Genomic DNA, 57,671 nt, shown 5'->3' on the forward strand with positions numbered 1-57,671 from the left:
GGGTGTCGTGTATGAAGTCATTCAAATGTCTTTGCTGAGAGGATATCGGACAGGAGGAACCATTCATCTGGTGACGAATAATCAAATCGGATTCACTACAAAATTATATCGACGGTCGTTCCAGTACTTATTGCACAGATGTTGCCAAAGTCACACTCTCTCCTGTCTTCCACGTAAATGGAGATGATGTTGAAGCATTGGTCGCATTGAACTCACCAATGGAATTCAGACAGAAATTTCACCGTGATGTGTTCATCGTTATTCTCGGATACCGAAAATACGGCGGTCACAACGAAGGCGATGAACCACGGTTCACACAACCTTTGCTCTACAAAGCGATCGCGGAACGTCAGAACCCGCGTGAAGTGTATAATGCGAAACTTCTCTCTCGAGGGAGAAGTGGAAGCAACACAGCCTGCGCTTGAGCTCGAACAAGAATTCAATGGCTTGCTCAGGAGTTAGTCTGGATACAGCCCGACAATCGAAAAGTAAAAGAAAGTTTCTCCACACCTCAGAAGGAAGCTGGAAAGGTTTACACCTTCAAATAGATCCGATTTCGAAACTTCTCCTGAAACAGGGGAGTAGAGAAAAATGTAATCGATATCGGAAATAAAATCTCGACGCCCCTGCCGATAAAAAATTCTCTGCGTAAGACAGTTCGCTTATTCGAAGACCAGAAAAACTTGTCGCGGATGAAAAAGCTGGTTAGGCCCGCTGGCGGAATTACTGGCTTATGGAGCATGCTGAAAGACGGTTTCCCAATCCGGTTAGTGGACAGGATGTAGAGCTGTGGAACTTTCTTATTATCATGCCGTTGTTTCGTGTGGAGGATTCGGAAGAGATTAATATACTCCTCTGCAAATGTAGATCAAAAGCAGGCTTCATTTTCCATTTATAATTCTCTGCTCTCAGAATATGCGGTTTCTTGGCAAAGAATATGGCTATACCATGTCGACCGCAAATTCTCTTGTCATCTGGGAAGCGCAGTTTGGTGATTTCATGAATGGTGCGCAGATTGTGATTGATCAGTACATCAGCAGCGCGGAAGACAAATGGAACCGGATAGGTGGCATCATCGTGGTATTACCTCACAGTTATGAAGGCCAGGGGCGGAGCATTCAGGCGCGCGACTGGAACGTTTCCTCAATCTCTGCGCTGAACACAATATGCAGATTGTGACGTGCACTACGCCGGCGAACTTCTTTCATGCATTGCGTCGTCAGTTAAAACGTCCGTTCAGAAAACCTTTGGTTGTTTTTCTCCAAAGAGTTTGTTGCGTCATCCGCGTTATGTCTCTTCGTTTGATGATTTGTCCAAAGGCGGATTCCGCGAAGTGATTGATGATGTAACTGCCGATCCAAAACAGGTGAAAAAGTTGTGGTTTGTTTCAATTGGTGTGCTATGAATTATTGGACAAAAAAGAAAAAGATCAAAATGATGATATCGCATTGGTAATTTTAGACCAATTGTATCCTTTCCCTGCCGGACAATTGATCGCCTTAAGAAAAATATTCAAAAGCGACAGAGTGGATCTGGTTGCAGGAAGCCGATCCCAACATGGGTGCATGGTCATATTTGTTGAGAGACTTGTGGGATATTTCTTTCAAAGTCATCGCCAGATCAGAAAGTGCCAGTCCTGCCACAGGATCTCCACCACAAAACTCATGAACGCGAACAAAAGGAACTCTCAACAGAGTTTTCGAAAAGTAGCCCATCTCTCAATAATATCCCTCTACGTCCTTTGCGTCTTTGCATAAAATATTTTCGAACAAAAGCCCAAGTGGGCAGGGTGACAAGATTCCTATATCAAGGTGAGTAAGGAAGTCCCCAGCCCCGGTGAATAACCATATCAAGTTCAGATAGCTAGATGGATTACAAGATAGCACCATACGTTGAAAAGGATGATGAGATCTGGCAAAGTTAGTTCCGACGACAACGTTGACACTGGATGCGGAAACCTCCGAGGACAATAAAAATTCTTGCGAAAGAAGGAGAAACTGTACGCGTAAGCGCCAGTTGATTATTCTATCGATACAGATGGAGTAGCTCCTGAGATGGAAAAAGGAGAGAAACCAAAAGCAAAAAATGGAAACCGCAGCCCCTGTGCGACACTGGCTACAGAAAGAAGTAGTACCAACTGAACTGCCGGCATTCAAAGCTCTCCTGCGGCCGAAAAGCTGATGAAAGAAAAAGGCATCGCTCCGGCGCAGGTAAGTGCATCCGGTAAGGTGGAAGGAATTACTAGGGTGATGTACTCAATGTCGGTAATGTTCCGGCAAATGTCAGCGGTCGCGCCTCTCAATCCGGGTGGTGAACGCAATAAGCGCAGGGAGAAGATGAGTATGCTCCGTAAAAAGTTGCGGAACAACTCGTTGCTGTGAAGCAGGAAACCGCAATGCTGACCACGTTTAACGAGGTTGACATGTCGTCCGATTATGGATATTCTTAAACAGTATAAAAGATAAATTCAAAGAAGCTCATGGTGTAAATCTGGGTTTCGTGTCGTTTTACAAAGGCGGTGTGTGAAGCATTGTATGCTTTCCTGCGGTGAATGCACGCACATTGATGGTACAGACCTGGTTTATCATGGATTACTGTGATATTGGAATCGCGGTGAGCGCTCGAAAGGATTAATGGTACCTGTGATTCGCAATGCAGAAACTTTGAGTCTGGCTCAGATCGAAGCCAACGTGATGGAGCTTGCGGGGAAGAGCTCGTGATGGAAAGATTTCCATCGATGAAATGACCGATGGAACATTTACGATTACCAACGGTGGCGTTTTCGGGTCCATGTTATCAACTCCGATTATCAATCCTCCTCAAAGCGCGATTCTTGGAATGCACAATATCGTTGAGCGTCCTGTCGCTATCGATGGAAAGGTGGAAATCCGTCCGATCATGTATGTCGCGCTCTCTTATGATCACCGCATCATCGACGGTCGCGAGTCTGTCGGGTTCCTGGTTAAAGGAAACAAATGCTGGAGGATCCAACAAAGATGCTGTTTCATGGCAAAGATCCGGTAAGACTTTGCTGGGGCTTTAAAGTGTTTAATCTGTATCAAATTTTCAATGGTTAATGATTTGAACCAGCCCAAATGGGGTTCAGATCTTTTCATGCAAGTAATTAATGCCGCTTAAACTTCAATTTGTTAAATTATTGGCGGCATAACTAATTCTAATGTAGGTTCTCTTCCATTATCCTCGAACCTGCATAAGATTGGTAGGGGTCATCTCTAAATAAACTTGAATTGTAGATTTCACGAATACAAATAAAACTGCAAATAAATGCTGAAATCAGATGTATGTCTAATATTTGCTTTGGAAATGATCGTCTGTTTTTGTAAATTAGCTAGGTGAAAAAGATAAAAGGGCTTGATTTTATTATCGACAAGCTAACAAACTCAATTGAAAATGTCGTTACTGGCGATATCCAAACAGAGGTGTCTCTATTAACAAAACTAGATTTGAAATCAATCACCAAAGGAAATGGCTGGACATTTAATTGGAAATCTGAAATTAGTGATCCTGCCAGAGAAGTTTACAAATTGACAATTATCAATAATTCCACAATCATTCAGGATTAATCAGTTTGGAAGTTAAGGTGGATCATGTTTTTATGCATTTGGTTGAGAGTGCACCTTTCAATAAAGGAAAATCCAAGATGTATTCCGGTGTTGCTGGGAATTTGGTAGCATTTGCCTGTAAGTTATCTTTTCAAAGAGGACATCAGGGAAATATTGCTTTCGTTCAAAGACTCAGTTAATTGGTCACTATGTGAAGACACTTGGTGCAGTTCATATTGGTGGGGGTATTAGTTATTGAATCCAAAGCAGCGCAAATATTAATTGACAAATATTTGCAAAATCAATAAAAATGAAGACGATAAAAATTGACTTGGATATTGATTGTATCGGTGGCCAGGATAAATTGACTAAAGAGGAAGAAAGATTAATTGCCGAGTACTTCCAATAAAAGAAAAAAACAAATCAAAGCTTTCTCGTTCTTCAAATAAGAAGATAGTTTTTCGAAAAAGGACCAAAGTTTCAATTTTAATTTTCATTTACCAGAACCATGAACTGATGTATTATTTTGGTCTGCTTTGGTTTTGTAATATCATAATTTGGATTTTTTCCGTAAAGAGCTAATCAGGTAATGACTAATATTCTTTTTAATAAGCACTATGCCAGGTTATAAATTTTTGTACGCTTTTTTATTATGGCAAATCTTCAGATTTAGTTAATGTTTTGACAAATGGTTCGAATATTTCTTGCATTTCCTCTTCCATTGAATTTACGGAAACAATTACTGCAAATGTTTTCCGGATACAGCAATGCTGCAGGTTTTCGCTGGACTCCGGAAGAGAATCTGCACATCACAATATTTTTTATAGGTGAAGTAGAAGAAGAGAAGATTCCTCTCATCCGAGAAAAAATACAGGGAGTCCTCAGTCAGCAATCATCCTTTCATCTCGAATTTGAGCAGTTCGAATTTCGCGGACACAGCAGGAAGCCTTCAATGTTTTGGGCGCGTTTAAAAAATCAAAAGTTTTTTCGGTTTTGTCAGCTAAGGTAGCTTCTGAAGTACAGCAATACATGACAATAAAGATTCAGCACCAAGATCCGATTCCGCATATAACGATTGCGCGACTAAAAAGAGAATCAGAAGTTGATGCTATTTCTCCTGAGTCTTTTGCGAAAATTGAATTGCCGGAAATTGATTTCGCGGAATTATGGCAAACTGTTCACACACCTTCAGGCGTAAAATACCTTTCGCTGGAAAAATTTGATTTTGAAAAAAAATAGAAAAAAGTTTTTTTAAGGTAATCAACCTTCTTCAGCAACAACTTCATTCACTTCCGGTACAAGGCTTTTTAATAATTTTTCAATTCCGCCTTTTAATGTTTGTGTAGAAGATGGACAGCCACTGCATGAACCTTTCATCACCAATGTAACTATACCATCTGAAAAAGATTTGAAATGAATCGCACCGCCGTCTTGTTCGACAGCAGGTTTAACATATTCGTCGAGGGTTTCAATGATCTTGGTTTCAATTGCTGAGGCTGTTTTTGTCCTGTCGATTTCCGGATCAGCAATTTGTTCAACCGGACCGGTAAACACCGGTTGTCCGCTTTCCATATAGCTTTTAATGAACTCTCTGAAGATCCCCATGGTTTCATACCAGTCCACATCTGAGTTTTTGGTCAGCGTTACAAAATTTGTCGTGATAAAAACGCCGGAAATGCCTGAAAACCCAAAGAGCTGCATAGCCAAAGGGCAGTTCTTTGCCTGATCCTTAGAAGTGTACTCAACACTGCCTTCCTCAAGGAGGTAGCGGTTCACTACAAATTTCATCGCCGCCTGATTCGGCGTCGCCTCGGCATAAACAGTGATTACTTTTTTGATTTCCATAGCTAATGCAAAGATACGATTTATTTTGGGGACGAGGGACGGGGGGCGAGGGACGATTGGGTTTCGGGTTCCGCGTTGCGGGTTAAAAATTTGTTTGTGCTGCATACTCCCAACTCCTGACTCCCGACTTTCAACCTAGAACCTCGAACGGACTGCCGTCCCCTGTCTCTCGTCCCCCGTCCCCCGTCTCCCGTCTCCCGTCCCCCGTCCCTCGTCCCTCGTCCCTTTTTCCTACCTTTACCCCATAATGAGTACAACACAAAAACAAGTAGATTTTTTAGTTATCGGAAGCGGGATTGCCGGACTTACGTTTGCCCTGAAAGTGGCGGAACATGGCAAGGTTATCATTATCACCAAGGCAAACGCTGAAGAGTCCAATACCAAATATGCTCAGGGCGGGATTGCAGGTGTGATGCACGGTCCGGATACTTTTGAAAAACATGTTCAGGATACTCTGGAATGTGGAGCAGGATTATGCGATGAACGAATTGTAAGAATGGTCGTTACCGAAGGAGCCCAGCGCATTCGTGAGATTATTGAATGGGGAACCAGGTTTGATAAAAATGAAACCGGAGATTTCGATCTTGCAAAAGAAGGCGGACACAGTGAGCATCGCGTATTGCATTTCAAAGATGCCACGGGAAATGAAATTGAACGTGCATTGCTGGAACAGATCCATCAGCATCCCAATATTTCTATTTACACACATTATTTTGCCGTTGATATAATTACGCAGCATCATCTTGGAAAAGAAGTGATGCGCAGCACACCGGGGATAGAATGTTATGGAGCATATGTCCTCAACTTGCAGACTAAAGAAATTGAAACGATTCTTAGCAAAGTGACATTGGTAGCTACGGGCGGGGCCGGACAAGTTTACAAAGCCACCACCAATCCGGTTATTGCTACCGGTGATGGTATCGCGATGGTTTATCGGGCAAAAGGGCAGGTGAAAGACATGGAGTTTATTCAATTCCATCCAACAGCTTTGTACAATCCCGGCGAACATCCATCATTCCTGATCACCGAAGCTGTAAGGGGTTTCGGAGCTGTTTTGAAAACACAAGATGGTGTCGAGTTCATGCAGAAGTACGATGAACGGAAATCTCTTGCGCCTCGCGATATTGTCGCACGCGCGATTGATAACGAAATGAAAATTAGCGGAGATGAATTTGTGTTTCTGGATTGCCGCCACATTCCCTTCGATAAATTTGTTGAGCATTTTCCAAACATCAATCAAAAGTGTAAGAGCATTGGTATTGATGTTACAAAAAATATGATTCCTGTTGTTCCTGCCGCTCACTATATCTGCGGAGGAATAGTTGTCGATGAATTCGGCCGCAGCAACATTGGAAATTTATATGCGGCGGGAGAATGTGCCTGTACCGGTTTGCATGGTGCGAACCGGCTAGCGTCTAATTCACTGTTGGAAGCGCTTGTGTTTTCTCACCGCGCTGCAATGAACGCGATTACAACATATAATTCCGTTCAGTATAACAAGGAAGTTCCGGATTGGGATGCGGAAGGAACCACCCAGCCCAATGAAATGGTTCTCATCACCCATAACCTGCGCGAATTGCAGGATGTGATGAGCAACTATGTTGGGATTGTGAGGTCGGATCAGCGACTGAAACGTGCTTTGAATCGTCTGCGAATCATTTATGGAGAAACCGAAGCCTTGTATGAACGCACAGTACTTTCTCCAAAACTTTGCGAACTCAGGAATCTCATTACTGTTGCTTATCTCATTGTAAAATTCGCGATGGAGCGCAAGCAAAATGTTGGCTTACATTATTCGACAGATAATCCGGTCACAGAAACAACAAAAAGCAATTAAGCTGTGAATTGGAAAGAACAACGGGAGCAACTGATCCGAAAAATATTTTCCGCCGGAGCCGATGAATTGCATTCGCTCACACTTGATGTTTTTAAATACCAGGTGGAATTTAATCCGGTGTATGGAAAGTACGTCAAATCCCTGAGACCCGATTGGAAAGACATGTCAAATCCGGCAGAAATTCCGTTTCTCCCTATTGAATTTTTCAAAAACTTTGAGATTCTCACCGGCTTTACGAATTCCGATACTGTTTTCAGCAGCAGCGGAACAACCGGAATGGAAGTGAGTCGGCATTTTGTTCCTGATCCTGAAATCTATCGAACTTCTTTCAGAAAGGGATTCGAATTGTTTTACGGTCCTGCTGAAGAGTATTGTTTGCTTGCTTTATTGCCTTCGTACATGGAACGGGAAGGTTCATCACTAATTTTGATGGCCGACGATCTGATCCGACAAAGCAAGAATCCTCATAGTGGTTTTTATCTGAAACATTCTGCTGAATTATCCGATCTTCTGAAATCGCTAAAAAGCAAGAGACAAAAAACAATTCTCCTGGGAGTGACTTTTGCATTGCTTGATTTCGCGGAAGCATTTCCACTTAGTTTTCGGGAACTCATTGTGATGGAAACAGGTGGGATGAAGGGGAGAAAAAAGGAAATGGTCCGGGAAGAAGTACATGATGTTTTGCGCAAAGGATTTGATGTTCCTGCAATACATTCGGAATATGGAATGACGGAATTGTTGTCTCAGGCATATTCAAAAGGAGACGGTTTGTTTTTTACTCCACCCTGGATGAAAATTTTTCTGCGAGACACCAATGACCCTTTTAGTTATGTTGAGCCCGGTACCACGGGGGGCATCAATGTCATTGATCTTGCAAACCTGGATTCCTGTGCCTTCATCGCGACCCAGGATTTGGGAAAAATGCACAACGATAACAGCTTTGAAGTGATCGGTCGCTTCGATTATAGCGACGTAAGAGGATGTAACCTATTGGTTATCTGATCTGAAAACCATTTGCTGAGGAAGTTCCCTGTTTTTTTTACTCTTGAAATTCTCAGTCTGCATTCAAATCCAATGATTACTTTTGCCAAAGCATCCAATACATCCATCAAATGAAAGACAGGCGCCGCCTCATTATTATTGTTGTTTCAGTAGGAATCGGAAGTCTTATTTCCCTGTACATCGTAAAGCAACGTCTCGGAAATTTAAAACGGGAAGATTATATCCAGCTTGGATTCAATTTCTTTTTCGCGATCGCTGTTGTAGTCGGAATCGCAATGCTTCTAAACCACATGAACAAAAAAAATCCCAACGGACCGGAATAAAACCTCGAACCCCTCCGTCCCTCGCCCCCTGTCCTCCGTCCCCCGTCCTCTGTCCCTCGTCCCTACTTCAGAACTACTAAATAATAATTCTTCTTCCCCTTCTGCGCCAGAATATATTTTTCTCTGATACTGTCTTTCGCGCTGACAATTCTTTCGACATCTTCTACTTTGCCTTTATTGATCAGCACTCCGCCACCCTGTATCATTTTACGGGCTTCACCACGGGAAGGGAAAATATTTGTTTTGTCGGCAAGAAAATCCACAACATTGATTCCTGCTTCCAGTTCGCTTTTTGAAATTTCCACTTTCGGCACGCCTTCAAAAACAGCGAGGAGGTCACTTTCAGAAAGATTCATCAATGCTTCCGCTGTTCCTTTTCCAAAAAGAATTTCGGATGCTTCAACAGCTGCGAGGTAATCTTTTTCTGAATGAACACGTATGGTCACTTCTTTTGCAAGCTCCTTCTGAAGTAAACGTAAATGAGGAGCCTTCGCATGTTCAGTTTCCAGCGCTTCGATTTCTTCTTTTGTCTTCAGTGTAAAAATCCGGATGTAATTTTTTGAGTCTTCATCCGCCGCGTTCATCCAGAATTGATAGAACTGATAAGGAGAAGTTCGTTTAGCATCCAGCCATACATTTCCACCTTCGGTCTTTCCGAATTTCGTTCCATCCGCTTTTTTGATCAACGGTGTTGTGAGCGCGAATGCTTCTCCGCCATCTTTTCTGCGGATCAGTTCTGTGCCGGTCACGATATTTCCCCACTGATCAGAACCTCCCATTTGCAGACGAATTCCCTGGTGTTTCCAGAGGTAGTAAAAATCATAGCCCTGTACGAGCTGGTAGGAAAATTCCGTGAAAGACATTCCGCTTTCCATTCTTTTGGAAACAGAATCTTTCGCCATCATGTAATTGATCGTGATGTGTTTTCCGATATCGCGGATGAATTCCAGAAAGCTGAAGTTTTTAAACCAGTCGTAATTATTGACAATCTCCGCGGATTGTTCACCGCAATTAAAATCGAGGAATTTTTCGAGCTGCGCTTTCTGGCAGGCCAGGTTGTAATTCAGGGTCTCTTCGTTGAGCAGGTTTCTTTCCTGGGATTTACCGCTTGGATCGCCCACCATTCCCGTAGCCCCTCCTACCAGAGCGATGGGTTTATGCCCGCACTGCTGAAAATGCAATAGCGACATGACTTGCACGAGGTTACCCACGCCAAGGGAATCCGCTGTTGGATCAAATCCAATGTAGCCCTTGACCATCCCTGCATTGAGAAGTTCTTCTGTACCCGGCATCACATCGTGTAACATTCCCCGCCAGCGCAATTCTTCGATAAAATTCTTCATGACTCTGATTTTGCCGCTAAAGATAGGCAGCACAAGCGGATGTACAAATGCCTCAGAATTCAAAACATTTGCCATCTTCGCACCAAGATTATCCATTTATGATCCTCGTTACAGGCGGAACCGGACTCGTCGGTTCACATTTGTTGCTCGAATTGTGCAGAAAAGGGAAGAAAGTCCGGGCTCTACACAGGCCGGGAAGTTCCCATGCACAGGTGGAAAGGGTCTTTTCTTCAGCGCCGGAATTAATGCAACAAATAGAATGGTTTGAAGGCGATATCAATGATGTGTACTCGGTTCTGGAAGCCATTGATGGGGTGGAAGAAGTGTATCATGCAGCCGGACTCATTTCCTTTGTTCCTTCTGATAACAACAGAATGATGAAAGTGAATATCGAAGGCACGGCCAACATGGTGAATATGGCTCTCGAAAAAGGAATCAAAAGATTCTGTCATTTTAGTTCTGTCGCGGCAATTGGTCGTTCTGAAGAAGGATTGGAAATCAACGAAAAAACTGTTTGGAAAACATCATCGCTCAATTCGAATTATGCCATCAGTAAATACGGCGCCGAACGAGAAGTCTGGCGTGCTGTTGAAGAAGGTTTGAACGCTGTGATCGTTAACCCGACAATCATTTTCGGTCCGGGAAACTGGGATTCCGGCAGCGCGAAAATGTTTATGGAAGTATGGAAAGGTTTGCGTTTTTATACAACCGGTTCAACCGGATTTGTCGATGTAAGAGATGTCGCTTCTGCTGCCGTTCGGTTGATGGAAAAAGGAGTAAGTGCTCAACGCTATATTCTCAATTCAGAAAATCTGCCTTACAAGAAAATATTTGAAACCATAGCCGAACAACTCCATAAAAAGAAACCAAGCATTCGCGTAAGTCCTTTGCTTGGTGAAATTGCCTGGCGTGGCATCGCTTTTTCTCATTTGTTTTCAAAAAAGAAACCCCTCATCACCCGCGAAACCACCCGCAACGCGCAAAAAAACTGGAAGTATTCCAACGAGAAAATTGTAAAGAAACCGGTATCCAATTTATCCCCATCGCGGATTCAATTGCTGATACGTGTGGGCTTTTAAAAGAGTTCGAGAGGAGAATTTAGTTGTTAGTTGTTAGTTGTTAGTTGTTAGTAGTTGGGAAATAATTTTTGAAATTTTCCTTCAAAATCTAAAATCTAAAATCTAAAATCTAAAATCTAAAATCTAAAATCTAAAATCTAAAATCTAAAATCTAAAATCTAAAATCTACAATCTAAAATCTACAATCTGCAATCTACAATCTACAATCCCTTCCCTCCAAGGCTCTGCGTTTTACTCAGCTCATCAATAACATCCTGATAAATTTCAGACATCATTTCCGGGCGATCGCTGTAGTATTTCAGACTTTTGAGAAATTTTTCAGCGGGGATATTTCTCTTTTTTAAAATATTGATGGAAAGCTCGGTGTTGTTATAACGAATCGTATCACTGTATTGAAAAACAGATACTGCCGATTGAGCAATTTGCAGATCCACAAACAAGGGAACCATTTCCGCGGGTGTGAGTACGTCATCGGGAATTTTTTCTTCTCCTTTGGAGCAGGAAAAGAAAGCGATGATGATACAGAAAAGAAGGCTCTTGAAAAGAGATTTCATTTTAATTTCGGTTAAATAAAAGACGTTCTCCTTTTTTACTTTCGTCAAACACTCCATTCGCGTAAGCAAGATGTCCGCTTACAAAAGTATGACTCACCTGTGATCTGAAAGTTGTTCCTTCAAACGGACTCCATCTGCATTTGGCAAGAATATTTCCCGGTTTTACGGTCCAGGGATAATTCAGATCAACCAAAACCAGATCCGCCCAATATCCTTCACGAATATATCCTCTGTCACGAATCTGAAAACAGTCGGCGACAGCATGACTCATTTTCCGTACGATCGTTTCAAGCGAAATTTTTCCGTTGTGATAAAACTCCAGCATGGCTGCAAGTGCATGCTGCACCAAAGGCCCGCCGGAAGGACATTTCAGATAGTGCTGATTTTTTTCGGCAAGTGTATGCGGAGCATGATCCGTAGCGATGACATCCAATCGATCATCCAGCAAGGCTTTGAACAAAGCTTCTTTGTCGGACTGAGATTTAATCGCCGGATTCCATTTGATGCGTGTGCCAAGTTTTTCATAATCTCGGTCGTCGAACCAAAGATGATGTATACAAACTTCCGATGTGATTCTTTTTTGTGAAAGCGGAATATCGTTGCGGAACAGTTCCAGTTCTCTTTCTGTACTGATGTGCAGGATGTGCAATCGTGTATTGTGTTGTTTCGCCAGAGAAATCGCGAAGGAGGAACTCAGGTAACAAGCTTCAGAACTGCGAATTTCAGGATGCATTTTCACCGGAATATCATCCCCGTACAAATCCCTGATCCGCGCCATGTTCCTGTGTATGGTCGTTTCATCTTCGCAATGTGTCGCGATGAGCATTGGAGAAAGCGAAAAGACTTTCTCCAGAGTGGTCGCTGAATCCACAAGCATGTTGCCGGTTGAAGAACCCATGAATATTTTTATTCCGCATACATTCTCCGGATTGGTTCTCAGGATTTCATCGAGGTTGTCGTTCGATGTACCCATGAAGAATGAAAAATTTGCCAGTGATTTATTCGCAGCCAATTGGTATTTATCTTCCAGTAAATCCTGACTAAGCGTATTGGGAACCGTATTCGGCATTTCCATATAGGAAGTAATACCTCCGGCAACAGCAGCTTTCGATTCAGTATAAATTTCCGCTTTGTGTGTGAGTCCCGGTTCCCGGAAATGTACCTGGTCATCGATGGCTCCCGGCAAAAGAAATTTTCCCTTTGCATCGATTAACTCTGCGGAAGAAGAACTGAGATTTGTCCCGATCTTTTCGATTCTTCCGTTTGTAATCAATAGATCGCCGTCAACGATTTTTCCTTCGTTAACGATTCTGGCGTTTTTTAATAAATAGGATTTCAAAACTGAATCAGGATTTTGGAGACTTTGGATATTTTCGGAAGAAACTCTTCCATTTCATTTGCATCACACCCAATATCGCTTCTTTAAAAATTCCTTTGCTCATCTTGCTGGTACCTTCGGTACGATCAGTAAAAATGATTGGAACCTCTGTAATTTTAAATCCACATTTCCAGGCAGTGAATTTCATTTCAATCTGAAAGGCGTAACCGATGAAACGGATTTCATCAAGCGGAATGGTTTCGAGAACTGTCCGCGTGTAACAGATAAATCCCGCTGTAGTATCCTTGATTTTTATGCCCGTGACCAGCCTTACGTAAACAGAAGCATAATACGACATCACCACCCTGCCAAGCGGCCAGTTCACGACATTGGCACCACGGATGTATCGTGATCCGATGGACATGTCCGCACCTTCATTTTTGCATGCCTGGTACAATCGGATGAGGTCGTCAGGATTGTGCGAAAAATCACAATCCATTTCAAAGATGAAATCATATTTGCGCGCGATGGCCCATTTAAATCCATGGATATAGGCTGTCCCTAAACCAAGCTTTCCTTTGCGTTCTTCTATAAAGAGTCGTCCTGAAAATTCCGGTATCAATCGTTTAACAATATCCGCAGTACCATCCGGAGAGCCATCATCAATAATCAGCAAATGAAAATCATGCGGAAGCGAGAAAACTTTACGGATCATTTTTTCCGCGTTTTCCTTTTCGTTATAGGTTGGTATGATTACGAGTGCGTCGCTCACGGGGTAATACTTGAGTGGCGAAGATACAAAATCGAAACCAATGTAACAGATTGAAATTGGGACTAATCGCTACCTGTTTTTGAGTATTTAGAATGTACCGGCTTATGGTATATTTGTATCTCCCTTGAGTCCAGACTTCTGGCTTATTTACCTGTACTTCACAATAATTTTCACTGATGTTAACAGCGATCCATCCGAAATTGCCCATGAGGAACAAAGTATCAACCCGGGACTTTTATATTAAGCATCTTGGTTTTGAAGAATTCGGTAATGCTGATTATAGCGGCTATCTGATGTTGCAAAAAGACGGTCTGCAAATTCATTTCTTTGAATTCCCGGAACTCAATCCGGAGGAGAACTATGGACAAGTGTATATCAGAACAAATGATATTGACGAATATTATCAATTCCTTTTGGAGAGAAAAACACCAATTCACCCGCAGGGTTCTCTTTCTGTAAAACCATGGGGACAAAAGGAATTTTCTGTTCTTGATCCGGATAAGAATTTGTTAACTTTCGGACAATCTGTATAGTTTTTATCTTTTTTATATAAATCAGCTTGTTGGTTATCCCTGCTGCGACAGACTTAATAACTCTTCAATCCTTTTCCCTCATACTTCAAATATACAAAAAGCTAATGGCGCTTCGACGGACATTCGTCCGTTGTACTTGAGCTGTGGATATTCATCCGCCAATCAAAGCTCAACGACTGTCAGTTCTGATCGAAACTTATACCTTGTTAATGTTTGAAAAAATACTACTCGAGGCGGTAACTACTGGCGGAGTTAACCAATCAATTTCCAGGACATTTGTCAGATTTTAATAATTACGGGCAGAGCTAAAAAGATAATCCTGTTCGTCGCAAACATTTTTGTCAACGACAGGGTTGCGATGTATGTTTTCAGTTTTTACGATGAGGCTTTCTCGGTAAAAAATTCAATCGCACGATTTTTATCTTTCCATACTTTTATTTTCCTGCATAAATTAACCCAAAAGTTCCCTGATTTGAATTCAATATACTTCCGCATCAGTTGATGAAAGTATACATATACGAGGAGCCATGATAGGTGGATGAATATCCACAGCTCAAGTACAACGGACGAATGTCCGTCGAAGCAACATCCTTTTTTGTATATTTGAAATATGAGGAAAAAAAATAGAATAGTTAGTAAGTCCGTCGCAGCGGGGTAAAAAAATGATAATTTCAGATTTGTACGGAAAAATAATCTTTGAAAGAATCTCAGATGCTGAATCATTTAAACTGGACATTAAATTTCTACCTGCAGGAGTATATTTAATTTCAATAGATGGAAGATATTCCAAAAAAATTATTAAGCTATGACAACTCCTCTGAATTTGAGAGTTCTAATTTTATTATTCTATGGGATAATGCTTTTAAATGTGAATTATGTATTACCTCAGGCTCCGGTAATACAGTGGCAAAGAAGTTACGGCGGATCATCTTTTGAAGGGATGGAATCTATCATTCAAACAATTGACAACGGATTTATTGCATGCGGAATAACTGAGTCAAGTGATGGTGATGTCACAGGTCATTACAATGCAGAAGATGTATGGGTAATAAAAATTGACAGCATTGGTCAATTGGAATGGCAAAAATGTTTAGGTGGGACAGGTCCTGATGGCGCTTACTCCATCATTCAGTTGATCAATGGGGATTATGTAATAACCGGAACATCCTGGTCGACCAATGGGGATGTTACCGGTAACCATGGTAAGAGCGATGTCTGGGTTGTAAAATTAAATTCCACAGGGAATATCATTTGGCAACGGTGTTTTGGTGGCACAGAACACGAAGGAGCGTATGCGATTAATTCAACCTTGGATGGAGGACTGATTTTAACAGGGACTACCGATTCCAATAATGGTGATGTGGTTGGCAACCATGGATATTATGATGTATGGTTAATTAAATTGGACAGTTCTGGAACTTTGGAATGGCAGAAATGTTTAGGTGGAGTTCCAAATGACGAAGGCTGGGCTGTTGTTCAAACTCCCGATAGTGGCTATGTGGTAGGAGGGAAAACCGATTCAAATGACGGAGATGTATCAGGACTTCATGGTTTTACTGATTTCTGGTTGGTGAAAGTCGATAAAGTTGGAAATTTTTTATGGCAATCTTGTTATGGAGGTCAAATTGGTCAAATGTGTAGAGATATAAAAATAACTCCAAGCGGTGGTTTCATACTGACCGGCGAAACTAATTCTACCACAGGAATGGTGACAGGGAATCATAGTTCGAATAAAGACATCTGGATAGTAGAAACGGATAGTCTTGGCCAATTCATACGTCAAAAATGTCTTGGCGGTACGGATCAGGAGGATAGCTACAGCATCTTGTGTACTTCGGATGGCGGATATCTTGTTGGTGGATATACGGTATCAACGGATGGTGATGTCACAGGGAGTCACGGGGGATGGAATCAGGATTATTGGATTATAAAATTAGATAGCACTTTGAACATCATTTGGGAACAATGTTATGGGGGCAGTGGAGATGAAGCACCATATCAAGTTATTGAAACAAGTGACAGCGGAATTATGGCAGCCGGATATTCATGGTCAATCGACGGGGATGTTACTGGAAATCACGGAGAGAGTGATGTTTGGATCATTAAATTAGTTAATTCCACTTCCTCAATTGGTGTGACAAACAAAGAAGATTCATTTTCTTATTATCCTAATCCGGTTACAGATATGCTTCATTTAAATAATTTACAAGAAAATGCTTCAGTCAGATTGACAACTCTCACAGGAACCAAAATAATTGAATTCAAAAGCGAGGACAAAATTTGTACACTGGACCTGTCGAGTTTGGATCCGGGCATTTACATTTTAGGTGTGAATGATCGGAAAATTAAAATTTTGAAATATTAATCAACCTCAGCTGGGACCGGTCCTTAACCCAAGCCAGTGCGCTGTCGGACTTGGCCTTTGCAATGGCGACGGGATGTTAACTTCAAATAATAATCCAGTACACTACAGAATCTGTATTCTTAGAGGAGGGTAACAAGACCTGTTTCAACAGGGTCGAATTGCATGTGTTGAATTTTACTCAATGTAAAAATTGGACAAATACTTATTCAGTGTGGCTTCTTTCAAAATTTTAAAATTTAATTGTAATGAAATTGTTCAAATGCAACCCTGTCGCAATGTTAAATATTTTGGTACATTTATTTTTAGAACAAGATTGGAAACACCCTGTAAGGCAAAGGTTATGGACTCAATAAAGGGTCAAGTCCGCCAACCCGCGGGCTTTCATTAAAGACATAACCCAGCGTGTTGTTGGTGATTCAGGGTATATTTCAGACATAAAATGAAGGATAATTTTTCAATTCAATCCGATAATTACGCGAAATACCGACCTGCATATCCTACGGAGTTCTATGATTATTTATATTCTTTAATACCCGCTTCACAAGCAGCCTGGGATTGTGGAACAGGAAATGGTCAGGTTGCATTTGAATTGGCGAAAAAATTTGATCATGTTTTTGCAAGCGATATCAGCGAATCTCAAATAAAGAATGCACTTCATGCAAAGAATATTGAGTATTCAATTCAAGCTGCAGAACAAACATCTTTTGCAAAGGATCAGTTTGATTTAATCATCGTGGCTCAGGCAATACATTGGTTTGATTTTGATAAATTTTATTCGGAAGTCAGGCGAACGGGAAATTCAAATGCTATACTCTGTGTACTTGGTTATGGAAAAATAGAGATCTCTGAGGAAATGGATCGTGTAATCAATAATTTTTACAGAAATGTAATAGGCTCCTATTGGGATAAGGAAAGAAAATATATCGATGAAAATTATAAAACCATTCCTTTTCCTTTTGAGGAATATACGGCACCTGATTTCGTAAATAAAATCCAATGGAGCCTTGAGCATTTGATTGGCTATCTTAACACTTGGTCAGCAGTGAAACATTTTATTTCGAAAAATAATTACAATCCGCTTGATGCATTAAAAAAGGAAATTGAAATTCTTTGGGGTGATTCGGAAGAAAGGAAAGTACGTTTTCCTTTGCTCCTGAGGATTGGAAAGATTCACTAAATTCACATTGAAATTTAATGATATATAATTTCATCTGTGTATGAAAAAATATTCCCGCCTTGCTTGGGTTATTGTTCTGTTCGCTGTTTTATCCTGCAAAAAGAAACAGGATGAACCAGTGTATGGCGACAACATTGGATGCAACAGTGTTCTTCCTTCTAAAATTTCTTTTACGCTGAACAATCGAGCTTGGTGCGCTGATGCAAGTTGTTTTGCTGATCTTGCCATTCATCTTACCGCGAATGGAATAAATTCAAATGCATCATCAATCACTCTCGAGCTCGATAGTTTACGTCCCGGAACTTATGTGATTAATAACGAAACAAATCATATTTTGTATACCAACGGAAACGCGTACGAATCGACTAATGCGAATCCGGGAACACTGGTAATCACTTCGAATGATGAAACACGCAATGTGCTGAAAGGCACTTTTTCTGTTACCCTTGTCAGCCCGATTTTGGGCAGCATTTCCATTAACAACGGGACCTTCGATCTTCTGTATACCGAGTAACAATTTCCCTGAAAATCAATTATCTTTGAAAGCATGAAATTATTTGTAAAAAATATCGAACCCTCTGTAAATGAGGTTCTTCTTGAGGCTATTTTCAAGCAATTCGGGGAAGTGCTCGACACGAAAATCGTTTACGATCGCATCACCTGGGAATCCAAAGGATTCGGTTTTGTTGAATACAAGAAGAAAGAAGATGCCATAAAGGCGATCGAAGCCCTGAATGGCAAGGAACTGGTTGGAAAAAAGCTGATCGTGAGTGAAGCGGTCGATAAGCCTCGTTAAAATTTGATTGTTAAAGAATTCCTGAACCGATGAATAATCCGGACAGGATTCCGTTTTTCTTTGTATCCTGTTATCCCTTCTTAAGAACAGGCCATAGCAAGGATGCGTTTTCATCATAAATCAATCTTACTTCTTTTGCTGCTGACTTCCGGAGCGTTTTATACACGCCCGGCAAAGGCTCAGGTTTTGGATACCTTGTATGCCAGTCTAGAAAAACGTCCAAAGTTTTTTATCAACCTCCAGAACTACTACGGTTTTATCAGTAAGGATTTTGCCAATTTCACCGGACTGAAATTCGGATTGAGTTACAACAAACGGGTTCGCTTTGGTTTTGGAGTTGCCGGTCTTGATGCCGGCTCGGTGGTCAGCGAAATCGAAATAGAAGAAGATACACTTTCCTATACTACAAACGGTGAATTGAAATTCAGTTTCATTTCTGCCAGCGCTGAGTACATTTTTTATCATCAATATCCCTGGCAGTTTTCCCTGATTCCGTATAATCTTGGTGTCGGTACTGCCAGTTATGAATACATCCGGAGAAGTGATAGGCAAAGAGTTTCCACACCCTCTGAAACCGTGATCATTTTCCAGCCCGAACTCACGGGACAATACAGCATTTTTCGGTGGATCGGTATCGGAACATCTTTCGGTTATCGGAAAACCTTGTATTCATCAAAAAATATCAGAGAAAATTTCAATTCTCCCACGTTTTCTGTGGGTCTGAAGTTGTTTATGGATGAAATATACAAGATGGTCTTTCCACACGGCCTGACAGGAAAGAAGAAATCATCCTGATGAGGTCATGTGCTGTAAAACCCTTTGTGATTGAGCTGCCCTAAAGAAAAAGTGCACCGAAACTCCCGCTAAAGGCGAGTTCTTATACCTTTGCAATAACATGTCGACAATCAATCCAAACCTGGACCCTAGCGCGAATCAGATCCCTGCGGCAGAACGGGAATTCGAAAAAGTTCTCAGGCCTCAGGGCTTTGAAGATTTTACCGGACAACAGAGTATTGTCGATAATCTCAAAATTTTTGTTGAAGCTGCCAAGCAACGCGATGAAGCGCTGGATCATGTATTGCTTCATGGTCCTCCGGGACTGGGTAAAACAACACTGGCATACATTCTTGCAAATGAGCTGGGAGTAAATATCAAAACAACATCCGGTCCGGTACTGGATAAACCAGGAGATCTCGCAGGTTTGCTCACCAACCTCGAACCTAACGATGTACTTTTCATCGATGAAATTCATCGGCTGAGTCCGGTTGTGGAAGAATACCTCTATTCCGCGATGGAGGATTATAAAATTGATATCATGATAGAAACCGGTCCGAATGCGCGATCGGTACAGATAAAAATCAATCCTTTCACACTCATCGGCGCCACAACGAGATCGGGTTTGCTCACCTCTCCGTTGAGGGCACGTTTCGGGATTAATTCCAGATTGGAATATTATGACTCCGCTTTGTTGCAGAAAATAATTTCCCGTTCCGCCGAAATTCTTCGTATCGGTATTGACCCTAAAGCCGCGAATGAAATCGCGCGCAGAAGTCGTGGAACTCCACGTATCGCGAATGCATTGTTACGAAGAGTGAGAGACTTTGCACAGATCAAAGGCAATGGAAGAATCGATCTTGAAATTTCTCATCTTTCTCTATCGGCACTGAATGTGGATCAACACGGTCTGGATGAAATGGATAACAGAATTCTTTCGGCCATCATCGAAAAATTCAAAGGCGGACCGGTTGGAATTACTACGATAGCAACGGCGGTAGGAGAGGAGAGTGGAACCATTGAAGAAGTGTACGAACCGTTTCTGATCAAAGAAGGTTATCTCAAACGAACACCACGCGGAAGAGAAGCAACGGAACTGGCTTACAAACATCTTGGAAAGACGTTCAATCCACAGCCGGGAAGTTTGTTTGAATAGCATATCAGATAAACCTGATTTTTTATGAAGAGATTTCTATTGATCATCTTTTCTTTTTTATTCTCACAAACTTTTCTTCCTTATCAGGGAATTTATACTGTGGGCGGACTGAACCCTGATTTTGCGCTGCTCCAGGATGCCTTTGACAGTTTGATGCACAATGGAATAAATGGCCCGGTTGTGCTGGCTATACGCAGTGGAATATATTCCAACACAATGGCTGTGTTAGATTCTGTTCCCGGCAACTCAATACAAAACCCAATTTATATTCAATCCGAAACAGGAGATTCTGCAGATGTTGTCTTTGAAGGATTTTCAAACACCAACGCTGTTATTGAGATCGATCGATCAAAAGCAGTTGTGCTGAGGGAATTGTCAATTCGCAGCCTTGGATGGAGTTCCGCAAACGCTTTGCAATTTTTAAATTGTAATGCTGAGGTTGATTTGGTTCATTTAACCACACCAAATGTATCGAATACTTCAAATTCAGCAAGATTATTGACTGTGCTTGGTGGGACACTTCATCTTTCAAATGCAGACATGACCAAGGGTTTCCGTGCAATCATTGGAAATCAGGATTCTTTGTATGCGTCCCGATGTATTTTCGGAGATGATATTTCATCTACCATGTACGGTCAACACGCTTTCGTTAAATTTTATGCATGTAATTTTTTGCAAAATGGTCGCGGGAGTTTCGACATTTCAAGTTGTATTTTTGATTCTTGTTGTATTTCAAGATCTCTGAATATTTATCGAAATGATTTTCTTGAAATTTTTCAGTCTAAAATTGATGACAAATTATATTTTCAATGCCAAGGAAATTTGATTTTTCACGAAAATTTTGGAGCAGGATATATTGAAGGCTCAAGCCATGCAGATACGGTGAAGATGTATGAAAATAATATGATTGGATTTCAACAGAGCAGGCTCTATTGCAATTGGCTTTTAATGCATGATAATGACTCAGGAGCATTTGTGATCACTCCCCAGGGAGGAATCGTAGAAAACAACCGTGTGAGAACATTAGGGGTATCTTCAAGAGGTGCTTATTTATTAGTAAGAAATAATGAAGTATCCGAAAATTTATACGTTGATGGTGATAGTGTTGAAGTTTTCATTGAAAATAACCGTGCACTTCAATTGAGAATCTATCAGGGAGACAGCATTCTGATGAGAGGAAATGAAATTGGTTCATTCGAAATGTTACAGGTAAAGTTGGGCATTGTTTACAACAATTGGTTTTTTAAGGACGTTTCCTTTTTATTTACGGATAAAGTATACTTTCTGCATAATAATGTGATAGATCCGCAATTGGAATTTCTTTATTACAATAGTGTAGAATGCAAAAATAATAACCTGGCAGGTCCGGCATATTCTCCTTTTGGCTCAGTCATGTCAGATTACAATAATTATTTCCCTTTCGGAGGTACTTCAGAAGTACATTCCTTGCATGTTGATCCGATGTATCCGGATAGTGTGCATCTTCGAAATACAAACCCATTGTTAGCAGGAGCGGGAGCTCATTTAAGCAATATTGTTCCTGTTGATAAAGATGAATTGACGAGAAATGCAAGCCCGACAATCGGTGCTCATGAATTGTGTGTCGGATCAGGTTTTTATCGCGATACAATTCATGTTATGTGCGGAGTACCACAGCATCTGTCGCTTTGCGCTGTAAATAATCAGGCAACATGTTCCTGGTCTCCGGCGAGCGGACTTTCAAGCATTAATTCTTTTGATCCGCTTGTGACAGTTTCAACACCTGTTACTTATGTCGCTTCTATTTACAATGCGAGTACTTTAATTGCACGGGATACAATTGTAGTAATTCCTGATTCCATATTCCTCAATGCAGGTCCTGATGTTTATCAAATGGACTGTGGAATATCCACACAGCTTTCGTGTACATGGTTTCCCGGGGCTACCTATTCCTGGTCACCATCTGTTTATCTGGATGATTCAAGTTCTGCGTTTCCCATATGTAAACCGGAAAGAAATACAATTTACACCGTGACATGTACTGTTCCCGGTTGCGGTACTGTGTCCGATCAAATAGAAGTAACAGTTGACACAGTTCCCTATGCTTATCTGATGCTATCCTTTTATCATACTAATGAAGTAGTATTTAATTCAAATTATAGTCGGTGTGCAGACAATTATTTCTGGGATTTTGGGGATTCGTCATTTTCGATTCTTGAAAACCCAACGCATATTTACTCTGACACTGGTTCTTATACTGTCGTGCTAATTGTTTGCAATGCTTTTACCTGTGATACAGCATTAGCCGTTATTCATATTGATACACTTCCGGTTATTTTAGAAACTCCTGAAATTCTTCATCAATTCGATGATGTTAAGATTTCTCCAAACCCTGGCTCAGGTAAATTGCAGGTTAAGCTGAACTCTTTTATTAATGGAAATCTCAGAATGGAATGCAGAAGTATGCAGGGAGAATTGGTCAAAGAAAAGTCAGTAAGTATAACCAGGGGACAAAATCAAATTTACTTTGATTGTTCAGATTTAATGGATGGATTGTACCTGATTAGAATCTCAAATTCCGGAGATCAATATTTTCAAAAGTTTATTATTCTTCACTGAAAAAAAAGCGGTTGAAGTCATCAGCCGCTTTTCTTTGTTTTGGATCTCCCGCTTTCAAGCAAAGCCTTTTGTAAAAGGTATTCAATCTGTCCATTGACGCTGCGAAAATCATCAGCCGCCCATTTTTCAAGAGCTTTCAACATCTCAGGTTGAAGACGCAATACAAAAGGTTTTTTTTCAGCCATGCAGGAAGTATTAGTTCATTATGAATGAAACATTAAAGATTAATAAATAGTGCCTGCATTGATTACCGGAGAAACATTTCTGTCTCCGCACAACACAACTAGAAGATTGCTTACCATGTTAGCTTTTCGTTCTTCATCCAGATGAACGATTTCTTTTTCTGACAATTTCGCCAATGCCATTTCTACCATTCCAACAGCGCCTTCAACAATCAGTTGACGTGCGGCAACCACAGCGGATGCCTGCTGTCTTTGCAACATCGCTCCGGCGATTTCAGGAGCATAGGCTAGGTGACTGATCCGTGCTTCAAGTACATGGATCCCTGCTTTGCCCAGACGTTCATTCAATTCCGTTAAAAGCATTTCGTGTACTTTTTCTGTAGTACCGCGCAAGGTAACAACAGCGTCGTTGTCTTCCCAGTTATCATACGGACAACTATTCGCAAGGTGACGTACTGCTGCCTCGCTTTGAATATTTACATAAGAAGTAAAATCATTTACTTCAAATATCGCTTTGGCGGTATCCTGTACCTGCCACACAATTACAGCGGCGATATCAATCGGGTTTCCCGTTTTGTCATTCACTTTCAGACTTTGTCCGTTCAGATTAAAAGCACGCAGACTGACCAGGCGTTTTACGAAAAACGGATTGGCCCAGAAAAAGCCGTTGTCTTTCACTGTTCCGACATATTTACCAAACAAAGTCAGCACTCGGGATTCATTTGGATTGATCACCATGAATCCTGGCATTGTGAATGCAAAAATAAGAATGGATGGAATCATCAGAGAGGGCATCCGGAGGTTGACTCCGATTGCACAGGCAATAACACAAATCAAACACAAGACCAGCATCATGTAGCCGGATTGTGGGCGGAAGGATTTTTCAAGAATCATAGGGTTGATATTAAAATGATATCACAAATATATCATACTGAATCGAGGCTTGTCAAGTATTTTGAGAAAAAAATTTTTAAACCGGGATTCCTTGCTAATTTTGAATTCTTCATGAACGGAAAATCCGCACAAAATGCCGCCATTGTCAAAACCGAAGCTGAACGGCTTGGTTTCAGCTATTGCGGAATTTCAAAAGCGGAATTCCTGGAGGAGGAAGCTCCACGTCTTGAACAGTGGCTTCTGCAAAACCGCCATGGAAAAATGGCCTACATGGCCAATCATTTTGACAAACGCCTGGATCCGCGACTGCTTGTTCCCGGTGCCAGATCTGTTGTCTCCCTGCTTTACAATTATTTCCCATCTCAAAAACAAGCCGATCCCGAAGCACCAAAAATTTCAAAATATGCTTACGGTATCGATTACCATTATGTGGTTCGTGAGAAATTAAAGGAGCTATTGTCTGTGCTGCAGAACAAAATCGGAGACATTGGAGGACGTGTCTTTGTGGATTCAGCACCTGTACTGGAAAAAGCCTGGGCCGCGAAAAGCGGACTGGGTTGGATCGGAAAAAACAGTAATCTCATCACAAAAAAATCCGGATCATTTTTCTTTATCGCTGAATTGATTCTCGATCTGGATTTGGAAGCGGATGCACCAATCAGTGATTATTGCGGCACCTGTACGCGTTGTATTGATGCCTGTCCAACCGCGGCGATCATAAAACCTCAGGTGGTAGACGGAAGCAAATGCATTTCCTATTTCACTATTGAACTTAAAGATGCTATCCCACTGGAGATGTCGGGGAAATTTGAAAACTGGACTTTTGGATGTGATGTCTGTCAGGATGTTTGTCCATGGAACAGATTTTCAAAACCACATCATGAACCACAATTTCAACCCAAAGAGGAATTGATGAAAATGAAAAAGAAGGACTGGGAAGAAATAACCGATGAGGTATTCAAAAAAATATTTCAGGATTCGGCTGTAGAGCGAACCGGATATGATGGACTAAAAAGAAACCTTAATTTTCTCAGGAAAACTTCCTGAACGCTTCAATGACTACATCAGAATAAGCCGCGAATGTTGCGATGCACCAGATTTTCAGCAAGCGTCGCTCGTCCCTTTTCAGGATCTGTAGTGACTTAATAAGTTCTTTGCGGAATAGGTGTTTATCGAAACTAACCTTGGTTAGAATTTGCTTGGAGTATTCAAACATGGTACTAAGGTTTAGTCTTTGGTTATACTAAAGTACTTACTCAATCTTTATCTGTCAAGGAGAAAAACGGCTTTTAACAATCATTATTTTAACCGTTTGTCTTTCAGGAGAATTCTTTTTTTATGCCAAAAATGGACAAATTTGGCACGCCCCTTTGGGATTTTGAGCTTCCCTGTTTATAACTCGGGCAAATTCGGCTATCTCCTTCATTTTTCCTTTTTTTCACTCCAACGATAGGTCGAATGTTCCAATCCTGCGAGGTCCAATACGCGGTCAATCACCGTAGCGGCCAGACTGTCAAAGTCAGCGGGTTTTGAGTAGAAGGAAGGGGAGGCCGGACAAATTATTCCACCGGCTTCGGTAACTGTTTTCATGTTGTTGATATGGATGAGACTATACGGAGTATCCCTCAACACCAGAATCAGTTTACGTCTTTCCTTCAGCATTACATCCGCAGCCCGGGTAACAAGATCGTTGGAAATTCCTGAAGCGATTCTTGCCATGGTTCCCATCGAGCAGGGACAAATAATCATGGATGCAAATTTAGAGGAACCGCTGGCGAAAGGGGCGAAAAAATCTCCTTTATCATACACTTTAAAATTATTTTTCGTGTAATCGGAATTACCCAATTCATATTGCCAGACTGTTTTTGCATTATCCGACATCACCAGTCCTACCGTCTCAATCTGATCACCAAGAGCCTGTAGTTTTTCGAATAAAACCTTCGCATAAATAGCACCACTAGCCCCCGTAACCGCTACGATAATCTTTTGCTTTTCCTTCATGGAGTAAATTTAGGAATAAAGTAGGTGTGCCGGATGTCGGATACCAGATACCTGATTATTAGTATAAGGTATAAGGTATAAGGTATAAAGTATAAAGTATAAGGTAAATCCCAGCTTAATATTCAATAACCTAATAACTCAATAACTCAATAACCTAATAACCTAATAACCTAATAACCTAATAACCTAATAACCCAATAACTCAATAACTCAATAACCCAATAACCCAATAACTCAATAACCCAATAACCCAATAACCCAATAACTCAATAACTCAATAACTCAATAACTCAATAACTCAATAACCCAATAACCAACCCTTCACCCTTTACCAGCGACTTTCTTCGCCATTTTCCCAAAAACCCACAAACCCACAAAAGCTCCGATGGAATTTGCTATCGCGTCGCGAATATCGCCGCTGCGGTGAATGAAAACAGTTGCCTGCAAAATCTCGATAAGTATACCGTAAAAGATGGTCAGGAGGAGGGAAAGCATTTTGGCATTCTTATAAAAGAATGAACCGGTATTTAAAGCAAGGAAGCTCCGGATCATCAAAAAGCAGAGTAGTCCGAAAATTAGTAAATGGACGATCTTATCCGGTTTAAGCCATTGCCAGAAGGTCATTTCCGGGATTTTATCGCCTGGAATCCCACAAATGATCAGAATAAAAATTGCCCACGCGAGGGTGGGCAAATGAACACGAAGAAACATGTTGTTGGTTTTGATCAGGCACCTACGCCAATCAATTTCATATAATCAGCCGCGCTGAGAAGCTGGTCGACTTGTGAAGGATCGCTCATTTCGATGCGTACCATCCAACCTACCTGATAAGGGTCTTTGTTTACTGATTCCGGTTTTGTTGTGAGTTCTGCGTTCACAGCCAATACTTTACCGCTAACCGGCATGAACAGATCAGATACCGTTTTCACAGCCTCAACTGTACCGAAAACCGATTCTTTTTCAAGAGTTTCACCCTCAGTTTCGATCTCAACATAAACGATATCACCCAATTCACTTTGAGCGAAATCAGTAATACCAACTACGGCCTGGTTGCCTTCTACCCGAACCCATTCGTGGTCCTTGGAGTACTTCAGATTTTCTGGGAAATTCATGTATTCAATTTTGCCTCAAACGTAGCTGAATTTTAGAAATCAGGCAAACGCTTTTTTCAATAAAAGGGACGATTTGGGATTGTTGATTTTAGATTGTTGATTGCTGATTTTGTCGGGAGTCAGCATCACTCAAACCTGCAACCCGGAACCCGGAAGTCGAAACCCATTATTGCGCCAGGGTAAACCGAATACTCAGCCCCGCATTCGTATTGCTTGTCGGGTAGCTTGACGAAACAAACGGATTGTTGGAGTTGTATTCGTAGAAAGCGCGGATGTTGAAACGGTCGTTCAATGGGTAATCGGCGGAGAGTTTAACACCCAGGGTTGTACTTCCTGAGCTTGGCTGATTTGTACCTTCTACCAGCTTACGAAGAATAGTAGTATTCTTACGCATACTGAAATCAGCTTTCACTGTAAGGTCGTTACTGAGCTTTTTATTGCCTCCGACTTTGAATGGCAGCGTTACCTTTTTGAATTTATAACCCAGTCCTACAACGTATTCTATGCCGCGTACCTCGGTTACCTGGATGTTGGAATATGCCAATGTCAAAGTGCGGTCACGTTTGATTTCAAAACGTGTCTGCAGGCTGTTCTTCCAGGTCATGTCAATTCCAATCAATGGAGACAATTGCTCGGCGATAGTGATTTGCTGGATGTCATATTTCGGAATGAAATTTCCGAGTGTATCTCTGCGGATTGAATTTTCGGAAGGATCACCTTCATACAACAGGTTTTGTGAAAATGAATTGATGCTGTACGTAGAACGATAGCCATGTGACAAACTAAACGATTGAAGGAAGCTCTGGAAGAATTTCAGTTTCGATAATCCGTCATAGGTAATTCTCCAGTTTGGTTTTGGAATTTTCGGGAAACGATTGATGATCTTTTTGTCCGGAGATTTTCCGGAATAAGCGGAAAGGAAGGCATAAGTCAATACTTCCTGCTGAGTCTTACCATATCCGGTATGGAAACCGAGGGAGTCAACAGTTGAAGGAGTATTTGGATTTTCCGCTGAAAGAATGTTTGAAATCTGTAGCAGATTTGTTTTGAAATCCTCAAAATTCTTATTCGAATAATCTTTCGCGTCATTCACAAAATGAGTACTCCAGGTGAGATAAGAAATGGAGAAGTTTCCGGTTTCCGTCGGACCGTAAGAACTAAATTTCCCGTCAGCACCGGCACGGAAATATTCATTATGACTCAATGTGTAATTCCTGTTACCGCTCAATTCAATTTTGAGATTCTTGATTGGTTCCACCGATGCACGCAATGTGAGATTCTGAAGTTTCGTTGTCGTGAAGAATGAATTGAGTGTCGTATCCTTGGTCAGCCAGTTGTTCTGTATAGCCTCCGGACGCGGGTCTTTCTGACTACCGAACAGGAATCCCCAACCCGGTGCGCCTTTTCCACCGTTGAAATTCCAGTCTTGTCCAACCCAATCCGGTGTTCCCCTGAATCCGGGTAACATGGTTCCATTGGTTTCCTGGTAGGTAACACTTGCAGTCTTCACCATCATGATGAGATTTGCAATGCCTTTGAATACCGGTTCAAGTGGGGATGGGCGTGATATCCTGGTACTGTCTTTTTTTCCACCCAAACTATCTGTCGGTAATTTCACTTTCGGTTTATTCCGTTCAGCTCCTTTGGCAGGTGTGTTTTGGTTTATCTTTTTGAAATAAGGAATCTTATTGTACAGCGTCGTCATCGTGAAATTGGCATTCACCGCGATGGTCTGTGAGTTTTGCAAGGTATTTCCCCAGGGATTATCCTTGATTCTGTCATCGATCGTATCGCGATAGAGTGGGGAAGCCTGCCAGCTATAATCACTTCCGTAACGCACATTAGACGCGATCCAGTCAGCTGCCGGAATTTTATTCAACGGAAGATTATAGGTCACGTTTGCGGCATGATGATAACGTGTGAGACGTCCAAGTCGCTTGAGATTTTCTTTTACAGAATCACGTTCTTCACGAGTATCCAATCGTCCTGCAGGTTCATCGATCATCGCGTTCGCGTCAGCATTGAAATCAAGTTTAATAGAACGTGTGAGATCCCAGTTCAGACCGTAATTCCGGGTCATCGTGTAAGTCTTGATGTAAGTCGGATCAATCTGGAACGCGAAACCCGAATTGTTGCGGAGTTGTGTTTCTGAATAAGTACGGTCAAGACTGGTTCTGAAATTCAATCCGGATGGAACAGGATTGAAATTAAAGTCCTTGATCAATCGTCCCCATTTCGATTGGATAATCGGATTTGGACTCTTCTCAAAAGGAACAATTGGTTTGGATGCATGGTTGTAATTGTACCCAAGCACACCCTGGTATGATTTCGACAGACTATACGAAATGTTATAGTTGCGCTGATAAATTTCTGTGTAAGCGTAGGTGAAATTCAGATTCTCGACATCATAGATTCTAGACTTCTGAGAGTTGCCGGTTTTTGTTTTCCTTACGTTTGTGAAGTTCAAACTCTTTCGCTGAGTGTAATCAATCACCTGCTTTTTGATGGAGTCTTTGGTCTCGGTATTCGGACTTGCATCCAGTGCTTTTGTCAAAAGAACATCCGGATCGAGCGGATTGTATTGCGGGTTGATGAATGATTCAGAGTAACCGAAGTACATCGGTAATTTGATTCCCGCTTTTTCAGGAATGAATTTTCCCAGTTCGAGTGTGGTGGAGAAATCATAAGAACTCTTATCCGCTTTGTCGCGTTCACTGACTTTCTTCTCGATACTTCCCCATCCGGAAGTACTGTGGTTACCAACGAGCGACATGGTTCCCAGATCGGCGAGTTTCGCGGTCACACGAGCTGTTGCTGCCCAGCCTCCTTTTTCATCGAAGTCAGACATCCGTAATTCGTTCACCCAAACTTCAGCGCAAATTTTCGGGCCATTACCACCCGGATCTTTTGGATTCCGGACTCCAATCATGATGGATCTGATGTTGCTCAGATTCGGTGTTCCTTTCACCGTGATGATCCTGTCACCATCAGTAACGAAATACGGTGTTTGGAGAGTGACATTGTTCAGCACCTGCATCGCGTTGTTCCGGCGGAGCTTGGCATCGATTAGTTTCTCGAGTTCAATTTCCATGTTGTTCGCTTCCGGCCAGATTTCGGTTGCTCCGGTTGAATTCCATGGAGTAATGACTAACGGAATTTCGTATTCGTAATAGTTGTCGTTAAAGTCGCTTCCCAGACGAACGAATGCATGCAAATCACCATTCTGTAGCGCATCGTTGGCGCCGCGTGATTCAGCATGGATAAACATTTTCAGCTTCTTGTAAGCACGGATATCAAGCTGAGTGTTTCGGTAGGCGGCTCTGGCATCACCATCCGCAAGATCACAAACACGCAGTGAAAGGGATTGCTCATTCAAAGTTGCCAATTGAGTGGTAGAGATATCACGTTCTTTATCGATGCCCGGAGGAAGTACATAAGGCACCGGCTGACGGCTACCGTTTTCTTCGATACTCACAGATGCAAGATCAAACTGTGTGTTGCCCGGCACTTCGGGAGTCGGACTGTATTCACCGGGCTGAAGGAGGGAATAATTGTAACGTCTCCATTCTCCACGGAGAAACTCAAGTTTTGCAAAACGGCATACAACCGGTGTTTCAAAGTTTTTCATAAACATCCGTACAAAACGAATGTTTGTCAGATCCACTTCACCGATTGCTTTTTCCGGACTGCGAATTGGAATTTTAAACTGATACCATTTGATGCTTCCATTGGTATTGTTTGCAAAACGAACAGTAGATTCAATTTCGTCGGTGATATAATTTTGACCAACAACCATACTGCCCGGACGAAGATCGATCTGGTATTGATAATAATCTTCACCGGTTTCCATGTTGTTGTCACGGTTGATGTCCTCTGCATCCGGCAAAGTTGTGGCAGTTGATTGAACACCGTTTATCGTTCCGTTCGCAGGAGAATTTCCTTCCTGTCCGTTGTAACGTTTGTAACGATCCAAAGGTGAAACGTTATTTGTGCTGTAATCAGGATTCAGGAAATATGAATAGTCATCTGACGACGGGTCACCTGCGACAGAGGTGTAAGCTCCGTTATTGGTACCACCGAATTTGTTTCTGATTTTATCGAGGAAAGTTGTACCGAAAAAGTTTTGTTCATCTGCATCGATCAATCCATCTAGACCAACGTCCTGAGCTGTTCTGCTGGCTGGATCATTGTCAAATGCATTGACAATGGATTGAATGGTTGGATAGCGTCCCCATGTTGAAGAGGCTGTTGTGTAGTTGTTGGTTGGGGCCGGCAAACCGTTTTCAAAACTTTTGTGACCATCACGCAGGATGTCTTCAGAAAGACTTCCGAGATTCAGGAACAGATCACCACCGGTTCCATTGTTCGGAGAGCCGTCGGCAAATGGATCCATCATCCAAAACTGAATGAATTCAATATTGCTCGCTTCGAAATCAGATGTCTCAATCTTTCGCATGATCCCTCCCCAGCGTGTAGAAGGATCTTTCAAAGTACCATCAATATTCACCCCGGAAGAAAGGGGTAATCCGGTTGCAGTATCTACAGTGGCATCAACATCGTAATTGTATGGCCCGCGTTCATTCGGATAAAAAGCCATGTTCATACACGTAATACTCTGCGGACCGTTAGGCTGTGATTTGTTTGGGAAAATTTCCGCTTGTGGAATATCACGAACGAAGTTGTTACTCTGATCATTCGCGTCGATATCGGAGGGAGTGATACCTGGTTGGTTACGCTGGAACAGCGGGTCAACGTAATACCATGCCGTACGGGCACGGTTGAAACCGTATGCCAGATTATCCGCGAATTTTCCTTCGAGGAACATACCTTCCTCCTCCTGGCCAAGAGGTAAGCTTGCAAGAAACCAACTGCCCGGATTTTTTAAATCCAAAGGTGTAATCGCACCCTCAAAATCGTCCACATAGGAAGTTCCTGCTTTTCCTACAGCCTTGGAGTGACCGGGAACGAGCTGTGCAAACTCACCGCTCAGAGTGATTGAAGAGGTTTCCTTTGTGTTGTATAATGGTAATTTGTCGAGAAGCTTCGTGATAAAGCGCGAATCGGTACGATAGTTTCCGTCAACACCCCAAACAGTATTGGAGATTGGTTCGTCTCCGATATTTACTTTTTGTGTTAGTGGTCGTTCTGATAAGTGGAGGATGGTACCACCGATCTGGAAATCTTTGTTGAAGACATAATCAAACCTGCTACCCATCATGGTTTTGGTCTGCAGGTTGAAAAGAGAATTGCTTTCGAGTGAAATTTTAATCGGTGTATTTGATTTCAAAATTCCGTCGTTGATGATTTTCACACGACCAAGAGTATAGTCAACGGTATAGTCAACGTTTTCTGTCAAAGGAACGCCGCCTGCTGTAACTTTCACTGATCCTTGTGGTACGTTCACCGCATTCAGAGGAATATCCGAACCGGAAGAACTTTGGTAAGTACCATGCAGCGTGAACTTGTTTTTTTCCGGTTGCTGCTGCGCTGCTGTTTTTGTTGAATCGTAAAGCGCGTAATAGGCGTACTGATTCGCGAAGTCGGCATCACCCGCGCATTTATTTGCGAGGTAGGATCCGAATGGTTCACGAACCGGGAAAATGATTCTGCCGGTTTGCGCATTGATCGTGATCCCTCCGACAAAATCAAACATTCCATCAGGCTGCGGATCACCGTTTGTATTCAGATCATCAAGATTCAGTAAACGAAGCAGTGGAACACCTTTCACATTTTCGCAACCATCCTGCAGGTAATTGATGTTGCCACCCAGACGGTCATCCTGATACAATACATCCAGACGAAAATCTTTTTGCGCGATGTTGTAGCCTCCCAGAGAGTAGATGTTTTTCATCATCAAATCCCAGGTGTAGAATTTCGGAGTGAAATTCGTACTGCGAAGCAATTTGACATAGATGGCACCCGCACCGGAAGCAGTTGTATTGTTTGTCAATTCACCGACCTGGTGCACACGTCCTCCTACAGAATATTCAAAGGCAACCGCCAGCACCTGGCCCGGATCGAGTTTAGTGTTAAGGGAAACGTATCCGAGGCGTGAATTGACGGTGTATTCTGAAGGTTGCAGCAAACGGGCATTTTCAACTTTTTCCCAGTTACGTCCTTCGTTGAAGTTATTGCTCGCGCCCAAACCACTCAGGATAGAGGAGGCCTGAGAGATATCTCGAAAAGTGTTTCGGTATTGTCCGAGTACACCGGGGGCAAACAAGGAGTTGGATGAATCCGAAGGTTCTTGCAAACTTCCCGGGAATGGAATGAGCGTTTGATTGGTATCCGGCATGTATTCGCCAAGGTCCGCGAAAGCGACGATGTTACGGTTCTGATTGTTTTGTGAGGAGATAAATCCTTTTGGTGTAACCCATACTTCGATACGCGTGATGTTGATACCGGATCCGATCCTGTTCAGGTCACGAAGATTGGCATCGTAATTATCTTTGAAATACTGAGCGATGAAGAAGTGACGATTGTCCTCGTATTGATCGGCCTTAATGTCAAAGGTGGTTGTCTGCGCACCGCCTTGTACATCGATGGTTTGTGATTTACCTTTTTGCTGAGAGAAAATGCTGGTCACCGTCATGCGACCAAACTGCAACTGTGTTTTAATTCCGAACAAACTTTGAGAACCCTGAATCAGCTGACTGTTCAGAGGAAGAGAAACGTTACCGGCTTCAATTTTTTTGATGATGTCGTCTTCATAGCCGGTGTATTCCAGCTTCATTTTGTTTTCGAAATCAAAAGTTGCTTCCGTGTTGTAATTTGTAGTGAGCTTCATCTTATCGCCGATGTTGGCGATCACGTTCATCTGAATCTTTTCCTTGAAGTCAAACGTGGTGACTGTTCTCTGTTTTTCAGGAAGCGCGGGATTTTGATTCTTGGAGACGTTTATGGCAAAACTTAATTCCGCTGAACCTTGCGGACGAATGTCAATTGTATTACCTCCGAAGATCCTGTCGAACACAATACTGTTCACAGTAATTTTCGGTGCAAAAGCTTTTTTGTTTAGCTGATCATCTTCGGAAGCGCGTTGCTTCCAGTATTCCTTTGTGCTTTTGTTGAATTCATGATCCACAAATTCTTCGAACGACATGTAGGAAGGATTCCGGTAAAAGAGTTCCCCCATGTTTTCGTTGATGTTGTACCGGTTGTTATCCGGATCATAATCAACAGTAGTTTTGATATTTGCCGGATCTTTTAAATACAAAGGATTGCCCGAACCCGGATTGGAATACGGGTCGCCCATCCTGTCATGGAAAGGATAACGCAGGTTCAAACTGTCGGAATCAACGACCATAGCAGCCGGTTCCGCAAAGTTTTCCGAGAACAAACCAGCAGGTTTTTCCGCTCCCCACACCGTACTGAGCACTGATAATACACTCCCGATCCCGAAAAAATACGTCTTAAAATTCTTCAAGGCCTTGTAATTTATTGAATACTAATTCTTTGGGTAAAGATTGGATCGATATTGCCGTTTTTTAAGAAGGCACTAAAATAGCTTTTTTCGGCAAACCTTCACCCGCCTTTTAGAGTGATTTTAAGGCTTGTTTAATTAATTCTTCAACAGTTGAAACCGGGTTCTTTTTCAGGAGAGAATCCAGGGTTTTATCGACAGTATTTCTGGCGAATCCGAGGGTCAGCAAAGCTGCCATCGCTTCGTCTTTCACCTTGATATGGGAAAAACTGATGGAACAACCCCGTCTTTTTTCAGCTTCCCTTTTAACTCAAGAATGGCCCTTTGTGCTGTTTTTTCGCCAATTCCCTTGATACTTTTAAGTTTTACGACATCCTCAGACACAATACAATTTTCGATTTCGTCCACATTCATAGACGAAAGCATCATGCGGGCCGTATTACAGCCGATACCGGAAACAGTGATTAATAATCGGAACAGACGTCTTTCATCTTCATCCGCGAAGCCGTATAACGTGTGTGCATCCTCAGTTATTTGAAGGTGCACCAGTATCCTGATGTTTTCTTCGGCGGTTATTTTTGAATAGGTGTTCAGAGAAATATTTAACAGGTAACCAACACCATGACATTCCACAACAATGGATGCAGGATTTTTTTCGATGAGACGACCGGTGAGATGATTGAGCACGACGAGAGTTAGGAGTTATGAATTAGGAATTATGAGTTGAGAATTATGAGTTGAGAATTATGAATTGAGAATTATGAATTATGAATGGTGAAGAAAATTAGCCGGGTTCAATATTTTCAATCAGCAATCAGCAATCAACAATCAGCAATCAACAATCATCAATCAACAATCATCAATCATCAATTAACAAATCAATGCGAATGTACTAAAAACCCCCCAAAATACTGATGTACAGCAGTGATTTGAAAAACTGAAATTCTTTAATTACTGAATTATTTTTTAAGGTTTAAAAAATATTGATTTTGAAATAATAAAAAAAGCCGGAGATTTTGCTCCGGCTTTTATGAAAAAGTGTTTTGTGAAATTCAATTATCGTGCGCTTTTTCTGGATTGAGCATCGACTACCGCGATAGTCACCATGTTCACAATTTCTCGGACACTACTGCCAAGTTGCAGGATGTGTACAGGTTTTTTCATACCCAATAATACCGGACCGATAGCTTCTGCGCCTCCCATTTCCTGTAAGAGTTTGTAAGCGATATTTCCGCTTTCAAGGCTTGGGAAAATCAACGTGTTCGCTCCTTCGGCAGCAAATTCACAGAACGGGAAATTGTCGCTCAGCAGGTGAGGGTTCAAAGCAAAATTTGCCTGCATCTCACCATCCACCATCATGCCGGGGAATTTCTGGTGAAGAATTGCAACTGCATCTCTCACTTTTTTCGCGGTAGGATCATCAGTCGAACCGAAGTTCGAATAAGACAACAAAGCGATACGCGGTTTGATATTGAATTGCTGAACAGCCCAGGCAGTGAGTACTGTAATCTCTGCCAGATCTTCAGCGGTTGGATTAACGTTGATCGTTGTATCAGCAAAAAACACAGGTCCTTTCTTGGTGACCATGATGTACATGCCGGCAACTTTTTTTACATCGTCCTGCGTACCGATAATTTGCAAGGCAGGACGAATGGTGTCACTGTATTTTCTGGTCAGACCGGAAATCATCGCGTCGGCTTCTCCTACTTCCACCATCATGGCTCCGTAGTAGTTCCGTTCGTTCATGATCTTCTTGGCTTCGTAAAGCGTGAAACCTCTGCGCTTACGTTTTTTGAAAAAGATTTCACCGTATTCATGGCGTTTGTCTTCTTCCAGTCGCGGATCAATGATCGGTGTGTCACCCAGATCAAGATTGTTTTCTTCGATGAGCTGGCGGATTTTCTTGAGATTACCCAGCAGAATTGGTTTGGCAATTCCTTCATCACGCACGATCATCGCGGCTTTCAGGATCTTGTAGGTATCCGCTTCCGCGAAAACAATACGCTGAGGATTTTGCTTGGCCCTGCTCGTGACCACACGAATCAGTTTGTTGTCAAGACCGAGTCGTTTGTTGAGTTCGTCAGAATAATTATTCCAGTTTGTAATCGGTGATTGAGCAACTCCGGACTCTATAGCCGCTTTTGCAACCGCAGGAGCAACAGTAGTAATAAGTCTCGGATCAAGAGGTTTTGGAATGATGTAATCCATTCCAAATGTGATATTCTTTTTATTATAAGCAACATTGACAATTTCAGGCACAGGTTCTTTCGCGAGTTCCGCGATTGCCCTTACCGCTGCCAGTTTCATGGCTTCATTGATCTGTGTCGCACGTACATCCAACGCACCTCTGAAGATGAAAGGAAATCCGAGGACGTTGTTCACCTGGTTGGGATAATCCGAACGTCCGGTCGCGATGATGATATCGGGTCTCGCACTTGCCGCATCTTCATAGGTGATTTCCGGATCCGGATTGGCAAGAGCGAAGACAATCGCGTTCTTGGCCATGGATTGTACCATTTCTTTTGAAACGATATTTCCTTTTGAAAGACCCAGAAAAACATCAGCGCCTTTCATGGCTTCTGCCAGTGTATGCGCTTTTCTGCTGGTCTTGAAGAAAATTTTATTTTCATCGAGATCCGTACGGCTTTCGTGTAAAACACCATGACTGTCGAGCATCACGATGTTTTCTTTTTTCGCGCCCAGACTGAGATATAATTTCGCGCAAGAGATGGCCGATGCCCCCGCACCACTCACCACGATGATCACCTCTTCGATTTTTTTCTGAGCAAGTTCCAGTGCATTTAATAAAGCGGCAGCGGAAATAATCGCGGTACCGTGCTGGTCATCGTGCATGATCGGAATTTTTAATTCCGCTTTCAACCGGCGTTCAATTTCAAAACATTCGGGTGCTTTTATGTCTTCCAGGTTGATGCCACCAAAGGTTGGAGAAATCGCTTTCACGGTTTCTACAAATTTGTCGACATCCGTTTCGTTAATTTCAATATCGAATACATCAATATCCGCGAAGATTTTAAACAGAAGTCCTTTTCCTTCCATCACAGGTTTCGATGCTTCCGGACCGATATTTCCCAAGCCAAGTACAGCTGTACCATTTGAAATTACAGCTACCAAATTTCCTTTAGCCGTATAACGATACACATCATCAGGATTTTCGGCAATACGTAAACAAGGCTCAGCGACACCCGGTGAATAGGCAAGTGATAAATCACGCTGTGAACTGTATGGTTTCGTTGGAACAACTTCAATTTTTCCCGGCCTGCCTTGTTCGTGGTAGTCGAGTGCTTCCTGGTTGATTTTTGATTTTGACATTGTGTTGTTTTATTCTATTTAAAAAGGAAGTGAATGCATCTTCATTTTTAAAGGGGATCAAAAATACAATAAAATTTTTCTCCGGAGGATGATATATGCTTGTTGGACAGGAAAGGTATTATTTGCAGCTGAATCCTGAAAATGGATGTCTAAACAGGCGGTATTCAATAACATGCAAAGCGATCTGGATTATAAATCAGGTAATTTCAATGTTAAATCCAATAAAAAAGCGAAGAGTGATGAACACCCTTCGCTTTCTTTAATACTGAATAAAATTTATTCAACCACCAGTTTCTTCTGAGAAGATCCTGTTGCGGATTTAATATTCACCATATAAATTCCTTTTGCAAAATCTGAGGTGTTCAATTCGAAGGTATGTTCACCCGGGTTCATTGAGGGTTCTGAGTACGTATAAACCAGTTTCCCCATCTTGTCAACTACCTGCATTGTTACATCGCCGGCTTTTTCAAGATTGAAATCAATTTGAGCGCGTTGCGTGGCAGGATTTGGATATAAATCAAAAGCAAGTGCTTGAGTAACTGTTTTTAATCCGGTGGTGAGTGTCATGTTGATGTCGTCGATATAAGCGTTATTTCCCTGTGCGGAAAGAGCTTCGAACTTAATCATCACATTTGTTCTGTTGACGCCTGTGTATTGTGTGAGATTCACAGTTTCACTTCTCCACTGATTCGCTGAACTTGGAGTAAAGGCGGAACTAACAGAGCCTACAGTTGCCAAAGAAGCTCCTGTTTTGTTCCAGATAGGCGACCAGGTTGTTCCACAGTTGGTGGACACTTTAATTTTGATATTGTCATTCGATGTGCCATAAGTAGCGGCAGCGACATAAAATGTCATAACCGCGTTGTCATAGGTTGATAGATCCAAAGGAGGTAAAATCAATGCATCCGCATCACCGGAAGGAGAGTTTACGAAATCCATTTTCGCGCAACCCGAACTGGTATAACCTGCAGTACTGCGGCTCCAGCCTGCACTTTGATTGCCACCATTGATATAATACCAATTTGCAGGAGGAAAAGTAGTTGAAGAATAATCTTCCGTAACTGCCGGTCCGCCAACACCTGAGTAGATAATGTAAGACTGAGATCCGGAATTATTCAATGCGTTCCCGTCGGTTTGTCCATTCGGATTTGAAACAGTTACTGTTACGTTATTGTAACCCGGAGTACCTGCAACACCTGTAAAACTCAGCGATGTTGATTCATAGGTTTGCAATGAACCGGTCCAGTTATTTGTTTGCAAAACATTTGTGCCATCAGACAATTCAATGGTTGCAGATGTAAGTGGAGCTGTTCCGTAATTGCAAAGGCGATAACGGATGGTAACTCCGGAACAGGAAGCTGGTGTACCGTTTAAAGCAGTCATGGAATGCGTAATCCCGGCATCATTGGCCTGAGTTGCAACACTACATTCTTCACGCGCTGTATACAATGCCGCTGTTGTCAATTGTCCCACTTCACGTACCACGCGATCCGGGCAAATCATATAAATCGTAGGGAAATAACGAATCGCGTAACTGTTTGCAATTCCTGAATTATCTATAATTGGATATGGAGTGCCTGCCACCCAGTTGCCCTGAGTATTCGTTCCGGTTCCGTATAAATCAGCTAGTGTAGTTGCTCCATCTCCTTCAATATAAAAAACCATCATTTCATTTGTACCGTTGGGACCATAAGTAGTGTACAAATCTTCCAGCGCGCCTGAATTATGATAAGCCCAGCAAGGCCCGCACCATGTGGCTGAAATATCAATTACCACTGTTTTTCCCTGGTCGAGGTAATCATACAAATGATAGGTGGTACCGTTAATGTCAGTTGCGGTAAAATCAGGTGCAATGGAGCCATCTGATAATTGAGCGAATGACATGTTTGTTCCTGTGAGGAGCATGCAGAGGACACTCAGAATGCGTAGAGTTCTTTTCATTTTTTTAGATAGTAGTAATGTGTAGATTATTGCAGAATTCCTTTTCGATCAGGTAAAGTAGAATTTCAAAAGTAGAGAAAATTTATGCTTTTATCAATTGTGAACTGTCATTTTAGAGGGTAAAAGTTGGACAAAAAAAACAGGCTGTTCCGTCGGAACAGCCTGTTTTCAAGCTTTATTAAATCAATTAACGATGACTAACAATCAATTTCTTTGAGCCATATGATTTACCGTCAATCACAATTGAACAAATATAGATACCTGTTTTCAGGTCGGAAGTTGGAATCAGGGTAACGCCTTGTTTTTCGGTCAAAGGCAGTTCTTTTACCACGGAACCGAGCAGATTAGTGACAACCATGCGAGTGTCTTTTCCGCCATTGATAGCATAGGAAACTCGGGCAAATGCATCCGCCGGGTTTGGATAGATATTGGAGATATATTTCAATCCGCCGATTTCATCAATTCCTACACCACTTGCTCTGTATGTAAACGTAATGCAGGATGAATCCGCTTCGTTATCCATATCAAAAAAGCAATAGGTGACAGTACTGGTTCCGCCATGTCCGCCAGGTTGTAAATCCGCAAGCAGTGTCGTATCCGAATCCCCCGGATTCATCACAAGGTATGTTGGAGACTGACTTGTGGATACAGGGAAACAAGTGCCTTTCCAGCAGAAGTATGCGCTGTGTCCGGCTGCTGTGTCTACAATCACACGTTTAACCTTAACGAATATTGTGCCTCCGCCAATGTTTGTGACACGGGCTGTACCTGTCATGAGCATTGTTGCAGGTCCTTGCAGGTTCACGGAATCCGAAGTAACCTGTAATGACTGTGCAAATGATCCGAGGGTAAGAAGCAGAAATGCTGCGATTACGGGTAAGAGTTTTTTCATTTGATGGTATTGATTTCTATAGATCAAAAAGAAAGAAATTGAATCTTCCTTTTGACGGGAAGATTCAATTTCGATTATACTTTATTCAACAACAAGTTTCTTTTGTGTAGCACCATTGGAAGTTTTAACACTTACCATATAGATACCTTTTGCAAAATCGCTGGTGTTGATACTGAAGCTGTGTTCTCCTGCGCTCATTCCGGCTTCAGAATGGCTGTAAACAAGAGCACCGACTTTATTAAATACTTCAACAGTTACATCGTCTTTTTTGTCAAGGTTTACATCTACACTTGCACGGTCAGATGCAGGGTTTGGATACATTTCGAAAGCAACTTTCTTGCTGACAGTATTCAAGCCTGTTGTGAATGTGAAATTCACGTTGTCGATGTAAAGATTGTTACCATAATCAGAGTTCGCTTCGAATTTCACGAACACGTTTGAGTTGCCAACGAAAGCGGCAAGAGAAACGAGTTCAGAGCGCCATTGTGTAGGCGTTGTTGGAGTGAAAATAGAAGTTGAACCGGTGGTGGTTGACAAGGTCGCTCCTGTTTTGTTGAACAGGGTTGTCCATGTTGTTCCGCAATCCACACTGATTTTTATTTTCAGATTATCATTTGAAGTTGTTCCATAACGTGCATGTGACAAATCAAATGTCATTGTTGCGTCCTGAACACCTGTCAGATCCTGAGCAGGCAATTGCAATGCATCCTGATCACCGGCAGGTGAAGTCCAGAAATCCATCTTCGCGCAACCGGCTCCATTGAGACCCGCAGTGCTGCGTGACCATGTTGCTGCATCACCACCGTTGATAAGGTTCCAGTTTGCAGGCGGGAAGGTAGCTGAAGCATACGCTTCACTCACTGCAGGTCCGCCAATTTGTGGGTAAATGATAAAGGATGCTGTACGGGTGTTGTTTGTAGCTGTCGGGTCAGTTTGCCCGTTTGGATTTGAAACCGCGATGGAAACACTGTTTGTTCCAGTAACACCGGTTACACCTGTGAAAGTGTATACTTCAGTTTCATAAGTTGCAAGGTTGCCTGTCCATTGAATTGTTTGTTGTGCAGTTCCTCCAACAGTAAGTGTGAGTGTAGCAGATGTAAGCGGGCTTGTTCCGTAGTTTGCAACGCGGCAAGCGATATCAACTCCTGTGCAAGAAGCAAGACTTGGATTCAAACATGCGTTTGAATTAGTGATACCTGCATCATTAGCGTTGGCAACGTTAGCAACCGGACAAGTAGTACGCTGAGCATACAATTGAGCAGTTGTAAGCTGTCCTACTTCGCGAATCACGCGGTCAGGGCAAATCAAATAGATTGTTGGGAAATAACTGATCTCAAGATCGTTTGCGATAGTCCCGTTGTCAATGATTGGATACGGTGTACCTGTAACCCAGTCACCCTGGGTATTTGTGCCTGTTCCCTGTAGATCAGCTAGTGTAGTATTGTCATCTCCTTCGATGAAAAACACCATCAATTCATTTGTTCCCTGTGGACCATAAGAATTGTATAAATTTTCAAGCGCTCCACTGTTGTGATAGCTCCAACATGGACCGCACCATGTCGCGGATACATCGATATAAACCGGCTTTCCTGTTGCCAGAATATCGTAAAGATGCCATTGAGTTCCATTGATGTCGTTCGCAACGAAATCAGGTGCGATACAGCCAGCAGTCATTTGAGCCTGCGCAGGGCTGAACATACCCATAAAAGCTGCAACCAGTAATCCTAGTAATTGTTTTTTCATATTAAATGTAGTTTAAGGTTATCGATCGATTCCCAAAACAAAGCATTTTTCTTCAAATTTCCTACTGGAAAAGCATATTTAACCCTGCAATGAAATTTTTTACAAAATATTGACAGTGGAGTGGTTGTTGTATTGAGCTAATTCCTTTATTTGTAGTTCAAAAATCCTTCATAATCCATGAAAATCTCAATTTCTTCCTTAATTCTCCTGGGTCTGCTCGGGATCTCGTCTACCCTTGTTGCCCAGGATGCCAAAGGTCGGACATTGCCTGCTGTGAGTGTAAAAACCATGACTGGTGAGAATTTCAGTACAGATAAATTGGCCAATGACGGCAAGCCAATGATCATCGATTTTTGGGCTACCTGGTGCAAACCTTGTATTGAAGAATTGAACGCAATTCATGAAGAATACGCCACCTGGCAAAAAGAAACCGGAGTGAAACTGGTAAGCATTTCCATCGATGATGCGCGTACCATGAACCGTGTCGCTCCATTTATTAATGGTAAGGGCTGGACTTATGAAAGTTACATCGACCCCAATGGTGACTTTAAAAGAGCCATGAATGTGAACATGCCTCCTCATACTTTTGTGGTCAATGGTAAAGGTGAAATCGTATGGCAACATGTTGGTTTTACAGAAGGAAACCAGGACGAATTGTATGAAGTGGTTAAGAAACTAGCCGAAGGAAAACCAATTGGCGATACCAAATAATTTTTTTGTGGTGTACCGTTTTGCTTGTTCAGGTGGTACACCACGAATTTCCGTTTCCACGGAGAAGCTTTTACTTTCAGTTTCATTCTAATTCAAACACGTGAAGACTAAACATCTACTCCTCGCTACTTTTTTTTCTTGCATCACGGGAAACCTTTTTTCACAGGGAATTTCGTCCCTTCCGATTCATGGTAACCTTCAGTTCGATGCGCAGTATTATTTCAAGGACTCCCTGATTGGCGCTCCTGAAATACCGGAAAAAATGCTCAGCAATGGTTTTATAAATTTTGTTTACGACAAGGATAATTTTTCTGCCGGTGTTCGTTACGAAAGTTATCTCAATCCGATTTCAGGATTTGACACGAGATATCAGGGTAGCGGAATTCCTTTTCGTTACCTTACTTACAGAAACGGGGAACTTGAAATGACTGCAGGTAATTTCTATGAGCAATTCGGCAGCGGTTTGATTTTTCGATCCTATGAAGAACGAGGATTGGGTTATGATAATGCCATTGACGGATTCCGGTTGAAATACAAGCCTTATGCAGGTGTATATATTAAAGGCTTCATCGGTCGCCAGAGAACATTTTTCCAGACTGGCGAAGGAATTGTCCGTGGAATCGACGGAGAATGGAATATCAATGAATCATTCACTTCGCGTGCTTCCGCTAAAACGCAATGGATCCTCGGAGGAAGTTTTGTAAGTAAATATCAGAAAGACCAGGATCCGACTTATAATTTGCCATTAAATGTAGGCGCTTCATCAGCTCGCATCAGCATGAACAGGGGAGGATGGAGCCTGAGTTCGGAATATGCTTATAAAATAAATGACCCCTCAACTTCCAATGGTTTTATTTATAAAGAAGGACAAGCACTTCTGGTGAATGCCGGTTATACCCGTAAAGGATTAGGAGTTACCCTTGCGGCAAAACGAATTGACAACATGGGTTTCCGCAGTGATCGTTACTCAGTGGGAAATACACTGATTGTAAATTATCTGCCTGCTTTGACAAAAAATCATACCTATATTCTTACCGCATTGTATCCATATGCCACTCAACCCAATGGTGAATTTGGTTTCCAGGCGGAGGTATTTTATAATTTTAAAGCAGGCTCTCTTCTTGGAGGAAGGTACGGTACTGATCTCACTGTAAATTATTCACGTGCTCAGTCCATCGATAAAATGGCTGTTGATACTACCGGAAATCCTGATGCTATTGATCTGGGTTATAAATCGGATTTCTTTAAGCTTGGTAAGGATATATATTTTGAAGATTTTAATATCGAATTCAATCACAAGCTGAGCAAGAAAGTCAGGATGATACTTACATATATGTATCAGAATTACAACAAAGATGTTGTAGAAGGCCGCACCGGTTTCGGACATGTGTATTCACACATTGTTGTTCTGGAGATGAACTATCGTATGACTTCTACAAAAAATTTCAGAACAGAATTACAGCACATGTATACAAAACAGGATCAGCAAAGCTGGGCTGTTTTGCTTGCGGAATATTCCATCGCTCCACATTGGTTCATCGCCGGATTTGATGAATGGAATTATGGCAATGATGTGAAGAGCCGTCAAATTCATTATTTCACCGGAAATCTTGGCTACTCCCGCAATGCGAACCGTATCACTATAGGTTATGGTCGTCAGCGCGCGGGAATATTCTGTGTTGGCGGAGTTTGCAGAAATGTCCCTGCATCAAGTGGATTTACACTTTCTGTAACCAGCAGTTTCTAATTTATTTCAGAAAATTCTATCATGAAGACCTCCCTTTCGTTCTCTCTTCTCGTACTTGTTTGTGCCGGAATCTGGATTAGCTCCTGTGATAAAGTAGATGCCCCTTACCGGAATGCTGCAAGTGTCGGTGTGGTGTATCTGAATAATGATACAGTTGTCATTGATGGTGATACACTCGGTTTTAACTCTGACAATTCTACTCCCGGAAAAAAAGTACTCGCTGAAGATTATACCGGAATTTTGTGTGGCAATTGTCCGTATGCTGGTGTTATGCTCAACGATACGATTCAACCACCATACGGTGACCGACTGGTTGTCGTTTCAGTACATGCGGGCTTTTTCGCGGAACCGTGTCCAAGTGGATTGGCATGCCCGGGAAGCCAGCCTGCGGGAGCTTTCACCAATGATTTCAGAACTACAACAGGTGAAGAATGGGATCACAATTTCGGGAATTCAAATGCCGGAAATCCGAACGGACTCATTGATCGAATCGGATTCCCAACTTCACAGCAGGTAAAATCTCCATCTTCCTGGGCTACCGTCATCCAACAACGAAGCAACGTTTCAGCGCCTTTTGCCATTCGAATCAAACATACATTCGATGCTGCCACGAACCAACTGAAGATTGCTGTTCAGTCGAGAGCTGCAGCTGATCTGAATGGAAATTATAAACTCACTGTAATTCTTACTGAAGACAGTTTGATCGACTGGCAGGAATGGTATCCTCCGGTTACTCCCGAATACGACCCGGATTATGTTCACCGCCATGTTTTACGCGCAGCTGTGAATTCTGATTATGGTGAAATGGTCGCTTCCGGAGCAATCAGTAATGGTACAACCAAATTGCTTGGTTACAAATTTACCATGGACCCTGCCTGGGTCACCCGACACATGCGCATAGTCGCTTTTGTTTCCGAAGAATCCACCTATGAAGTAAAACAGGTGGAAGCTCAATGGGTGCAGTAATGCTCTCACAAATTGAGGTTTGATGATCTGGAATTAATACTCTCTTCATCCGGTAAATTTATTTTCATGCTCATGAAACAATGTTTGCTGATTTGTATTTTGTTTGTTGTCACAAAGATTGCATCTGCGCAGGGATTTGATGCCGGTATTCGTGCCGGACTTACGGCGACACAGGTTTCAGGTGACAGGCTCACCGGGTACAACAAGGCAGGTGTGCTCCTTGGCGGTTTTGTAAGCAGAGATTTTTCGGAGAAAATTAGTTTGCGTTTCGAGATTCTGTTTATTCAAAAGGGCAGTCGTAAGCCGGTGAATACGGACGACAATACTTATTACAGAATGCGTCTGCATTATGCGGAAGTACCCATTCTTCTTTTGTTTAACGCGACAAAAAAAATAAGTCTGGAAGCCGGGCCATCCTTCGGATCACTTGTGTTTTCTCAGGAGGATAATCAGTTAGGTGAAATTTTTGGAGCACCTGCTTTCAAGAAATTTGAAATTTCTGCAAATGCCGGTGTGCTTTTTCATCTCTCCGATCACTGGATGGCGGATGCCCGTTACAATTGGTCTTTAACAACCATTCGTCCATACGAGGGAAATTACAACTACAATTTTTTTGACCAGGGTCAGTACAATTCAGTAGTAGAGGCTTCGTTTTTATATAAGTTCTGAGTTTCCCCTCCTTTGTCTCTTTTATTTTTCAATTGCGGGAGAAAAGCTTTTTTTAAATTATAATTCCTGAATAAAATTTGTTTTTATATAGTGCTCCTGTTAATTTATGTTATGGAATTATGTTTTGTCATTTGGATTTTTGCAAGAATGTATTGAACGGAAAAGTTTTGAGATGCATAACGAGAATAATATAGGCTATTGAGTATTCAAATAAAATCTGACGAATTCATCCCTCTTGCTTTTTATTGTAATTGCACTACATTTGAAAAATTAACCTTTAAAATTTAAACCTATGAGCTTTAACTGGATCGTAATTATTCTTTCCGCATTAATTCCTCTTGTTGTTGGTGCATTATGGTATAGTCCAATGATGTTTTTAAATGCCTGGTTAGCTGCAAGTGGTTTGAATCAGGAACAATTGAAAGGCGCCAACATGATGAAAATATTTGGACTTACATTTTTGTTTAGTCTGATGATTGCGTTGGCTGTAAATTTTCTGGTAATCCATCAGTGGTCGATCTATTCTATTTTAGCGGGTGATCCTACAATGTCCGATCCCAATTCAGAAACAGGAAAATTCATTAGTGATTTCATGGCAAAGAATGGTCAGAATTTCCGAACATTTAAACATGGAGTTTTTCATGGTGTTGAGTTTGCCTTACTCCTGATCTTCCCGATTCTGGGAATCAATAGCCTCTTTGAACGCCGACCATTTAAATACACATTAATCCATACAGGATACTGGATGGTTACCATCGCGCTGATGGGTGGTGTGATTTGTCAGTTTATGTAATTGGTTTCTTTTCCGGTAATTGCGAAATATTCCGGTGAACTAAACGGAAATACATCTTTTTTCTGACCCCGAATTCCGAATTCAGGGGGAAATAGTCATTTCCTTCAATCTTCGTATATTCGTACTTTCTCCAGTGCCTGAAAAACAGGAAAAAATTCATGAGATCAAACAAAACAGCATTTCCGGATAGCCCCCCGATCGATCAGATTGGTGTGGAAGAGCGAATTTCGCGTTTATCCAAGCGAAGTATTAAAAAAGAATCAAAAGCGACGGCTCTCAGGCTCGCCTTAAGTATGGTTGATCTGACCACGCTGGAAGCAAAGGATACTCCGGGAAAAGTGAAGCAGCTTTGTACTAAGGCGATGCATCCACATGATGCTTTTCCGGGAATCCCTTCCGTGGCGGCAGTTTGTGTGTATCCAAACCTTGTAAAAGTTGCCAAAACCGCTCTTGCTGGTTCATCTGTGAAAGTTGCCGCTGTAGCCACCGCATTTCCAAGCGGAATGTCGACTCGAAAAGTGAAACTGGAAGAAACCAAATGGGCAGTCAACGAAGGTGCCGATGAAATTGATATGGTGATTTCAAGAGGACATTTTCTCTCTGGTGAATACAATTTTGTTTTCGATGAAATTGCCGCGGTTAAAGAAGCTTGCGGAGAGGCGCACTTGAAAGTTATCCTTGAAACAGGTGAGCTGAGTACGCTCGACAATGTCCGTATCGCCTCAGATATCGCGATGAATGCCGGGGCCGATTTCATAAAAACTTCTACCGGGAAAATACAGCCGGCTGCCACTCTTCCGGTAACACTTGTGATGCTTGAAGCAATTCGGGATTTTTATTATTCTACCGGAAAAAAAATCGGAATGAAGCCGGCAGGAGGTATCGCCACCGCCAAGCTGGCTCTGAACTACCTGGTTGTACTCCGGGAAACATTGGGACATGACTGGCTGAACCCTGACATGTTTCGTTTTGGAGCGAGTGCACTGGCGAATGATCTGCTCATGCAAATCGTCAAAGAAGAAACAGGTGTATACCAATCGATAGATTATTTCTCTAAAGATTAAACCAGGGAAAAATCAACCAGGCTAATTCATGGCGAGTGAAAAAAATATTCAGATGAAGAAAGTTGTAAAAAATAAGACTGAAAGAAAAATAAAATTCCAGGCCAATGCCGCAGGAAAATCTCTTGGTGATACATGGGATTATGCTCCGGCTCCTGAAAGCAAGGATCATATCCGCCTGGATAAAAAATACGAACTGTTTATCAACGGAAAATTCACAGCGCCTTCGTCAGGAAAATATTTTGACACCATCAATCCTGCAACGGAAGGGAAACTTGCTGAGATCGCGGATGCAAACGAAAAAGATGTAGACAAAGCTGTCACCGCCGCGCGTAATGCCTACAATAATGTATGGTCAAAAATGCCTGCTAAAGAACGCGCGAAATATATTTACCGTATCGCCCGCGTGATGCAGGAACGTGCTCGCGAACTTGCCGTGATTGAGAGTATGGATGGCGGTAAACCTATCCGTGAATCACGCGACATTGACGTTCCGCTTGCAGCCGCACATTTCTTTTACTATGCAGGATGGGCGGATAAAATTGCTTACGCTGTCCCGGGCGCAAGTGCAAAATCGCTTGGTGTAGCCGGACAAATTATTCCATGGAATTTTCCATTGCTCATGGCGGCATGGAAAATTGCTCCCGCACTTGCTGCGGGAAATACCGTTGTTTTAAAACCTGCAGAAACAACTCCGCTTACAGCACTAAAGCTTGCTGAGATCATCCAGGAAGCGGATCTTCCTCCCGGTGTTGTGAATATAATTACAGGTGCAGGTGCAACCGGCGCCGCTCTCGTGAATCATCCGGATATTGATAAAATCGCGTTTACCGGTTCTACGGATGTCGGTAAGATTATTCAGAAAGCAATCGCCGGTACAAAGAAGAAATTTACTCTTGAACTTGGTGGTAAAGCCGCGAATATCATTTTTGAAGATGCAGCGATTGATCAGGCAGTTGAAGGAATCATCAACGGAATCTTTTTCAACCAGGGTCACGTCTGCTGTGCCGGATCAAGATTGTTTGTTCAGGAATCTGTTGCGGATATCGTTATCCGAAAATTGAAAGACCGCATGGAAACCCTGATTGTTGGAGATCCATTGGATAAAAATACCGACATCGGTGCGATCAATTCCAAAGATCAACTGGAGAAAATTAAAAAGTACATCAAGATTGGTGTGAACGAAGGCGGGAACATGTATCAGGCAAATTGTTCAATTCCTTCAAAGGGATTTTTCTACAGACCTACTTTGTTTACCAATGTATCACAATCATCAAGAATTGTACAGGAAGAAATTTTCGGACCGGTACTCGCGATCCAGACTTTCCGGACTGTTGAAGAAGTGATAGAGAAAGCAAATAATATTCCTTACGGACTGAGTGGCGGAGTGTGGACTGACAAAGGATCGAAGATCTTTAAAGTTACTTCTCAAATCCGTGCAGGTGTAATCTGGGCGAATACCTATAATAAATTCGACCCGACTTCTCCATTCGGAGGATACAAAGAAAGCGGAGTTGGCAGGGAAGGCGGATTGCACGGTATCATGCCTTATCTGAGCATTCAGAATTAATCATTTTGTAAAAAAGAATATTTGCATTTTAATATAATCGGAGCCAATCATGGATCAGATAGAAAAAAGTAAAATAGAAGAACAAGCAATGGTTCAGTCCAACGGTCAGGCAGGAAAGAGTAAAAGAGTGGATGTGATGAAGACCTATAAATTGTATATCGATGGGAAATTTCCAAGAACGGAATCCGGACGATACTACATTTTGAAAAATTCGGATGGAGATACAATTGCCAATGTTTGTAAATCTTCACGCAAGGATTTCAGGGAGGCTGTTGTTGCCGCGCGTAAAGCGCAGCATGGATGGGCTTCCAAATCAGCTTACAATAAAGGACAGATATTATATCGTATCGCGGAAATGCTGGAGTCAAGAAAAGCTCAGTTTGTCGCTGAACTGGTTTCGCAGGGATGTTCTGAAAGTTCCGCGAATGCGGAGGTAAATCATTCGATCGATCGTCTGGTTTATTACGCAGGTTGGAGCGACAAGTACCAGCAAGTGTTCAGTTCTGTCAATCCTGTCGAATCTTCACACTTTAACTTCTCTGTTCCTGAACCTACAGGTGTAGTGGCTATTTTGTCTCCTGAAAATTTTGGATTGATTGGACTGGTTTCCACAATAGCTCCAGCGATTGTAGGAGGAAATACGGTAATCATACTTGCATCCACAGCATTGCCATTAACTGCAATCACTTTCGCGGAGGTTTTGAATTCTTCCGACGTGCCGGGCGGAGTTGTAAATATTCTGACCGGAGAACGTTCAGAACTACTTTCTCATTTCGCCAATCACATGGATGTAAATGCAGTTGTTTATTGCGGGGATGATGCAGGAGAAATTAAAAAGATCCAGGAACTTGCTTCCCTGAATGTAAAACGTCCATTGATCTATTCAAAAGATGATTGGATGAAAGATGATTCACAAAATCCATATCGTATCATGGATCTTCAGGAAATTAAGACAACCTGGCATCCGATCGGACAATAAACTTTCAGGATTAATTTTCTGAAAAAACAGAAAAGCCCTGACAGGATTCTCCACCTCAATAAATTTAAACCGGGATTGAACCTTCACAAGCACGAACACCGCATCAGCAAGGCAGAACGCTCCGCCTTAATGGGACAAACTCCTCTCATCATCTGGCTTACCGGATTGAGTGGTTCGGGTAAAAGCACCATTGCGGGCTTGTTGGAAGAAGCTTTGTATAAAGAAGGCAAAAAGACTTATCTTCTTGACGGAGATAATGTCCGTTTCGGTCTCAACAAGGATCTTGGATTTTCAGAAGGAGATAGAAAAGAAAATATGCGGCGCATCGCTGAAGTTGCCAAGTTGATGCTTGATGCAGGACTTATCGTAATCACCGCTTTCATTTCACCATTCCGTGAAGAACGAGACCTGATTAGAAAACTTGTCGGTCCCGGTGAGTTCATAGAAGTCTTCATCGATACACCGTTGGAAGAATGTGAAAAACGAGATCCAAAAGGATTGTATAAAAAAGTAAGAACCGGCGAACTTCAACACTTCACCGGCATCGATTCTCCCTATGAAGCTCCATTGCATCCGGAACTAAATATTCAAACCATTAACCAAACACCTGCAGAAAGCGCAAAACAGATTCTTGAGTATCTACAGTCGAGAATAGAAAATAAATAAAATTAAGGGACGAGGGTCGAATTAAATTTCATACCAACAACCCAAAACTAAATCTAAAATCTAGAATCTAAAATCTAAAATCTAATAACCAACAACCAACAATGTTCAGCTACCGTCTCGACCATCTTCGTGAACTTGAATCGGAGAGCATCTTCGTGCTTCGCGAAGTTGCTGCCCAGTTTGAGCGGCCGGCATTGTTGTTTAGCGGAGGAAAAGATTCCATTGTCGTCTCCTATCTGGCGATGAAGGCGTTTTATCCGGCTCGTGTACCATTTCCCTTGTTACACATTGATACCGGACATAATTTTACAGAGACAATAGAGTTTCGGGATCATTGGGTAAAAAAGCTCGACATGAATCTTCTGGTTCGTAAAGTTCAGGATTCAATCGATAAAGGAAGAGTAAAAGAAGAAAAAGGAATTCATGCAAGTCGAAATGCATTACAAACTGTAACATTGTTGGACGCGATCAATGAATTGAAAATTGATGCAGCCATCGGAGGAGCAAGACGAGATGAAGAGAAAGCGCGTGCAAAAGAACGTTTCTTTTCGCATCGTGATGAATTTGGACAATGGGATCCGAAAAATCAACGCCCTGAATTGTGGAATCTTTTTAACGGAAGAAAACACATAGGCGAGCATTTCCGGATTTTTCCGTTAAGTAACTGGACTGAGCTGGATGTATGGCGATATATTCAAAAGGAAAGAATTGAATTGCCCTCATTATACTTCTCACACAAAAGAAAAGTATTTGAAAGAAACGGAAATCTCTATGCACTTGCGGATTTCATGCACCTTGCTCCTGATGAAAAGGCGGAAAATAAAGTTGTCCGCTTCCGAACGATAGGGGACATGACCTGCACCGGTGCAGTTGAATCGACAGCTACTTCCCTGGACGAAATCATCGCGGAAGTCGCTACTTCAAGAGTCACCGAACGCGGAACCCGAATCGACGACCAACGATCTGAATCAGCGATGGAGGATAGGAAGAAGCAGGGGTATTTTTAGTGGTTGGTGCTTGGTGTTTGGTGCTTGGTGGTTAGTGCTTAGTGCTTAGTGGTTGGAGTTTGGCATCGCATACTTGAAACCAGGTATCAAGTATAAAGTAACAGAAATTAATATTTATTTGAAATACGGAGAACTAAAATTAACTCGGAGCCCGGAACTCGAAACACAAAAAAATTTTGTCAAACAGAAGCGACATAGAACTATTGCGATTCACCACTTGTGGAAGTGTTGATGATGGGAAAAGTACACTCATCGGACGCTTGCTGCTGGATACGAAAAACATTTTTGATGATCAATATGCTTCTATCAAATCTACAAGCGAACAGCGTGGGTTTACAGATGTAGATTTGAGTCTCCTCACAGACGGACTTAAAGCTGAGCGGGAACAGGGAATTACTATCGATGTAGCTTATCGCTATTTTTCTACTCCCAAACGAAAATTTATTATTGCCGATACACCCGGGCATATTCAGTATACCCGCAACATGGTGACAGGTGCTTCTACCGCCAACCTGGCGCTAATTCTCATCGACGCCAGAAAGGGAATGGTAGAACAAACCTGTCGTCACGCGTTTATCGCTTCACTCCTTAGAATTCCCCACATTGTTGTTTGTATCAATAAAATGGATTTGGTGGATTACAGTCGTGAAGTGTACGAAAAAATTGTTGATGATTTCCGCATGTTTTCTTCCCGACTCGATGTACAGGATGTTCAGTTTATTCCTGTGAGCGCGAAGTTCGGTGATAATGTTGTGACCCGCTCTCAGAAAATGGATTGGTATGAAGGAACCACATTGATGTTTCATCTCGAAAATGTACACATCAGTGGTGATATCAATCATATCGATTGCAGGTTTCCGATTCAATATGTTGTGCGGCCACAGCAGGATCAATACCACGACTACCGTGGTTATGCAGGAAAAATAGCAGGAGGCGTTTTTCGAAACGGTGATCGTGTCCTGGTGCTGCCTTCCGGATTCAGCAGTCGGATCAAAAGCATTGACACATTTGATGGTGAAGTCATGGAAGCATTCGCGCCAATGTCAGTGACCATGCTTCTGGAAGATGAGATTGATGTGAGCCGGGGCGATATGATTGTGAGAGAAAATAATTCACCCCAGGTAGGACAGGATATCGACCTGATGATCTGCTGGCTCAACGAAAAGAAACTCGAGGTCGGAAACAGGTATTTGTTGAAGCACACTTCCAGAGAAGTACGCTGCATGGTTAAAGACATTCGTTATAAAATAGATATCAATACACTTCGGAGAAACGAAGAAGATAAAATCTTTGGAATGAATGATATTGGTCGCATTCAGTTGCGGACAACTTCTCCTTTATTCTTTGATAGTTACCGGAGAAACAGGAATACAGGAAGTCTGATCCTTATCGATGAGGCAACGAATGAAACTGTCGGAGCAGGAATGATCCTGTAGTTCACTTTTGCCAATATCTTGTAGACTGATTTAAATGACAAACTCCCCTGAAAATTTGTTGATTCATGCCATCTCTGCGGCATTGAAGGCTTCAGTGGAAATTCTGAAAATTTACAATTCTCCTTTTGCTGTTGAAATGAAAGAGGACAAATCTCCCCTGACAGCAGCTGATAAAGCCTCTCATGAAGTGATCTCAACGGAACTGTCAGGATTAGGTATTCCGGTTCTGAGTGAAGAAGGCCAGTTCGATTCTTTCAAAATTCGCGGAGCATGGAGTGAATTCTGGTTGGTTGATCCTTTGGACGGAACAAAAGAATTTATAAAACGAAATGGAGAATTTACCATTAACATTGCCTTACTTGAAAATAATCATCCTGTCATGGGTGTGATCCATATTCCTGTATGGGATGTTCTGTATGCGGCCAATGGCAATTCTCTTTATAGAATTGAAAAAGCTTCACAACAATCCATTCGTTCAATTGTTGATCTCAACAATTTTATACTCACTCCCTCCGTTTCCAATGACCCTCAGGGTTTGGTTCGTGTACTGGCAAGTCGTTCGCACATGTCCCCGGAAACACAGAGCTTTGTGAAAGATCTTGAAAAGAAATATTCAAAAGTAGAACTCCTTTCGGCCGGGAGTGCTTTGAAATTCTGCCTGCTCGCTGAAGGAAAAGCGGATGTATACCCCAGATTCGCTCCAACCATGGAATGGGACACCGCTGCTGGGCATGCTTTGTTAAAAGCTGTGGGAAAGAATATTTTGCTCGTACATTCGGGACTTGAAATGCCTTACAATAAACATTCTCTCGTGAATGATTGGTTCATTGCAAAATAAGCTGAAAGAGTCATTCGATCGCTACCGTACAGATCCTGAATACAGGGAGCTGATTAAAACCAGTTCAGTATCTCTGCTGGTCAGAATGATTGGCGTAGGTACCGGTTTTCTTGTTACGCTGGTGACGAGCCGTTATTTCAGTGCCAATGCTTTGGGTATTGTTTCAATTTGTGTAGCGATACTTTCACTTGCCGGCGTTGCGGGAAAATTGGGACTCGATGTGGCGATGATGCGTTTGGTTGCTGAATATTCCTGGAAGAATGATTTTGCGGCTATCAAAGGACTCTATATTACCGCGCTCCGTTTAATGGTGCCGGTTACACTTTTAATTTCCATTGTTCTTTATTTCAGTGCCGACTGGATGGCAGGAACAATATTCCATAAAGATTATCTTGCTTCCTATCTGCGTATCAATGCTTGGCTCACATTGCCACTTGTTTCTTTACTCTTTCATTCTGAAAGTACACGTGGTTTAAAAAATATTACTTCCTACACATTTTATCAGACGAGTGCCGTATCAACACTTGCTTTGATTCTGCTTGTTGGTGCAGTTTTTACAGGCCATGTAGCCCGTGAAGTTCCTGTGGAGGTTCAGTTTGTAAGCATCGCTGTTGCCGGGGTGTTGAGTCTGTGGTCCTGGTTAAGGGCTAGTCAGTTTACTCTGCATAAAAGCCGGACAGGTGAGAAGTCATCCGGACTACTCAAGATTGCCATGCCAATGTTCACTACAACGGTGTTGCAGTTAATCATGTCCTGGGCAGGAACTCTTATTCTCGCTTCTTACGCGACGGAATCTCAGGTAGGGATTTACAACGCGCTTGTCAGAATTTCTGTTTTCACCAACATTACCATTCTTGCTATCAACAGCATCACCATGCCACGCTTCGCAGAGGCGCATGCCGCCAATGACAGGGATGCATTAAAACGCTATTCACACCAGGCAGCACGTCTTATTTTCCTGACATCACTTCCCATTTTTATCGGGCTCGCCTGTTTTCCGCATTTGATATTATCGGTATTCGGAAAAGAATTTCCCGGGAATGAATCTTCGCTTTATGTGTTACTGGCCGGACAATTTATTGTAGTAGTTTCCGGTTTGCCTGCACAGATTCTGAACATGACCGGCCGACAACACGTACTTCGAAACATTGCCATCGTTTCCTCCATCGCGAATGTTGGATCTTGTTTGCTTTTCATCCCTGCCTGGGGTATTCTTGGAGCCAGTCTGGCCCAGGTAGTAGGCACCCTGATATGGAGTGTATTGTGCATCTGGAATGTAAAAAAGCATTTCGGCTTTTTTACTTTTGCACAGCTGCGTGGCTAAAGAGAATCTTTCTTCTTTTGCCTTGCAATGCACCCGATTACTTAAATTCGTATTCTTCTATCATCTCCTGAAATCCGGAACATGCAGGACCTCACGGCTCCCAATCGTCTGCCACCTTTATTGTCGTACACACTACTCTTCCTGGTGTTCACGTCGACATTCCGGATTTTCGCAACACTTCCACTTGAAAGTCTGCATCAGAGTTTATCAAGTTTCGCGATTATTCTGCTCTCTGTTTATTATCTCTTCAGTTTGTTTCTGAATATCCGCGAGAAAAGAGTCACTCGACTGGATGTACTGATGTGGGTATTTATCCTAGTCAACTTTTTCGCCGCCTACCAGGGTCATGCAATATTCCATCAGCCTTACTATTACGGCATCATGGCTCAGCGATCTGTATTGCTTTCCTTATCCGGAATTCTTCTCATCTCATTATTACGAAAAGGATGGATCACCATAGAACAGGTGGAGAAATCCTTTGTGGCGATATCTTTGACCCTACTGATTATATTTTATTTTTCTTCTTGTTTGTTAATCCGGTAAAATTCACCGACATGGAATTCGTTGCCTATAGCCCGATACGTGGATATCGCTATCGGTTTCAATTTGCTTTGGTAATTATGTTGCTTTTTTATTCCTTGTTCAAGGTCTCTCACGAAAGGAAGAATGGATACATCGCGATTGTTTTGCTCATCATCTTTTACCTGGTGTATTTCCTGCAAAGCAGAACAACACTGGTGGTACTTGCTTTCACACTCATGATTTATTTCTTCCGGAATTTTACCCTCAGAGAGAAAATCCGGAATACACTAATTTATGGAAGTGTGATTCTCGTAGCGGTCATCATCTTGTTCAGTCTCGGATACACTTCACTTTTTGACAAATACCATGTATTGTATTCAAATGTCTACAACATCTTTTTCGGAGAATCATCGGATGAAGCGTCTTCTGCGGTAAGGTTCATGGAATTCAATATTGCCCTCGATTACATCGAGAAAAATCCTATTCTCGGAAATGGTTTTATCAGCAACCAATGGAACGGTGGTTGGCGAGATATCCTTGGTTACTTTTATCCGGTAGATATCGGATTGTTGGGAAATATATTTGTATTCGGATTGCTGGGAACAGTCCTGATTTATTTACCCTATTATTTTTCGCTGAGTATGTCCCGACAAGTCAGATCCAACAATGTATTTTTCAAGACCATCGAATACATGTTGTTGTTTTTCTTTCTCAGTATGTTCTTTTCCGCCGTGAATATCAGAGATTCGAGCAGCATAATGTTTCTGGTCTGCTTGCTTTATTACTTCCGCTATGATTACTTTAGCTCCGGGAATATCGCTCAATACAC

At 42.1% G+C, this 57,671-nt stretch carries 51 protein-coding genes and 3 pseudogenes (1 of these 54 running past the window's edge); 37 read left to right on the forward strand and 17 right to left on the reverse strand.

From position 1 onward, the window contains the following. Positions 1-77: 77 nt before the first annotated feature. The 8 genes and pseudogenes from IPP86_08290 (at position 78) to IPP86_08325 (ending at position 4,802) form a co-directional block, all read left to right on the forward strand. Entirely contained in the window at positions 78-425 is a 348-nt protein-coding gene (locus tag IPP86_08290) for a hypothetical protein (protein ID MBL0138514.1), read from the forward strand. A gap of 490 nt (positions 426-915) precedes the next feature. Next, positions 916-1,179 (forward strand): hypothetical protein, encoded by a 264-nt coding sequence (locus tag IPP86_08295; protein ID MBL0138515.1) that lies wholly within the window; start codon positions 916-918, stop codon positions 1,177-1,179. After that, positions 1,131-1,337 (forward strand): hypothetical protein, encoded by a 207-nt coding sequence (locus tag IPP86_08300; protein MBL0138516.1) that lies wholly within the window; start codon positions 1,131-1,133, stop codon positions 1,335-1,337. The genes IPP86_08295 and IPP86_08300 overlap by 49 nt, the downstream gene beginning before the upstream one ends. A gap of 199 nt (positions 1,338-1,536) precedes the next feature. Beyond that, positions 1,537-1,668, forward strand: a complete 132-nt coding sequence (locus IPP86_08305; GenBank protein MBL0138517.1) for a hypothetical protein — start codon at positions 1,537-1,539, stop codon at positions 1,666-1,668. Between the two features lie 512 nt (positions 1,669-2,180). Beyond that, a pseudogene (locus IPP86_08310) lies at positions 2,181-3,077 on the forward strand (2-oxo acid dehydrogenase subunit E2). A gap of 276 nt (positions 3,078-3,353) precedes the next feature. Further along, a pseudogene (locus tag IPP86_08315) lies at positions 3,354-3,871 on the forward strand (hypothetical protein). Positions 3,872-4,251: 380 nt separating this feature from the next. Beyond that, entirely contained in the window at positions 4,252-4,572 is a 321-nt protein-coding gene (gene thpR / locus IPP86_08320) for an RNA 2',3'-cyclic phosphodiesterase (protein MBL0138518.1), read from the forward strand. Positions 4,573-4,592: 20 nt separating this feature from the next. After that, the gene (locus IPP86_08325) at positions 4,593-4,802 is read left to right on the forward strand and encodes a hypothetical protein (protein MBL0138519.1); all 210 of its coding nucleotides are present in this window, start codon (positions 4,593-4,595) and stop codon (positions 4,800-4,802) included. A 21-nt stretch (positions 4,803-4,823) separates the two neighbouring features. On the opposite strand, the gene IPP86_08330 is transcribed toward IPP86_08325, so the two are convergent. Then, the gene (locus IPP86_08330) at positions 4,824-5,408 is read right to left on the reverse strand and encodes a NifU family protein (protein MBL0138520.1); all 585 of its coding nucleotides are present in this window, start codon (positions 5,406-5,408) and stop codon (positions 4,824-4,826) included. A gap of 247 nt (positions 5,409-5,655) precedes the next feature. Here IPP86_08330 and nadB point away from each other — a divergent pair, with 247 nt between their 5' ends. The 3 genes from nadB to IPP86_08345 all read left to right on the forward strand — a co-directional run bounded on the left by nadB (position 5,656) and on the right by IPP86_08345 (position 8,570). Next, complete coding sequence (gene nadB / locus IPP86_08335) at positions 5,656-7,245, forward strand: L-aspartate oxidase (GenBank protein ID MBL0138521.1); 1,590 nt, start codon at positions 5,656-5,658, stop codon at positions 7,243-7,245. 33 nt (positions 7,246-7,278) lie between these two features. After that, positions 7,279-8,247, forward strand: a complete 969-nt coding sequence (locus tag IPP86_08340; protein MBL0138522.1) for an acyl transferase — start codon at positions 7,279-7,281, stop codon at positions 8,245-8,247. Between the two features lie 110 nt (positions 8,248-8,357). Then, a complete protein-coding gene (locus IPP86_08345; protein MBL0138523.1) occupies positions 8,358-8,570 on the forward strand; it encodes a hypothetical protein in 213 nt (70 codons plus the stop codon). Positions 8,571-8,632: 62 nt separating this feature from the next. Here the strand turns inward: IPP86_08345 and IPP86_08350 are convergent, their stop codons facing one another. Continuing rightward, positions 8,633-9,913 (reverse strand): tyrosine--tRNA ligase, encoded by a 1,281-nt coding sequence (locus IPP86_08350; GenBank protein MBL0138524.1) that lies wholly within the window; start codon positions 9,911-9,913, stop codon positions 8,633-8,635. A gap of 98 nt (positions 9,914-10,011) precedes the next feature. Between IPP86_08350 and IPP86_08355 the strand changes: the two genes are divergently transcribed. After that, positions 10,012-10,992 (forward strand): NAD-dependent epimerase/dehydratase family protein, encoded by a 981-nt coding sequence (locus IPP86_08355; protein MBL0138525.1) that lies wholly within the window; start codon positions 10,012-10,014, stop codon positions 10,990-10,992. A 200-nt stretch (positions 10,993-11,192) separates the two neighbouring features. Here the strand turns inward: IPP86_08355 and IPP86_08360 are convergent, their stop codons facing one another. The 3 genes from IPP86_08360 to IPP86_08370 are packed head-to-tail and all read right to left on the reverse strand — an operon-like array spanning position 11,193 to position 13,636. Next, positions 11,193-11,546: a DUF4296 domain-containing protein gene (locus IPP86_08360; GenBank protein MBL0138526.1), complete on the reverse strand. Its 354-nt coding sequence runs from the start codon at positions 11,544-11,546 to the stop codon at positions 11,193-11,195. Between the two features lies 1 nt (position 11,547). After that, positions 11,548-12,885: a dihydroorotase gene (locus IPP86_08365; GenBank protein ID MBL0138527.1), complete on the reverse strand. Its 1,338-nt coding sequence runs from the start codon at positions 12,883-12,885 to the stop codon at positions 11,548-11,550. Between the two features lie 7 nt (positions 12,886-12,892). Continuing rightward, positions 12,893-13,636 carry a polyprenol monophosphomannose synthase gene (locus tag IPP86_08370; protein MBL0138528.1) on the reverse strand — a complete coding sequence of 248 codons (744 nt, stop codon included), beginning with the start codon at positions 13,634-13,636 and terminating at the stop codon, positions 12,893-12,895. 176 nt (positions 13,637-13,812) lie between these two features. Here IPP86_08370 and IPP86_08375 point away from each other — a divergent pair, with 176 nt between their 5' ends. The 9 genes from IPP86_08375 (at position 13,813) to IPP86_08415 (ending at position 23,035) form a co-directional block, all read left to right on the forward strand. Further along, positions 13,813-14,169 (forward strand): VOC family protein, encoded by a 357-nt coding sequence (locus IPP86_08375; protein ID MBL0138529.1) that lies wholly within the window; start codon positions 13,813-13,815, stop codon positions 14,167-14,169. Between the two features lie 662 nt (positions 14,170-14,831). Continuing rightward, positions 14,832-14,978 (forward strand): T9SS type A sorting domain-containing protein, encoded by a 147-nt coding sequence (locus IPP86_08380; GenBank protein MBL0138530.1) that lies wholly within the window; start codon positions 14,832-14,834, stop codon positions 14,976-14,978. Then, positions 14,975-16,534 (forward strand): T9SS type A sorting domain-containing protein, encoded by a 1,560-nt coding sequence (locus IPP86_08385; protein ID MBL0138531.1) that lies wholly within the window; start codon positions 14,975-14,977, stop codon positions 16,532-16,534. Before IPP86_08380 ends, IPP86_08385 begins: the two co-directional genes overlap by 4 nt. Before the next feature lie 439 nt (positions 16,535-16,973). Then, positions 16,974-17,711, forward strand: a complete 738-nt coding sequence (locus tag IPP86_08390) for a methyltransferase domain-containing protein (protein MBL0138532.1) — start codon at positions 16,974-16,976, stop codon at positions 17,709-17,711. 40 nt (positions 17,712-17,751) lie between these two features. Next, positions 17,752-18,225: a hypothetical protein gene (locus tag IPP86_08395; protein ID MBL0138533.1), complete on the forward strand. Its 474-nt coding sequence runs from the start codon at positions 17,752-17,754 to the stop codon at positions 18,223-18,225. 33 nt (positions 18,226-18,258) lie between these two features. Next, entirely contained in the window at positions 18,259-18,507 is a 249-nt protein-coding gene (locus IPP86_08400; protein ID MBL0138534.1) for an RNA-binding protein, read from the forward strand. Positions 18,508-18,609: 102 nt separating this feature from the next. Then, the gene (locus tag IPP86_08405) at positions 18,610-19,302 is read left to right on the forward strand and encodes a hypothetical protein (protein ID MBL0138535.1); all 693 of its coding nucleotides are present in this window, start codon (positions 18,610-18,612) and stop codon (positions 19,300-19,302) included. 100 nt (positions 19,303-19,402) lie between these two features. Continuing rightward, entirely contained in the window at positions 19,403-20,437 is a 1,035-nt protein-coding gene (ruvB, locus tag IPP86_08410) for a Holliday junction branch migration DNA helicase RuvB (GenBank protein ID MBL0138536.1), read from the forward strand. Positions 20,438-20,461: 24 nt separating this feature from the next. Continuing rightward, positions 20,462-23,035 (forward strand): T9SS type A sorting domain-containing protein, encoded by a 2,574-nt coding sequence (locus IPP86_08415; protein MBL0138537.1) that lies wholly within the window; start codon positions 20,462-20,464, stop codon positions 23,033-23,035. Positions 23,036-23,055: 20 nt separating this feature from the next. On the opposite strand, the gene IPP86_08420 is transcribed toward IPP86_08415, so the two are convergent. Both IPP86_08420 and IPP86_08425 read right to left on the reverse strand, forming a co-directional pair. Continuing rightward, positions 23,056-23,220 carry an Arc family DNA-binding protein gene (locus IPP86_08420; GenBank protein ID MBL0138538.1) on the reverse strand — a complete coding sequence of 55 codons (165 nt, stop codon included), beginning with the start codon at positions 23,218-23,220 and terminating at the stop codon, positions 23,056-23,058. Between the two features lie 39 nt (positions 23,221-23,259). Beyond that, positions 23,260-24,111, reverse strand: coding sequence for an SPFH domain-containing protein (locus IPP86_08425; protein MBL0138539.1), 852 nt, complete (start codon positions 24,109-24,111; stop codon positions 23,260-23,262). Between the two features lie 111 nt (positions 24,112-24,222). Here IPP86_08425 and queG point away from each other — a divergent pair, with 111 nt between their 5' ends. Further along, positions 24,223-25,158: a tRNA epoxyqueuosine(34) reductase QueG gene (gene queG, locus IPP86_08430; protein ID MBL0138540.1), complete on the forward strand. Its 936-nt coding sequence runs from the start codon at positions 24,223-24,225 to the stop codon at positions 25,156-25,158. On the opposite strand, the gene IPP86_08435 is transcribed toward queG, so the two are convergent. From IPP86_08435 to IPP86_08480, 10 genes and pseudogenes are all read right to left on the reverse strand, one after another. Continuing rightward, the gene (locus IPP86_08435) at positions 25,142-25,327 is read right to left on the reverse strand and encodes a hypothetical protein (GenBank protein MBL0138541.1); all 186 of its coding nucleotides are present in this window, start codon (positions 25,325-25,327) and stop codon (positions 25,142-25,144) included. The two genes, queG and IPP86_08435, sit on opposite strands and share 17 nt — an antisense overlap. Before the next feature lie 206 nt (positions 25,328-25,533). Next, a complete protein-coding gene (locus IPP86_08440; protein MBL0138542.1) occupies positions 25,534-26,112 on the reverse strand; it encodes a UbiX family flavin prenyltransferase in 579 nt (192 codons plus the stop codon). 321 nt (positions 26,113-26,433) lie between these two features. Next, positions 26,434-26,823: a VanZ family protein gene (vanZ, locus tag IPP86_08445; protein MBL0138543.1), complete on the reverse strand. Its 390-nt coding sequence runs from the start codon at positions 26,821-26,823 to the stop codon at positions 26,434-26,436. 14 nt (positions 26,824-26,837) lie between these two features. Then, positions 26,838-27,224 (reverse strand): glycine cleavage system protein GcvH, encoded by a 387-nt coding sequence (gcvH, locus tag IPP86_08450; GenBank protein MBL0138544.1) that lies wholly within the window; start codon positions 27,222-27,224, stop codon positions 26,838-26,840. A 166-nt stretch (positions 27,225-27,390) separates the two neighbouring features. Continuing rightward, positions 27,391-34,650, reverse strand: a complete 7,260-nt coding sequence (gene sprA, locus IPP86_08455; protein ID MBL0138545.1) for a cell surface protein SprA — start codon at positions 34,648-34,650, stop codon at positions 27,391-27,393. 109 nt (positions 34,651-34,759) lie between these two features. Beyond that, positions 34,760-35,334 (reverse strand): annotated as a pseudogene (ruvA, locus tag IPP86_08460) (Holliday junction branch migration protein RuvA). A 369-nt stretch (positions 35,335-35,703) separates the two neighbouring features. Then, positions 35,704-37,977 (reverse strand): NADP-dependent malic enzyme, encoded by a 2,274-nt coding sequence (locus IPP86_08465; GenBank protein ID MBL0138546.1) that lies wholly within the window; start codon positions 37,975-37,977, stop codon positions 35,704-35,706. Between the two features lie 276 nt (positions 37,978-38,253). Continuing rightward, entirely contained in the window at positions 38,254-39,918 is a 1,665-nt protein-coding gene (locus IPP86_08470; protein ID MBL0138547.1) for a T9SS type A sorting domain-containing protein, read from the reverse strand. A gap of 187 nt (positions 39,919-40,105) precedes the next feature. Next, positions 40,106-40,810 (reverse strand): T9SS type A sorting domain-containing protein, encoded by a 705-nt coding sequence (locus IPP86_08475; GenBank protein MBL0138548.1) that lies wholly within the window; start codon positions 40,808-40,810, stop codon positions 40,106-40,108. Positions 40,811-40,891: 81 nt separating this feature from the next. After that, the gene (locus IPP86_08480; protein MBL0138549.1) at positions 40,892-42,553 is read right to left on the reverse strand and encodes a T9SS type A sorting domain-containing protein; all 1,662 of its coding nucleotides are present in this window, start codon (positions 42,551-42,553) and stop codon (positions 40,892-40,894) included. 177 nt (positions 42,554-42,730) lie between these two features. On the opposite strand from IPP86_08480, the gene IPP86_08485 reads away from it, so the two are divergent. The 15 genes from IPP86_08485 to IPP86_08555 form a co-directional block, all read left to right on the forward strand. Continuing rightward, positions 42,731-43,264, forward strand: coding sequence for a TlpA family protein disulfide reductase (locus IPP86_08485; GenBank protein ID MBL0138550.1), 534 nt, complete (start codon positions 42,731-42,733; stop codon positions 43,262-43,264). Between the two features lie 100 nt (positions 43,265-43,364). Next, entirely contained in the window at positions 43,365-45,011 is a 1,647-nt protein-coding gene (locus tag IPP86_08490) for a hypothetical protein (protein MBL0138551.1), read from the forward strand. Positions 45,012-45,032: 21 nt separating this feature from the next. Beyond that, a complete protein-coding gene (locus IPP86_08495) occupies positions 45,033-45,977 on the forward strand; it encodes an Omp28-related outer membrane protein (protein MBL0138552.1) in 945 nt (314 codons plus the stop codon). A gap of 72 nt (positions 45,978-46,049) precedes the next feature. Then, on the forward strand, positions 46,050-46,646 hold the full coding sequence (locus IPP86_08500; GenBank protein ID MBL0138553.1) for a PorT family protein: 597 nt from the start codon (positions 46,050-46,052) through the stop codon (positions 46,644-46,646). 292 nt (positions 46,647-46,938) lie between these two features. After that, a complete protein-coding gene (locus IPP86_08505; GenBank protein ID MBL0138554.1) occupies positions 46,939-47,439 on the forward strand; it encodes a DUF1761 domain-containing protein in 501 nt (166 codons plus the stop codon). Positions 47,440-47,597: 158 nt separating this feature from the next. Further along, positions 47,598-48,503 (forward strand): deoxyribose-phosphate aldolase, encoded by a 906-nt coding sequence (gene deoC, locus IPP86_08510; GenBank protein MBL0138555.1) that lies wholly within the window; start codon positions 47,598-47,600, stop codon positions 48,501-48,503. Positions 48,504-48,555: 52 nt separating this feature from the next. Further along, positions 48,556-50,070: an aldehyde dehydrogenase family protein gene (locus IPP86_08515; GenBank protein ID MBL0138556.1), complete on the forward strand. Its 1,515-nt coding sequence runs from the start codon at positions 48,556-48,558 to the stop codon at positions 50,068-50,070. An 88-nt stretch (positions 50,071-50,158) separates the two neighbouring features. Then, on the forward strand, positions 50,159-51,049 hold the full coding sequence (locus tag IPP86_08520) for an aldehyde dehydrogenase family protein (GenBank protein MBL0138557.1): 891 nt from the start codon (positions 50,159-50,161) through the stop codon (positions 51,047-51,049). A 9-nt stretch (positions 51,050-51,058) separates the two neighbouring features. Then, positions 51,059-51,715, forward strand: coding sequence for an adenylyl-sulfate kinase (gene cysC / locus IPP86_08525; protein ID MBL0138558.1), 657 nt, complete (start codon positions 51,059-51,061; stop codon positions 51,713-51,715). Positions 51,716-51,816: 101 nt separating this feature from the next. Continuing rightward, entirely contained in the window at positions 51,817-52,722 is a 906-nt protein-coding gene (gene cysD / locus IPP86_08530; GenBank protein ID MBL0138559.1) for a sulfate adenylyltransferase subunit CysD, read from the forward strand. A gap of 176 nt (positions 52,723-52,898) precedes the next feature. Then, positions 52,899-54,158 carry a sulfate adenylyltransferase subunit CysN gene (cysN, locus tag IPP86_08535; protein ID MBL0138560.1) on the forward strand — a complete coding sequence of 420 codons (1,260 nt, stop codon included), beginning with the start codon at positions 52,899-52,901 and terminating at the stop codon, positions 54,156-54,158. Between the two features lie 34 nt (positions 54,159-54,192). Next, positions 54,193-54,996: a 3'(2'),5'-bisphosphate nucleotidase CysQ gene (cysQ, locus tag IPP86_08540; GenBank protein MBL0138561.1), complete on the forward strand. Its 804-nt coding sequence runs from the start codon at positions 54,193-54,195 to the stop codon at positions 54,994-54,996. Further along, positions 54,974-56,320, forward strand: a complete 1,347-nt coding sequence (locus IPP86_08545) for a flippase (protein MBL0138562.1) — start codon at positions 54,974-54,976, stop codon at positions 56,318-56,320. The genes cysQ and IPP86_08545 overlap by 23 nt, the downstream gene beginning before the upstream one ends. An 81-nt stretch (positions 56,321-56,401) precedes the next feature. After that, complete coding sequence (locus IPP86_08550; GenBank protein ID MBL0138563.1) at positions 56,402-56,863, forward strand: hypothetical protein; 462 nt, start codon at positions 56,402-56,404, stop codon at positions 56,861-56,863. A gap of 11 nt (positions 56,864-56,874) precedes the next feature. Further along, positions 56,875-57,671, forward strand: partial view of an O-antigen ligase family protein gene (locus IPP86_08555; GenBank protein ID MBL0138564.1) — the 5' portion only. The gene runs 25 nt beyond the window's last position; 797 of the gene's 822 nt are visible here — the first part of the coding sequence; it begins with the start codon at positions 56,875-56,877; its stop codon lies off the right edge, out of view.

This window comes from Bacteroidota bacterium (assembly GCA_016720935.1).
In the GTDB taxonomy this organism is placed as follows: Bacteria; Bacteroidota; Bacteroidia; order AKYH767-A; family 2013-40CM-41-45; genus JADKJP01.

What these genes read in the sequence shown, in the direction of transcription:
- IPP86_08295 (MBL0138515.1), top strand. Translation starts at nt 916, where the DNA reads ATGCGGTTTCTTGGCAAAGAATATGGCTATACCATGTCGACCGCAAAT.
- thpR (MBL0138518.1), top strand. Translation starts at nt 4,252, where the DNA reads ATGGTTCGAATATTTCTTGCATTTCCTCTTCCATTGAATTTACGGAAA.
- IPP86_08325 (MBL0138519.1), top strand. Translation starts at nt 4,593, where the DNA reads ATGACAATAAAGATTCAGCACCAAGATCCGATTCCGCATATAACGATT.
- IPP86_08330 (MBL0138520.1), bottom strand. Translation starts at nt 5,408, where the DNA reads ATGGAAATCAAAAAAGTAATCACTGTTTATGCCGAGGCGACGCCGAAT.
- nadB (MBL0138521.1), top strand. Translation starts at nt 5,656, where the DNA reads ATGAGTACAACACAAAAACAAGTAGATTTTTTAGTTATCGGAAGCGGG.
- IPP86_08345 (MBL0138523.1), top strand. Translation starts at nt 8,358, where the DNA reads ATGAAAGACAGGCGCCGCCTCATTATTATTGTTGTTTCAGTAGGAATC.
- IPP86_08350 (MBL0138524.1), bottom strand. Translation starts at nt 9,913, where the DNA reads ATGAAGAATTTTATCGAAGAATTGCGCTGGCGGGGAATGTTACACGAT.
- IPP86_08355 (MBL0138525.1), top strand. Translation starts at nt 10,012, where the DNA reads ATGATCCTCGTTACAGGCGGAACCGGACTCGTCGGTTCACATTTGTTG.
- IPP86_08360 (MBL0138526.1), bottom strand. Translation starts at nt 11,546, where the DNA reads ATGAAATCTCTTTTCAAGAGCCTTCTTTTCTGTATCATCATCGCTTTC.
- IPP86_08375 (MBL0138529.1), top strand. Translation starts at nt 13,813, where the DNA reads ATGTTAACAGCGATCCATCCGAAATTGCCCATGAGGAACAAAGTATCA.
- IPP86_08380 (MBL0138530.1), top strand. Translation starts at nt 14,832, where the DNA reads ATGATAATTTCAGATTTGTACGGAAAAATAATCTTTGAAAGAATCTCA.
- IPP86_08385 (MBL0138531.1), top strand. Translation starts at nt 14,975, where the DNA reads ATGACAACTCCTCTGAATTTGAGAGTTCTAATTTTATTATTCTATGGG.
- IPP86_08390 (MBL0138532.1), top strand. Translation starts at nt 16,974, where the DNA reads ATGAAGGATAATTTTTCAATTCAATCCGATAATTACGCGAAATACCGA.
- IPP86_08395 (MBL0138533.1), top strand. Translation starts at nt 17,752, where the DNA reads ATGAAAAAATATTCCCGCCTTGCTTGGGTTATTGTTCTGTTCGCTGTT.
- IPP86_08400 (MBL0138534.1), top strand. Translation starts at nt 18,259, where the DNA reads ATGAAATTATTTGTAAAAAATATCGAACCCTCTGTAAATGAGGTTCTT.
- IPP86_08405 (MBL0138535.1), top strand. Translation starts at nt 18,610, where the DNA reads ATGCGTTTTCATCATAAATCAATCTTACTTCTTTTGCTGCTGACTTCC.
- ruvB (MBL0138536.1), top strand. Translation starts at nt 19,403, where the DNA reads ATGTCGACAATCAATCCAAACCTGGACCCTAGCGCGAATCAGATCCCT.
- IPP86_08415 (MBL0138537.1), top strand. Translation starts at nt 20,462, where the DNA reads ATGAAGAGATTTCTATTGATCATCTTTTCTTTTTTATTCTCACAAACT.
- IPP86_08420 (MBL0138538.1), bottom strand. Translation starts at nt 23,220, where the DNA reads ATGGCTGAAAAAAAACCTTTTGTATTGCGTCTTCAACCTGAGATGTTG.
- IPP86_08425 (MBL0138539.1), bottom strand. Translation starts at nt 24,111, where the DNA reads ATGATTCTTGAAAAATCCTTCCGCCCACAATCCGGCTACATGATGCTG.
- queG (MBL0138540.1), top strand. Translation starts at nt 24,223, where the DNA reads ATGAACGGAAAATCCGCACAAAATGCCGCCATTGTCAAAACCGAAGCT.
- IPP86_08435 (MBL0138541.1), bottom strand. Translation starts at nt 25,327, where the DNA reads ATGTTTGAATACTCCAAGCAAATTCTAACCAAGGTTAGTTTCGATAAA.
- IPP86_08440 (MBL0138542.1), bottom strand. Translation starts at nt 26,112, where the DNA reads ATGAAGGAAAAGCAAAAGATTATCGTAGCGGTTACGGGGGCTAGTGGT.
- vanZ (MBL0138543.1), bottom strand. Translation starts at nt 26,823, where the DNA reads ATGTTTCTTCGTGTTCATTTGCCCACCCTCGCGTGGGCAATTTTTATT.
- gcvH (MBL0138544.1), bottom strand. Translation starts at nt 27,224, where the DNA reads ATGAATTTCCCAGAAAATCTGAAGTACTCCAAGGACCACGAATGGGTT.
- IPP86_08465 (MBL0138546.1), bottom strand. Translation starts at nt 37,977, where the DNA reads ATGTCAAAATCAAAAATCAACCAGGAAGCACTCGACTACCACGAACAA.
- IPP86_08470 (MBL0138547.1), bottom strand. Translation starts at nt 39,918, where the DNA reads ATGAAAAGAACTCTACGCATTCTGAGTGTCCTCTGCATGCTCCTCACA.
- IPP86_08475 (MBL0138548.1), bottom strand. Translation starts at nt 40,810, where the DNA reads ATGAAAAAACTCTTACCCGTAATCGCAGCATTTCTGCTTCTTACCCTC.
- IPP86_08480 (MBL0138549.1), bottom strand. Translation starts at nt 42,553, where the DNA reads ATGAAAAAACAATTACTAGGATTACTGGTTGCAGCTTTTATGGGTATG.
- IPP86_08485 (MBL0138550.1), top strand. Translation starts at nt 42,731, where the DNA reads ATGAAAATCTCAATTTCTTCCTTAATTCTCCTGGGTCTGCTCGGGATC.
- IPP86_08495 (MBL0138552.1), top strand. Translation starts at nt 45,033, where the DNA reads ATGAAGACCTCCCTTTCGTTCTCTCTTCTCGTACTTGTTTGTGCCGGA.
- IPP86_08500 (MBL0138553.1), top strand. Translation starts at nt 46,050, where the DNA reads ATGAAACAATGTTTGCTGATTTGTATTTTGTTTGTTGTCACAAAGATT.
- IPP86_08505 (MBL0138554.1), top strand. Translation starts at nt 46,939, where the DNA reads ATGAGCTTTAACTGGATCGTAATTATTCTTTCCGCATTAATTCCTCTT.
- deoC (MBL0138555.1), top strand. Translation starts at nt 47,598, where the DNA reads ATGAGATCAAACAAAACAGCATTTCCGGATAGCCCCCCGATCGATCAG.
- IPP86_08515 (MBL0138556.1), top strand. Translation starts at nt 48,556, where the DNA reads ATGAAGAAAGTTGTAAAAAATAAGACTGAAAGAAAAATAAAATTCCAG.
- IPP86_08520 (MBL0138557.1), top strand. Translation starts at nt 50,159, where the DNA reads ATGGTTCAGTCCAACGGTCAGGCAGGAAAGAGTAAAAGAGTGGATGTG.
- cysD (MBL0138559.1), top strand. Translation starts at nt 51,817, where the DNA reads ATGTTCAGCTACCGTCTCGACCATCTTCGTGAACTTGAATCGGAGAGC.
- cysQ (MBL0138561.1), top strand. Translation starts at nt 54,193, where the DNA reads ATGACAAACTCCCCTGAAAATTTGTTGATTCATGCCATCTCTGCGGCA.
- IPP86_08545 (MBL0138562.1), top strand. Translation starts at nt 54,974, where the DNA reads ATGATTGGTTCATTGCAAAATAAGCTGAAAGAGTCATTCGATCGCTAC.
- IPP86_08550 (MBL0138563.1), top strand. Translation starts at nt 56,402, where the DNA reads ATGCAGGACCTCACGGCTCCCAATCGTCTGCCACCTTTATTGTCGTAC.